Origin of the sequence: Subtercola sp. Z020 (assembly GCF_002931235.1) — a bacterium.
In the GTDB taxonomy this organism is placed as follows: domain Bacteria; phylum Actinomycetota; class Actinomycetes; order Actinomycetales; family Microbacteriaceae; genus Subtercola.
The window spans coordinates 1-43,620 of the sequence record NZ_PSTT01000027.1 but is presented as its reverse complement, the minus strand read 5'-3'; the positions used below and the strand labels follow the sequence as shown (position 1 = coordinate 43,620).

At 71.6% G+C, this 43,620-nt stretch carries 42 protein-coding genes and 1 pseudogene; 29 read left to right on the top strand and 14 right to left on the bottom strand.

Annotation, left to right across the window (positions count from 1 at the left end; genetic code table 11):
- Positions 1-355 precede the first annotated feature (355 nt).
- A complete protein-coding gene (locus C5B96_RS03540; RefSeq protein WP_104243022.1) occupies positions 356-2,392 on the top strand; it encodes an AarF/ABC1/UbiB kinase family protein in 2,037 nt (678 codons plus the stop codon).
- 94 nt (positions 2,393-2,486) lie between these two features.
- On the opposite strand, the gene C5B96_RS03535 is transcribed toward C5B96_RS03540, so the two are convergent.
- From C5B96_RS03535 to C5B96_RS03510, 6 genes and pseudogenes are all read right to left on the bottom strand, one after another.
- The gene (locus tag C5B96_RS03535; protein ID WP_104243020.1) at positions 2,487-2,858 is read right to left on the bottom strand and encodes a hypothetical protein; all 372 of its coding nucleotides are present in this window, start codon (positions 2,856-2,858) and stop codon (positions 2,487-2,489) included.
- A 405-nt stretch (positions 2,859-3,263) separates the two neighbouring features.
- A complete protein-coding gene (locus tag C5B96_RS03530; protein WP_104243018.1) occupies positions 3,264-4,133 on the bottom strand; it encodes an HNH endonuclease signature motif containing protein in 870 nt (289 codons plus the stop codon).
- 37 nt (positions 4,134-4,170) lie between these two features.
- A pseudogene (locus tag C5B96_RS18055) lies at positions 4,171-4,725 on the bottom strand (DUF222 domain-containing protein); the annotation flags it as partial.
- A gap of 193 nt (positions 4,726-4,918) precedes the next feature.
- Positions 4,919-5,650 (bottom strand): ribonuclease H, encoded by a 732-nt coding sequence (locus tag C5B96_RS18050; RefSeq protein WP_104243016.1) that lies wholly within the window; start codon positions 5,648-5,650, stop codon positions 4,919-4,921.
- Positions 5,651-5,798: 148 nt separating this feature from the next.
- Entirely contained in the window at positions 5,799-6,188 is a 390-nt protein-coding gene (locus C5B96_RS03515) for a hypothetical protein (protein ID WP_104243014.1), read from the bottom strand.
- Complete coding sequence (locus C5B96_RS03510) at positions 6,188-6,466, bottom strand: hypothetical protein (protein WP_104243012.1); 279 nt, start codon at positions 6,464-6,466, stop codon at positions 6,188-6,190. The genes C5B96_RS03515 and C5B96_RS03510 overlap by 1 nt, the downstream gene beginning before the upstream one ends.
- A 124-nt stretch (positions 6,467-6,590) precedes the next feature.
- Here C5B96_RS03510 and C5B96_RS03505 point away from each other — a divergent pair, with 124 nt between their 5' ends.
- Positions 6,591-7,028, top strand: coding sequence for a DNA methylase (locus C5B96_RS03505; RefSeq protein WP_104243010.1), 438 nt, complete (start codon positions 6,591-6,593; stop codon positions 7,026-7,028).
- Between the two features lie 76 nt (positions 7,029-7,104).
- Here C5B96_RS03505 and C5B96_RS03500 read toward each other — a convergent pair whose 3' ends face one another.
- Positions 7,105-9,000 carry a thiamine pyrophosphate-requiring protein gene (locus C5B96_RS03500; RefSeq protein ID WP_104243008.1) on the bottom strand — a complete coding sequence of 632 codons (1,896 nt, stop codon included), beginning with the start codon at positions 8,998-9,000 and terminating at the stop codon, positions 7,105-7,107.
- A 123-nt stretch (positions 9,001-9,123) separates the two neighbouring features.
- Here C5B96_RS03500 and C5B96_RS17305 point away from each other — a divergent pair, with 123 nt between their 5' ends.
- The 7 genes from C5B96_RS17305 (at position 9,124) to C5B96_RS03460 (ending at position 17,372) form a co-directional block, all read left to right on the top strand.
- Positions 9,124-9,642: a VOC family protein gene (locus C5B96_RS17305; protein WP_158507111.1), complete on the top strand. Its 519-nt coding sequence runs from the start codon at positions 9,124-9,126 to the stop codon at positions 9,640-9,642.
- A 131-nt stretch (positions 9,643-9,773) separates the two neighbouring features.
- Entirely contained in the window at positions 9,774-13,280 is a 3,507-nt protein-coding gene (locus C5B96_RS03485) for a bifunctional RecB family nuclease/DEAD/DEAH box helicase (RefSeq protein ID WP_233188974.1), read from the top strand.
- A 100-nt stretch (positions 13,281-13,380) separates the two neighbouring features.
- A complete protein-coding gene (locus tag C5B96_RS03480) occupies positions 13,381-14,016 on the top strand; it encodes a DUF6789 family protein (protein ID WP_104243006.1) in 636 nt (211 codons plus the stop codon).
- A gap of 12 nt (positions 14,017-14,028) precedes the next feature.
- Positions 14,029-14,337 carry a hypothetical protein gene (locus C5B96_RS03475; RefSeq protein ID WP_104243004.1) on the top strand — a complete coding sequence of 103 codons (309 nt, stop codon included), beginning with the start codon at positions 14,029-14,031 and terminating at the stop codon, positions 14,335-14,337.
- Between the two features lie 833 nt (positions 14,338-15,170).
- Positions 15,171-15,920 (top strand): membrane protein insertase YidC, encoded by a 750-nt coding sequence (gene yidC / locus C5B96_RS03470; protein WP_104243002.1) that lies wholly within the window; start codon positions 15,171-15,173, stop codon positions 15,918-15,920.
- 9 nt (positions 15,921-15,929) lie between these two features.
- Positions 15,930-16,454 (top strand): nuclear transport factor 2 family protein, encoded by a 525-nt coding sequence (locus C5B96_RS03465; protein WP_104243000.1) that lies wholly within the window; start codon positions 15,930-15,932, stop codon positions 16,452-16,454.
- 27 nt (positions 16,455-16,481) lie between these two features.
- Entirely contained in the window at positions 16,482-17,372 is an 891-nt protein-coding gene (locus C5B96_RS03460; protein WP_104242998.1) for a PfkB family carbohydrate kinase, read from the top strand.
- A gap of 42 nt (positions 17,373-17,414) precedes the next feature.
- Here C5B96_RS03460 and C5B96_RS03455 read toward each other — a convergent pair whose 3' ends face one another.
- Positions 17,415-17,630 carry a hypothetical protein gene (locus C5B96_RS03455; protein ID WP_104242996.1) on the bottom strand — a complete coding sequence of 72 codons (216 nt, stop codon included), beginning with the start codon at positions 17,628-17,630 and terminating at the stop codon, positions 17,415-17,417.
- Between the two features lie 118 nt (positions 17,631-17,748).
- On the opposite strand from C5B96_RS03455, the gene C5B96_RS03450 reads away from it, so the two are divergent.
- The 7 genes from C5B96_RS03450 (at position 17,749) to C5B96_RS03420 (ending at position 25,480) form a co-directional block, all read left to right on the top strand.
- Positions 17,749-18,678, top strand: coding sequence for a Rieske 2Fe-2S domain-containing protein (locus C5B96_RS03450; protein ID WP_104243027.1), 930 nt, complete (start codon positions 17,749-17,751; stop codon positions 18,676-18,678).
- Entirely contained in the window at positions 18,675-19,319 is a 645-nt protein-coding gene (locus C5B96_RS03445; protein WP_233188973.1) for a hypothetical protein, read from the top strand. Before C5B96_RS03450 ends, C5B96_RS03445 begins: the two co-directional genes overlap by 4 nt.
- Positions 19,320-19,369: 50 nt before the next feature.
- Positions 19,370-19,684, top strand: a complete 315-nt coding sequence (locus C5B96_RS03440; RefSeq protein ID WP_104242994.1) for a hypothetical protein — start codon at positions 19,370-19,372, stop codon at positions 19,682-19,684.
- Between the two features lie 15 nt (positions 19,685-19,699).
- A complete protein-coding gene (locus C5B96_RS03435) occupies positions 19,700-20,362 on the top strand; it encodes a hypothetical protein (RefSeq protein ID WP_104242992.1) in 663 nt (220 codons plus the stop codon).
- A gap of 73 nt (positions 20,363-20,435) precedes the next feature.
- The gene (locus tag C5B96_RS03430; RefSeq protein WP_104242990.1) at positions 20,436-20,918 is read left to right on the top strand and encodes a pyridoxamine 5'-phosphate oxidase family protein; all 483 of its coding nucleotides are present in this window, start codon (positions 20,436-20,438) and stop codon (positions 20,916-20,918) included.
- A gap of 54 nt (positions 20,919-20,972) precedes the next feature.
- A complete protein-coding gene (locus C5B96_RS03425; RefSeq protein ID WP_104242988.1) occupies positions 20,973-22,208 on the top strand; it encodes an exonuclease SbcCD subunit D in 1,236 nt (411 codons plus the stop codon).
- Complete coding sequence (locus tag C5B96_RS03420) at positions 22,205-25,480, top strand: AAA family ATPase (protein WP_104242986.1); 3,276 nt, start codon at positions 22,205-22,207, stop codon at positions 25,478-25,480. The genes C5B96_RS03425 and C5B96_RS03420 overlap by 4 nt, the downstream gene beginning before the upstream one ends.
- A 28-nt stretch (positions 25,481-25,508) precedes the next feature.
- Here the strand turns inward: C5B96_RS03420 and C5B96_RS03415 are convergent, their stop codons facing one another.
- A complete protein-coding gene (locus C5B96_RS03415) occupies positions 25,509-27,143 on the bottom strand; it encodes an AAA family ATPase (RefSeq protein ID WP_146078069.1) in 1,635 nt (544 codons plus the stop codon).
- Between the two features lie 92 nt (positions 27,144-27,235).
- Entirely contained in the window at positions 27,236-27,445 is a 210-nt protein-coding gene (locus tag C5B96_RS03410; RefSeq protein ID WP_104242982.1) for a hypothetical protein, read from the bottom strand.
- A 152-nt stretch (positions 27,446-27,597) separates the two neighbouring features.
- On the opposite strand from C5B96_RS03410, the gene C5B96_RS03405 reads away from it, so the two are divergent.
- The 3 genes from C5B96_RS03405 (at position 27,598) to C5B96_RS03395 (ending at position 29,720) form a co-directional block, all read left to right on the top strand.
- A complete protein-coding gene (locus C5B96_RS03405) occupies positions 27,598-27,792 on the top strand; it encodes a DUF2795 domain-containing protein (RefSeq protein WP_104242980.1) in 195 nt (64 codons plus the stop codon).
- A gap of 19 nt (positions 27,793-27,811) precedes the next feature.
- Positions 27,812-28,753 carry a glycosyltransferase gene (locus C5B96_RS03400; RefSeq protein WP_233188972.1) on the top strand — a complete coding sequence of 314 codons (942 nt, stop codon included), beginning with the start codon at positions 27,812-27,814 and terminating at the stop codon, positions 28,751-28,753.
- Positions 28,754-28,868: 115 nt separating this feature from the next.
- Positions 28,869-29,720, top strand: coding sequence for a sigma-70 family RNA polymerase sigma factor (locus tag C5B96_RS03395; protein ID WP_104242976.1), 852 nt, complete (start codon positions 28,869-28,871; stop codon positions 29,718-29,720).
- A 24-nt stretch (positions 29,721-29,744) separates the two neighbouring features.
- Here the strand turns inward: C5B96_RS03395 and C5B96_RS03390 are convergent, their stop codons facing one another.
- The gene (locus C5B96_RS03390) at positions 29,745-30,728 is read right to left on the bottom strand and encodes a glycosyltransferase family 9 protein (protein WP_104242974.1); all 984 of its coding nucleotides are present in this window, start codon (positions 30,726-30,728) and stop codon (positions 29,745-29,747) included.
- Between the two features lie 96 nt (positions 30,729-30,824).
- On the opposite strand from C5B96_RS03390, the gene C5B96_RS03385 reads away from it, so the two are divergent.
- The 7 genes from C5B96_RS03385 to C5B96_RS03355 all read left to right on the top strand — a co-directional run bounded on the left by C5B96_RS03385 (position 30,825) and on the right by C5B96_RS03355 (position 37,885).
- The gene (locus tag C5B96_RS03385; RefSeq protein WP_104242972.1) at positions 30,825-31,361 is read left to right on the top strand and encodes an HAD-IIIA family hydrolase; all 537 of its coding nucleotides are present in this window, start codon (positions 30,825-30,827) and stop codon (positions 31,359-31,361) included.
- Positions 31,358-32,578: a glycosyltransferase family 9 protein gene (locus tag C5B96_RS03380; RefSeq protein ID WP_104242970.1), complete on the top strand. Its 1,221-nt coding sequence runs from the start codon at positions 31,358-31,360 to the stop codon at positions 32,576-32,578. The genes C5B96_RS03385 and C5B96_RS03380 overlap by 4 nt, the downstream gene beginning before the upstream one ends.
- Positions 32,575-33,657, top strand: a complete 1,083-nt coding sequence (locus tag C5B96_RS03375) for a glycosyltransferase (RefSeq protein WP_104242968.1) — start codon at positions 32,575-32,577, stop codon at positions 33,655-33,657. Before C5B96_RS03380 ends, C5B96_RS03375 begins: the two co-directional genes overlap by 4 nt.
- Positions 33,654-34,907: a glycosyltransferase gene (locus C5B96_RS03370; RefSeq protein WP_104242965.1), complete on the top strand. Its 1,254-nt coding sequence runs from the start codon at positions 33,654-33,656 to the stop codon at positions 34,905-34,907. Before C5B96_RS03375 ends, C5B96_RS03370 begins: the two co-directional genes overlap by 4 nt.
- Complete coding sequence (locus tag C5B96_RS03365) at positions 34,904-35,605, top strand: SIS domain-containing protein (protein WP_104242964.1); 702 nt, start codon at positions 34,904-34,906, stop codon at positions 35,603-35,605. The genes C5B96_RS03370 and C5B96_RS03365 overlap by 4 nt, the downstream gene beginning before the upstream one ends.
- Positions 35,602-37,095, top strand: coding sequence for a D-glycero-beta-D-manno-heptose 1-phosphate adenylyltransferase (gene rfaE2 / locus C5B96_RS03360; RefSeq protein WP_104242962.1), 1,494 nt, complete (start codon positions 35,602-35,604; stop codon positions 37,093-37,095). Before C5B96_RS03365 ends, rfaE2 (C5B96_RS03360) begins: the two co-directional genes overlap by 4 nt.
- A gap of 85 nt (positions 37,096-37,180) precedes the next feature.
- On the top strand, positions 37,181-37,885 hold the full coding sequence (locus C5B96_RS03355) for an SDR family oxidoreductase (protein WP_104242960.1): 705 nt from the start codon (positions 37,181-37,183) through the stop codon (positions 37,883-37,885).
- Positions 37,886-37,953: 68 nt separating this feature from the next.
- Here the strand turns inward: C5B96_RS03355 and C5B96_RS03350 are convergent, their stop codons facing one another.
- Positions 37,954-39,096 carry a glycosyltransferase family 9 protein gene (locus C5B96_RS03350; RefSeq protein ID WP_104242958.1) on the bottom strand — a complete coding sequence of 381 codons (1,143 nt, stop codon included), beginning with the start codon at positions 39,094-39,096 and terminating at the stop codon, positions 37,954-37,956.
- Between the two features lie 97 nt (positions 39,097-39,193).
- Between C5B96_RS03350 and C5B96_RS03345 the strand changes: the two genes are divergently transcribed.
- Together C5B96_RS03345 and rfaE2 (C5B96_RS03340) are read left to right on the top strand one after the other, a co-directional pair.
- Complete coding sequence (locus C5B96_RS03345; RefSeq protein WP_104242956.1) at positions 39,194-40,633, top strand: aldehyde dehydrogenase; 1,440 nt, start codon at positions 39,194-39,196, stop codon at positions 40,631-40,633.
- On the top strand, positions 40,630-42,099 hold the full coding sequence (gene rfaE2, locus C5B96_RS03340; protein WP_233188971.1) for a D-glycero-beta-D-manno-heptose 1-phosphate adenylyltransferase: 1,470 nt from the start codon (positions 40,630-40,632) through the stop codon (positions 42,097-42,099). The genes C5B96_RS03345 and rfaE2 (C5B96_RS03340) overlap by 4 nt, the downstream gene beginning before the upstream one ends.
- 18 nt (positions 42,100-42,117) lie before the next feature.
- Here rfaE2 (C5B96_RS03340) and C5B96_RS03335 read toward each other — a convergent pair whose 3' ends face one another.
- Positions 42,118-43,068 (bottom strand): NADP-dependent oxidoreductase, encoded by a 951-nt coding sequence (locus C5B96_RS03335; protein ID WP_233188970.1) that lies wholly within the window; start codon positions 43,066-43,068, stop codon positions 42,118-42,120.
- Positions 43,069-43,122: 54 nt separating this feature from the next.
- Here C5B96_RS03335 and C5B96_RS17300 point away from each other — a divergent pair, with 54 nt between their 5' ends.
- A complete protein-coding gene (locus C5B96_RS17300; protein WP_158507110.1) occupies positions 43,123-43,260 on the top strand; it encodes a hypothetical protein in 138 nt (45 codons plus the stop codon).
- 45 nt (positions 43,261-43,305) lie between these two features.
- On the opposite strand, the gene C5B96_RS17295 is transcribed toward C5B96_RS17300, so the two are convergent.
- Positions 43,306-43,620 (bottom strand): hypothetical protein (locus C5B96_RS17295; RefSeq protein ID WP_158507109.1); only part of this gene is annotated, 315 nt, incomplete at its 5' end.

Genomic DNA, 43,620 nt, shown 5'->3' with positions numbered 1-43,620 from the left:
GCTGAGGCGTACCCGGTGGCCCCAGGAGTGGCCGGCCGCTCCGCCGGCCACTCCTGGGGCCACCGGGTACGCCTCAGCCGGTCGCCGAGGTCGGCGAGCGCCTCATCGCTCACCCGCAAAACGGGCTCTGTTGCATTCACGCGGTCTGCTCCTCTGCTGTCTCCGCCAGCGTAGGGTGAGCCCCCGACATCCGCGCGCGGCGGCCGACCGCGCGCTCGCAATACAATGAGCGGCATCACCGTGCGGCGATCATCCGCGACCAACCGTCAGCAAACGTTCACCACCACCAACAGTCAGCCGCCCACCGTCAGCCACCCACCGGCCCCGGCCGTGCATCCAGACCCAGGGGAGTCGCATGCTCGCAGAAGTCGTCGTCGTCATCGTCGGGATCATCTCGGCCTTCCTCGTCGGGCTCGTAAGTCGCCGGGTGCTCGGCGGGCCGGTCGGCTGGCCGCGGAGCATCATCGTCGGGGTGCTGGTCTTCATCTCCGGCCTCCCGTTCGCCTTCTGGGTGGGTCGGCAGACCGGAACGGTCTCGACCGACGGCCACCTCTTCGAGTCGTCGGCCTTCATCGGCATCCTCGTGATCGTCGTCAGCGTCGCCTGGACCTTCGCCATCGGCGTCGCGGTGCTCGTCGGGCTGGAGGTGCTGCTTCCCACGCGGCCCCTGGTGAACCCCGTCGACGTGATCCGCGGCGCCCTCGCCCAGCGGCGGCGCACCCGGCGGTACCTGCAGATCCTCCAGATCGCGTCACGTCACGGTGCAGGGTTCGTGTTCTCGGGGCGGGCCCGCCGATCATCCGATCTCTCCACCTCGCAGCAGCGGGCGAACGCGATCGTCGAGACGATCAACGCCTCGGGCGTCACCTTCGTGAAGATCGGCCAGGTGCTCTCCACCCGGCGCGACCTCATTCCCGAGCCCTACCTCAGCGCGCTGGCCTCACTGCAGTCGGGTGCGACCACGCTGCCCTGGGGCGAGATCCGGGGCGCCATCGAAAGCGAACTCGGGCGCCCCATCGACCAGGTCTTCGCCTCGATCGAGCCCACCCCGCTGGCGGCTGCGAGCGTCGCGCAGGTGCACACCGCGACCCTGCTGAACGGCCAGAAGGTGGTCGTGAAGGTGCAGCGGCCCACCGCACGGGCGCAGGTCGAGGCCGACGTCGACATCATCCTCCGCCTGGCCCGGCGCGCAGAGGAGCAGACCATTCAGGGCCGTGACCTGCGCGCAGAGTCGGTCGCACGCGGGTTCACCACGACGCTGCTCGACGAGCTCGACTACACCGTCGAGTACAGCAACACCGAGATGATCCGCTCGACGCTCCGGCGCATCGCCGAGACGGATCGGCGGAGCCTCATCCGGAGCGCGGGCAGCGGCGCGGTGCGCATCTCTGTTCCGACGGTCTACCCCGAGGCGAGCAGCAAGCGCATGATCACCATGGACCTGGTCGACGGCACACCCCTCAGCCGGGCATCCGATCGCCTCGCCCTGCTGAGCGACGACGAACGCCACGCCCTCGCGACCGGGCTGATGGACACGGTGCTCGAACAGATTCTCGTCTACGGCGTCTTTCACGCCGACCTGCACCCCGGCAACGTCATCCTGCGCGAAGACGGCTCCCTCGGCCTCATCGACTTCGGCGCGATCGGCATCATCGAACGCAGCCAGCGCGAGCGGCTCGCCACCCTGCTGCTGGCGGCGTCGAACGAAGACGACATCGCGGCGACGGATGCCCTGCTGCTCATCGTCGACGTGCCACCCGAGGCCGACATCGACTCGTTCCGCCACGACATCGGCATCGTGCTGACCACCGTGCGACACCGCAACGGCGGCAGCGGAGGGTCGATCTTCACCCTCATGCTCGACGTGATCCGCCAGCACCACATCGCGCTGCCGTCGACACTCGCGTCGGCGTTCCGCAGCTTCGCGACGCTCGAGGGCTGCCTGCACGTGCTGGTGCCCGACTTCGACATGATGGGTGCGGCCCTCGACCGGGTGCCCACCCTGCTGCTCCGGATGCTCAGCATCAAGAGCCTCGCCGCCTCCACGCAGGCGCAGGCCTCGAACACGCAGGCCTACCTCCGCACACTGCCCAGGCGGGTCGACTCGCTGATGACGCAGCTGGAGCGAGGCACGCTCAACCTGCGCGTGCGGGGGCTCGCCGACCGGGATGACCGGGGATTCGTGAACGGGATCGTCGGCGAGGTCGTCGGGGCGTTCATCTCCGTCGCTGCCATCGTCGTCGCGATCGTGCTGGTCGTCGCGGGATCGGGGCCGCTGCTCGCGGACAACCTGCACCTCTTCGACCTGCTCGGCGCGGTCGTCGGCTTCTTCGGATTCCTCGGCGTCATGCGCGTGGTGCGGAACGCCCTCGTGCGCCGCGGCCGGCGGTAGCGGCGGGTCGACTGCCCGTTCGCCTGCGCGTTCGCCCGCTCGCTGGCCCGCTCGCTGGCCGGTTCGCTGCCTGGCCCGCTCGCTGGCCCGCTCATCAGTCGTCGTCGTCGCTCGGCCCGAAGTCGGGTCGCACCTCCCACCCGGTCTGCCGCCGCAGCGTCGCCACCAGCGTCAGCGCTTCGAGCCGGGCCTGATCGTCGCTCACGGTGCTGTAGACGTCGATCGCGAGCGGCGGCGGCTCGCCCAGCTTGGGCAGCTCCACCTCGACCCAGGCTCCCTCCGCCAGCGGGATCATCGGTCGCCCCAGCTTCGCGTTCTCCACCGGCCGGTCCACCGCCAGCGAGATGACGGCCAGCGTGTCGAGCTTCGAGATCGCCTGGTACAGGATGATCGTGGCGCAGTACTCGGGCAGTCTTCCCCCTGCGCGCGCCTGCCTGCGGCTTCTGCGCCCGCGGAACCACCCCATCTCCCCGACCCTACGCGCTTCCCGCGCGACCCGCCCGACGTCCTTCCTGCCTGACCCGCACGACCCGCACGACGTGCCTACCGCCCGACTGTCTCCCACCCAGCGCTTCCCGCCCTGCGCGCGAATCGCCGCGATCGCCTCGTCGAACAGCGGCACCCGGGGTCGGCCCGGCTCCCAACGCAACTCCACGCCTCGACGGCATGGTCGAAGAAGGCGATCGCTGCTCTCATCACGAACGCTCCCACCACGAAGGCTCCCACCACGAAGGCTCCCACCACGAACGCTCCCACCACGAAGGCGCGGGCAGATCGAAGCCGTGCGTCAGAATGCGGGCGGCAGTGCGGAGAGAACGGGCAGCGGAGCCGGCTGCGCGCCGGGCACTGGGGGTGCGCCTCATGCTGGCCATCAGAACGGCGCCCGTTCTCGCGCCGGTTCTCTGGTGGCGGTGGATGCGTGAGGCGGCGCGGAAGCGTCGGAGAAGGTGGGCGACGGGTGGGCGATCTGCGACGGCTCGATGAGGTAGGCGAAGCCGGCGGGGGAGGTCCAGGTGATGGTGCCGCCGGGGGACTGCTCGATCAGCCAGTCGGTGTGGTGCTTCACTTTGTGGTGGCTCGAGCAGAGCGGGCTGAGATTCGAGAAGGACGTTTCGCCGCCGTCGTTCCACGCGACGGTGTGGTCGAGGTCTGCGGTGGCCGACGAGTCTCCGCAGAGAGGGAAAGTGCATTCGCGGTGGGTCTGCCGAATGAGGTCGTCCAGTTCGGCCGGCGGCTTGTACCGTTCGCGGCCGTAGCTCAGGATGCGCCCGTTGACCCGGTCGGTGAGCACCCGGCCGAAGCTCGGCGCACTCCGGGTCAGTTTGAGTGCGGTGTGGCGGTCGATGGGCCCGTACCCGTCGAGCCAGGCCGAGCCGCTGAGTAAGCCGGGGTGGCCCAAACTCACGTTCTGGCCGACCGACGCATCAGCGGCCGTGAAGTCCGTCGTGACGGGATCGGTCACCCCCAGAAGTGTGAGGACGGGGACGGTGACTGTCACTCGGGCACGGATGCCTCGGGCGACTGTGGGAATGCTGGTCTCGCCATTCACGAGGAGGTCGGAGAGGGTGTCGACGCGGAGCTGGGTCAGCGTGCGCTCGTCGCCGGCGTTCTTCGCTGACCTCGCGAGGTCGGTTGCCCGGTTGTAGATGGCGACGGCCTCGACGGCAGGGATGTAGTGGGTGAGGTAGGCCATTCCGTCGGCGGCGGGGTCGAGGTAATAGACGTCGGTTGGCTGCTGCATCGACGTGGCGCTGGATTGCCGTTCTCGGCTGTGCCTCTTCGACGGCCGCTCGGGCGAGACGGTCGAGCTTCTGCACGGTGACGGTTCGGGCGAGGGGGAGCAGGGTGGACTCGTAGTCTGCGAGGCACTCCGGAGGGAGCGTCTGGGAGTGCTGCACGATCTTCTCCGCGTGGCGGAAGGAGATGCGGCCGACTTCAAGGGCGGCTTTGGTGTCGGGGAACGTTCCGGCGAGGCCCTCGCTCGTTTCGAGCAGCCGGCGGGCGTCGCCCTCGTTCAGGTGCAGGGCCACGGCGAGCTCCGTGATGATCTGACGTTCGATCAGCATCTCGCTCGACCACTGCGGGCCGCCGGTGAACGAGTCTGTCGTGTGCAGTGCGATGCCCGCGAGCCGGGCCGCCTCGACGCACTCGGCGCGCCGGGCCTGGGCTGCGGCGACCGCGCGGTGGCTCTCGACCACGGACGTGACGGCGGCGGCAAAACGCTCCTGCCGCGTGGGGAGCGCGGTGAGGTGGGCGCCGGGGGTCGGGGACGGAGGGGCAAGTGGTTCGGCACCGAAACGCGGGCGGATCGGAGCCCGATGCGCGGTGAGCATTTCTCGGAACATGCGTCAAGTTAGGCACCCACCGCCGACATTCGGGGCCGAACGGCGACATCTGTGAGTAAGACGCTGCGGGGGACACCTGGGGAGGAGAAGTCCCGGGTTAGTGGTGAGTGGTGAGTAGTGAGTGCTGCGTGGTCGATGTGCGGAGCGGTGCTGTGAGCAGCCGGGCTCACAGCGGCGTTGCCTAGAAGAGAGTTGCGCTCGTCGACTCGGGCGATGCTGGTTCGGAGCGTCGCGGGGGGACTGGGCGCGAGGTGACGCGATCGGCCCCAGGAGACGTCGCGGCGGCGGAGGATTCGGCGGCGATGCCCGATTCGGTGGCAATGCCCGATTCGGCGGCGGGGGCCAATTCGGCGGCGGTGGCCGTTTCGGGAGCGGTGGCCTCTTCGGGAGCGAGGGCCGAGTCAGCTGCGGTTCCGCTTGTCGCCATGGTGGGGGAGGATGGCGCAGCTGCGCCCGGGAAGCCGGGACCTGTGTCGGGCTCGCGGCCGCGGGCGTAGGCTTCCGCTGCGCCACGGGCGCGGGCGTCTGCGGCTTCGTTCAGGGTGTGGCCGACGTGGCCCTTCACCCACTCGAAGCGGTAGCGGCGACCGACGATGGCGGCGTCGATCTCTTTGATGAGATCCAGGTTCATGACCGGTTTGCCGTCGCCCTTGCGCCATCCCTTGCGCTTCCAGCCCGGCATCCACTTCGTCACGGTGTTGATGACGTACTGGCTGTCGCAGAGGATGTGCAGGTCTTCGTCGACGTGGGCTGTGGCGCGGAAGAGCTCCAGCACGGCCTTCAGTTCGCCCATGTTGTTGGTGCCGTGCGGCCAGCCGCCGGCACCCCAGGTGTTGTCGTCGATGTACCAGGCCCAGCCGGCGGGCCCCGGGTTGCCGAGCGCTGAGCCGTCGGCGGATGCGGTGATAGTCATTGCGACAAGGCTACCGGGCGGTGGCGGGGCGGTCCGCGCGGGGCGGCCCAGCGAGGCCCGTCCAGCGCAGCCCGCTTGGCGCCGCCCGCCCTGAGCCGCCCGCCCTGAGCCGCCCGCTCGGCGCCCGCCCGCCGGCCCGGCGCCGCTCCTAGCCCAGTTCGCCCAGCTGCTTCAGGGCCGTCTCCCAGTGGTACGCCGAGATCGAGTCGGAGAACGTCGACTGCGGTTTGCCGCTGCCGAGCTCGTCACCCGTGGCGTCGTCGGTGAGGCTCACGTGGTAGGCGTGGCCGGGCTTGCCGCTGTCGATGTGGAACCGCAGCACCACGCCGCGCCCGCCGAGACGGCCGGTGACGACGGCTTCGTCGGCATCCCGCTCGGTGTCTGCTTCGCTGAACGGGCCCTGGATGAACGGTCCACCGCCGTGCGCGGCGAGCTTCTCGTTTATGAGCTTGACGAGGGGTTCGATGTGGAACTCCGTCTCGTGCTCGTGGGAGTGCTCGTGCGTGCCGGAGAGTGCGTCGGAGTCGCCGCGGGCCATCAGGCGTCCTCCCCCGTCACATCGAGAACGACCTGGCGCCAGTCGTCGTCGGAGACGACCTGGCGGGAGGGTTCGGCGTTCGTGCCCGTGAACTTGCCTTCGCGGCGGCCGATGTGGGCGACGAGGGCCTCTTCGGCGTGCAGCGCCCAGGTGGGCTCCGCGTCTTCTGTGCCGTCGGCGCGCAGGGTGTGCTGCACCCCGCCCTGCCAGAAGGTGGCTTCACCCTCGGTCGGGAGTTCTATGTCGTGGATGGTTGGTCGGTCGTCGGGAGTGGTCATGCTGGCACACTATGCCTGCGCGCCCGTTCGATCAACGCCTGTGAGTCGAAACCTGTGATGAGCTGGGCTGTGGAGGAGAAGACCCCGGGGACTGAACCCTGGGGAGAAGTGGAGAGAGCAAGCCATGGCGAACATGAATGCGGACGACCTGGGGCTCGACCCCGCGTCGGGCAGGGCCGACCAGCTGTACGGATGGTTCCTCGCGAGCCTGCTGTTCGGGCGGCCCGTGCAGCAGAGCGTCGCGGCCGACACGTGGAGGGTGCTGATGAAGCACGGGCTGACGAGCCCGGGCCGCTTCGAGGAGTTCGACCGCGAGGGGCTGCGAGCCCTGCTCGACGAGGGTCACTACGCGCGCATCGACTACGTGATGACGGATGAGCTGCACGACGTGATGGCGACGGTCAAACGCGAGCACGGTTCGGTGAGCGAGCTGGTCAAGAACGCGTCGTCGAAGAAGGAGCTGACAGACGAGCTGCTCGCGCTGAAGGGCATCGGGCCGAAGACGGTCGAGATCTTCCTGCGCGAGGTTCCGGATGCGCTGATCGGCAGCGGGCGGGGCTGAGAGCAGCGGGCGGGGCTGCGAGCGGCGGGCGGGGCTGAGAGCGGCGGGCGGGGCTGAGAGCGCCCCCCCGCCCGCCTCAGTCGTCCTCGCGCCCGGCCTCCCCATCGCGGCGGTGCGAGCCGTGCGAGCCGCGCGAGCCGCGCGTCCCGCGCTTCCCGCGCCCGCCGAGGTGCAGTGCCCCCTTCACGCGCTCGACCTGCTCCGTGGCGAGGGCCTCCGCCGAGTTCACGATGACCGCGAGCTCCGACGGGTCGCCGGTCAGCAGCGCCTTCGCCGTGTTCGCCGCGTATTCGAGGGTGATGTGCGGCGGGAGGGGCGGCACGTTCTTCGACACGTGGGCGTCGATCACCGTCACCCCGTCGAAGGCGAACGCCGCGTCGAAGGCCGGTCCGGCATCCTCGTCCCTGGTGAGGGTGACGCCGCGGAAGCCGAGCAGGTTGGCCCAACCGGCGTAGTCGACCGACTCGACGTCTTGCGCGGCGTTCCAGAGCGGGTTGCCGTCTTCGGTGCGCATCTCCCACGAGACCTGGGTGAGGTCGTCGTTGTGCATGACCACGACCACAAACGTCTTGGACTCCCACTGCGAGAGGTACTTCTTGATAGTGATGAGTTCGTTCATCCCGAGCATCTGAAAGGCGCCGTCGCCGATCGTGCAGACGACAGCGCGGTCGGAGTACGCGAACTTCGCCGCGACCGCATAGGGCATGGCCGCGAGCATCGTGGCGAGCCGGCCCGACAGATCCCCGCGCATCCCGCGCCGCAGCCGGATGTGGTGGCCGTACCAGTCTGCCGTCGTGCCGGCATCGCAGGTGACGATCGCGCCCTCGGGCAGGCGTTTGTTGAGCTCGTGGATGACGCGGCGGGGGTTGCCGCCGTCGGGGTAGCTGAGCATCGCCTGCGCTTCCATCTCGCGTTCCCAGCCCACCATCTCGTCGGCGATCTTCTCCTGCCAGCCGAGGTCGGTCTTCGGCTCGAGCAGCGGAATGAGCGCCTCGAGCGTCGCCTTCACGTCGCCCCAGAGATTCAGTTCGTTCGGGTACCGCACGCCGAGCTGCTCAGGCTTCAGGTCGATCTGGATGCCGCGGGCCTGGCCGGTCTTCGGCAGGAACTGACCGTAGGGGTAGTTGGTGCCGAGAAAGACGATCGTGTCGCAGTTCTCGGCCTGGTGGAGGCTCGGCAGCGAGCCCAGGAGGCCCAGTTGCTGCGTGTGGTACGGGATCTCGGAAGGCACCACGTGCTTGCCGCGGAGCGCCGTGATGATGCCGGCTCCGGCGAGTTCGGCGGCCTCGATGACCTCGTCTGTCGCCCCCGTCGCACCTGCGCCGACGAGAAAGGTGACCTTCTTCCCGGCGTTGATGATGTCTGCGGCCTTCTGCAGCTCGGTGACCGGCGGCACGATCGCGGTCGACGGTTCGGCCGAACTCGACCGGGCGACCCAGTTCTCAGGTTCGGGGGCCGACCAGTCCATGCCCTGCACATCGTGCGGCAGGATGATCACGGCCGGCTGCAGGCGGAGTTTCGCCGTGCGGAACGCGGTGTCGACGACGGCCTGGGCCTGCTCGGGGGAGACGATCGTCTGCACGTAGCACGCGACATCCGCGAACACCCTCTCGAGGTTCGACTCCTGCATGACGAACGTGCCGAGAGACGCGAGGCCCTGCTGGCCGACGATCGCGACGACCGGCTGGTTGTCCATCGCGGCGTCGTAGAGCCCGTTGATCATGTGGAACGCACCGGGGCTCGACGTCGCGACGCAGACCCCCACCTCGCCCGTGAACTTGGCGTGGGCCGTCGCCATCAGTGAGCAGATCTCCTCGTGGGTGGGGCGGATGTACTGCAGCCCGTCGCCGTGACGCTCGGCCTTGCCCAGGGCGCCGTCGAACTCGCCGATGCCGTCGCCTGGAAACCCGAAGACGCGGGTGACGCCCCACTCTTTGACGCGCTGGATAACGAAGTCGCTCACTGTTGTCATGCGTCCATCCTCGCGCCTCGGGCTGGGTGCACGCAGCCCTTGACTCCCGTGGGGAGGTGAGGCACCGGGACCGAAGGTCGGCTGGCACTCGACGGCGGCGGGGGTCCGCGCCAGACTGGGGGCATGGATGAGACGACGGAACGGGCATCCACACCCCGCCTTCGGCAGGTGGTGCTCGACACGGAGAATGCGCGCGGGCTGGCGGAGTTCTACCGGCGGCTGCTCGGGCTGCGGTACCTGCCGGGCGATGAGCCGGTATGGGTGGCGGATGCGGGCGGTGTGGATGCTGGCGGTGCGGACGCGGGGGGTGCGGATGCGGGCGGTGCGGATGCTGGCGCGGCGGATACCGGTGCGGCGGGCGATGACGCCGACTGGCTGGTGCTCGTGGGCGACGACGGGGAGCGGGTGCTGGCCTTCCAGAAGGTGGCGTCGATGCCTCGGCCGACGTGGCCGGAAGGCCCCCGCCCGCAGATGATGCACCTCGATTTCTGGGTGCCGTCGGTGGATGCCCTGCGGCAGCAGCACGAGCGGGCGCTCTCCCTCGGGGCGACGGTGCTGGAGAACGGTATCGACGACCCCGACGAGGCGATCGTGATCTACGCGGACCCGGCCGGGCATCCGTTATGCATCTTCGTGCCGTAGATCTTGGTGCCGTAGATTCTCGTGCCGTAGCCGGCCTGCCGCCGGTGTCGGGGGGTCGCGCTACCCTTGCCGCACCCCCGACACCCCGTCGGAACAGGCGGACTCCGCCGGGCAGAACAGAAGGAGCACCGGTGCAGCTCGCAGGCGACACGGTCATCTACTCGGCGACCGATCTCAGCGCCGCTTCGACGTGCGAGTGGGCGCTGATGCGCAAGCTCGACTGGATGCTCGGGCGCATCGAGAAGCCGCCGTTCGTCGAAGACGACATGCTGCTGCGGGCCGGTCGGCTGGGCGATCTGCACGAGGGCCGCGTGCTCGAGGGGCTGAAGCAGACGCGGGTGGTGGCCGAGATCGAACGGCCGCTCGACTCGGGCATCCGCGACGGGTCGTTCGCGGGCATCCGCGAAGCGACAGGGGCGACGGTGGCGGCGCTCGAGGCCCGCGCCGAGGTGGTCTTCCAGGGGGCGTTCTTCGACGGGCGGTTCCTCGGGTACTCCGACTTCGTGATGCTCGGCGACGACGGGCGGTACGAGGTCTACGACACGAAGCTCGCCCGCAAGGCGAAGATCACGGCGCTGCTGCAGCTCGCGGCCTACAGCGAGCAGTTGCAGCAGCTCGGCTTCGAGATCGGCGAGCACGTGCACCTCTGGCTCGGCACGGGCGAGATCAGCACGCACCGGCTGGCCGACATTTTGCCCGTGTACCGCAAGCGGCGGGCGCGGTTGCAGCAGATTCTGGATGATCGGGTGCACGATGCGGCAGCAACCCCGTGGGGCGACCCGCGGTACACGGCCTGCGGTCGCTGCGACGCGTGCGCCGAACAGGTGGAGCGCACCCACGATGTGCTGCAGGTCGCCGGCATGCGGCTCACCCAGCGGGCGCGGCTCCTTGCTGCGGAAGTGACGACCATCGAGGAGCTCTCGGCGCGCACCGAGCCTGTGGAGGGGATGTCGGAGGCGACGCTCGCCGCGCTCCGCGAGCAGGCGCTGCTGCAGGTCTCGCGTGCCTCGCTGCCCGAGGGTGCGCCGCCGCCCTGGCGGGTCGCGAACCCCGTCGCGTTGACCGCGTTGCCCGAGCCGTCGCCCGGCGACATCTTCTTCGACTTCGAGGGTGACCCGCTGCATGAGGAGCAGAAGCAGTGGGGACTCGACTACTTATTCGGGCTGGTCGACACCGAGGCCCGGTTCACGGCCTTCTGGGCCGACGACCTTGTGGAGGAGAAGAGGGCACTCGTCGAGTTCCTCGACTTCGTGCGCGAGCGGCGGGCCGCGCACCCGGGCATGCACATCTACCACTACGCCGCCTACGAGCGCACCCACCTGTTGACACTCGCTGCGCGCCACGGGGTGGGGGAGGAGGAGATCGACGACCTCCTCCGCAACACGGTGCTGGTCGACCTCTACCCGATCGTGCGGCAGGGCATCCGCGTCGGCAGCCACAGCTACTCGCTGAAGAAGCTCGAGCCGCTCTACATGGAGGTCGGGCGTGACGGCACCGCGAACGCCGCCGACTCGATCAGCGAGTACGTGCGCTACACCGAGCTGCTCGCGGTGGGCGAGCTCGAGGCGGCGGCGGCCGTGCGCGCCGACATCGAGCAGTACAACCGCTACGACTGCGTCTCGACGCTGCGCCTTCGCGACTGGCTGCTCGCGCGGGCGGCCGAGGTCGGTGTCACCCCCGCCCGGGACCTCGACCTCACGGTCGAGCTGCTCGCGGCGGTGCCGCTCCGCGAACCCGATCCGGTGTACACCGAGCTGGTGGCGTACCTCGCGCAGGCGCACGCGGCGGCGGCCTCGGTGCACTCGGCGGCTTCGCCCGACCTCGAGCGCGGCCCCGACGAGACGGCGGTGGCGCTCGCCTCCGCGGCCATCGACTACCACCGGCGGGAGGCCAAGTCGTTCTGGTGGGAGCACTTCGCCCGCCTCCGCAACCCTGTCGACGAGTGGGCCGACACCCGGGGCGTCTTCGTGATCGACACGGCGGAGGTGAAGCGCGACTGGTCGCTCGCCGGCCCGCGCGCGCAGACCCTCTCGCGCGAGCTCATCGTCACGGGCACGGCCGCCCCCGGCAGCCGTTTCTCGGCAGACAGTTCGCCGTTCGTACTGTTCGATTCCCCGTTCCCTCCGCTCGGCGGCCCCACCGAACCGGGCGCCCGGGCGGCGCACAGTCGCGTCACCTTCGCCGACTGCGGCGACGGAACGTACCTGCTCACCGAGAAACTCAGCCGCGACGCCCATGCGGCCGATGCCACCTACGCGCAGGTGCCGATCGCGGTGACTCCGGCCTCCCCGCCCAACGCCACCAAGCTCGCCGAGGCGATCTCCGAGTGGGGCCGGGTGCTGCTCGCCGGGCTCCCGCGCCTGGTTCCGGATGCGGCGCTCGACATTCTGCGCCGCCGACCGCCGCGCCTTCGCACCCTTCCCGAACTCGACCGCAGCGCGAATGCGATCACGGGCATCCGCAATTCGCTGCTCGACCTCGACCGCTCGTACATCGCGGTGCAGGGGCCGCCCGGCACCGGCAAGACGTACACCGGGTCACACGTGATCGCCGATCTCGTGCAGAACCACGGCTGGAAGGTGGGCGTCGTCGCCCAGTCGCACGCCGCGGTCGAGAACATGCTCGAGGCGATCGTCGCGGCCGGGGTCGACCCGCGGCTCGTCGGCAAGAAGCCGAAGGATTCGGCGGCGGCCGCAGGGTCGTTCACCTCGCTCGCCGCCAACGCCGTGCCCGGCTTCGTGCAGCAACCCGGCGGCTACGTGTTCGGCGGAACGCAGTGGACGTTTGCGAACGCCAACACGGTTCCGCGGGGGTCGCTCGACCTGCTCGTCGTCGACGAGGCCGGGCAGTTCTCCCTCGCCAGTACGATCGCGGCCTCGGTCGCGAGCACGAGGCTGTTGCTGCTGGGTGACCCGCAGCAGCTTCCGCAGGTGAGCCAGGGCACGCATCCAGAACCCGTCGACGAGTCGGCGCTCGGCTGGCTCGCCGAGGGGCACGGGGTGCTGCCCACCGAGTTCGGCTACTTCCTCGAGACCAGCTGGCGGATGCACCCCGCGCTCTGCGCACCGGTATCGGCGCTGTCGTACGAGGGGCGGCTGCACTCGCACGACTCCGACCGGTCGCTCGGCGGGGTCGAACCGGGGCTCCACCCGGTTCCGGTGGCGCACCACGGCAACTCGACGGCGTCGCCCGAGGAGGCGGCTGTCGTCGTCGCGCTCGTCGCGGAGGTGATCGGCTCGCCGTGGAGCGCGGGCGGCTCGACGCGCCCGCTCGCGCAGGGCGACATCATCGTGGTCGCGCCGTACAACGCGCAGGTCGAGCTCGTGCACGCCGCGCTGTCGGCGTCCGGGTACCCCGACGTGCCCGTGGGAACGGTGGACAGGTTCCAGGGCCAGGAGGCGGCGATCGCCATCGTGACGCTCGCGGCATCCGGGGCCGACGACGTGCCGAGGGGGCTCGAGTTCCTGCTGCTGGCGAACCGGCTGAACGTCGCCATCTCGCGGGCGCAGTGGGCGGCGTACCTCGTGCATTCGCCGGCGCTCACGGAGTATCTGCCCGGCTCGGTTGCGGGGCTCACGCAGCTGAGCGCGTTCATCGGTCTGGTCGAGGGGGGAGGGCTGGCCGACCTGCCGTCCTGATCTGCCGGCCTGCCGTTCTGATCTGCCGGCCCCCGATCTGATCGACGGGCGTTCCGTCAAGGGGTGCCCGGGTCGTGGTCGATTCGGAACACTGGTCGGCATGAGCGAGAGCACAGCCGGCAGGGTGGTTCGATCGGGAGTGCGGGGCATCGTCACGGGCCTCGCGGCGACGGCCGCCATGAGCGTCGTCTTCGTGGGCGCCGACCGCGCGGGAGCCGTCGACCGCCCGCCGCCCCGCTCCATCGTCGACCACTTTCTGCCGTTCGTTCCGCCGAAGGCCTCCGACCGCGCCGCCGCCACCACCCACTTCGCGTACGGGGCGGCCGGCGGTGTCGCGTTCGAGCTGCTGATGCACGCGCTGCACGAGCCGCGCCTCGGCCGGCGGCTGGCATCGGGCGCGGCGTTCGGCCTCGCGGTCTGGGCGGCCGGGTACGAGGGCTGGGTTCCGGCGATGAACGTGCTCCCGCCCGCGCACCGCGACCACCCCGCTCGCGTCGCCTCCGAGCTCGCCGCGCACCTCGTCTACGGCCTGTCGCTCGGCGCGTTCGGTCATCTCCTCCACAGGCGGGCCGCCCGCGCCGGCGCCGCGCGCCTCGACACCGCGAACCCGAGCGCCGCGCGCCTCGCGCCTCGCCGCCGCGAACCCGTGCGCCGCGAACTCGAGCGCCGCGAACCGGGGCGCCGCGAACTCGAGCGCCGTGCAGCCCAGCGCCACTCGCCCCAGCGTCGGGACTGATAGCGTCGACGCATGACCTCCCTCGTCATCGCCGTCGCCCAGCTCTTCGGGGCGCTCGCGACCAGCGTCGCGGGAGGCTCCGGCGCGGGTGGTGCCGGCGGCACTCCGGGCTGGCTCCTGCTGGCGGGACTCGTCGGCGCGGCGACCGTGCTGGCCATCGCGGTGGTGCTGGTCGCAGCGCACGCGGCGTTGGCTCCAAATGTTCGGCGGCACCCCGTTCCGCCCCAGAACGCCGACCTCCCCACCCTCACCCGGCAGAGCAACCCCGCCGCCCCCGGCCACGCGCGCGCCCGCGCCCCCGGCCGCCCCGCCGCCGCCTGAGGCGTCGCTCCGCGGAGCGGTCCCACCCTCAGACGCGGTACCCCACCGCGGTCGCGCCCACAGGCGCTGCATCCATCCCTGCCTCGACTGACGCGGGGAGCCGAGGCACCGTTCTGAGCGTGGGCTCACGCCTACCGCAGCCGCCGGTGTGAGGTCTTCCTCTGCGGACGGCTGATCGCTGCGGTGGCGAGCGTCGTCTGGCGCTTCGCGTGGTGGCCTCGCTGACGCGTGCGGCTTCCCGCGCGTCGGTTCCTCCGCCACCGACTCCGCCAGCGACGGGCGGAACGAGGTCTACCGACGGTGCCGCCGACGCTGGCGAATGGTCTCGTCCGCGGTGCTGGTGCTGCGGTGGGCTGGTGTCGCCAGTCCTCGAGGCGGACGGCACGCGGGGGACATCACAAGGTGGCCGCCTCGTCGCCTGGCCGCCTCGGCGTGTCACCGCGTCGCCGAACAGTCCGCCAGGACACCTCTCAGCCAAACCGAGGCGCTATTTGGGTCGGATTGGCTGAGCGGAGTCCGGGTGGGAAGTTCCGGCGGGGTGCGAGCCGGTCACCGGCGTCGGCCGCGTCGGCGCGGGTGGCTGCTCGCGCGCCAGCCAGAACACCGCGACATCCAGTGCCCGCGATATCCAACACCCCCTGCCGCCGCCACGCCGCGACGGACGGCACCCCGCGACGACCAGCACACCGCGACAGGCAGCACCCCGCGACGACCGGCGCACCGCGACATTCATCACACCCTGGCATCACCACACCGCATCAACCACCACCGCACCACATCAACCACTACTACACCGCATCAACAATCACTACCAACGGAAGGCAACACACATCATGGACATCTCTACGATCGGGCCGATCGCCGCGGCGCTCGACGGCCTCTACGCGCTGGTCATCGGGATCGGGGAGGCCGTGCATCCATTCGCCGGAGCCGCCGCCCCGGCCCTGGCGATCGTGCTGCTCACGGTGCTTGTGCGCGTCGTGCTCGTGCCCGTCTCTGTGTCGCAGGTGCGCGCGGAGGTTGCTCGGCGGCGGCTGGCCCCTGCGGTCGCCGCGCTGCGCGCGCGGTACGCGAAGAAGCCCGAGGCGCTGCAGCGGGCACTGACCCAGCTGTACACGAGCGAGAAGGTCTCGCCGCTGGCGGGGGTGCTGCCGACGCTTGCGCAGGTTCCGGTGCTGTCGGCGGTGTACGCGCTGTTCGTGCATTCGCCGCTGGCGGGGCACGCGAATGCACTGCTGGTGCAGACGTTCGCGGGCATCCCGCTCGGGTCGAACCTGTTCGCGCTGCTGGGTTCCGCGATGGCGCCGCTGCTGCCGCAGGTGCTCGTGTTCGTGCTGCTGCTCGGGATGCTGGCGGTCGTCGTCGAGCTGACCCGGCGGGCGAATCTGCGGTGGGTTGGATCGGCGGTGCAGAGCGAACAGCAGGCGGTGCCCGGGGTGGCCGTGCTCGCCCGGGTGCTCCCGTTCGTCACGGTCGTGTTCGCCGCGATCGCGCCGCTGGCTGCCGCGCTCTACCTCGTCACGAGTGCGCTGTGGACGCTCGGCGAACGCGCCGTGCTGCGCCGCGTCATCCGCGCTGCCTAGGCTGGGGAGATGACTGAGACCCCGGCCCACGAAATCCCCGGCACCGACGAGCACGCGATCTGGGCGGCGGTCAACGCCGTCTACGCGGGGTTCGTCGATGCTGACCGGGCGGCCATCGACGCCAACATCTCGCCCGACGCGACGATGTTCGACAGTGATGCGATGCCGGTGATCCACGGCAAGGGTGAGCTCGACGCGATCCGGGATGCCCGCCCTCCCCGCAGCGCGAGCGACCCCGTTGCCCGGCTGCGGGCGATGGCCCCCGAGATCCGCATCTGGGGTGACACCGCCGTGCTGCTGCACTACCTCGCGGTGGATCTCGGCGACGGGTCGCCCGAGCAGGCGGTGCGGAACACCAGCGTGTGGCGCCGAGCCGGCGGCACGGGCAGCACAGGCGGCTCAGGCGCCACCGAGGGCACAGGCGGCACCGGCGGCTCAGGCGCCACCGAGGGCACCGCCGGCACCCCTCCGCACTGGCTCATGGTGCACAACCACGAAGACGTGATGGCCGACCCGTGGCTGCCGGCCGAGTGAGCCGTTCGGCGCCGTAAACTGGGGCGAGTGACCGCCTCTGCCGACCCTGTGACCGAACGATCGGTCGTCATCGTCGGCCACGTCTGCATCGACGAGAACACCGGAGCCGACGCCGACGGGGCCGGCCCCCGGCCGCTCCGGCGCGAAGCGGGGTCGCCGGCGTTCTTCATGAACCGCCAGCTGCGCCGGGTCGACGGCGTGCGGGTCTCGGTCATCGCCCCCTACGGCCCCGACTTCAGGGCGGTTGACGACACCCTTCCGCTCGCCAACCCCGCGACGGCGGGCGAGACGCTGCTCTATCGCAACCACATCGAGGGCGACGTCAGGCGCCAGGAGTGCTTTCACGCGGGCAGCGCCGATCCTGTGCCCGTGACGCCCGAGCTCAGACGCTCGATCGGCCGGGCCGACATCGTGATCGTCGCCCCACTGCTGCCTTCGTTCACCGCCGAGGCGCTCGACACGGTGCTGGCCGCGGCGAGCGGCGGTGCCCTGACGATGCTGCTCGTGCAGGGCTACCTGCGGGCCGTGTCGCCCGAGGGCGCCGTGACCCAGCGCACGTTCGCCGAGGCGGCCGAGGTTCTGCCGCGGTTCGACGTCGTGGTGCTCTCGGATGAGGACACGGTGGATGCCGTGGCCACTGCAACCCGCTGGTCGACCGATTTTCCGCAGACGACCATCGTCGTGACCGAGAACCGGCATGGTGCGACGTACCTGCGGGGCGGTGTTGCAGAGCGGGTGGCCGCCCGGCCGATCGAACGGTCAGGGGTGGGGAGCGTGATCGGTGCCGGCGACGTCTTCAGTGCGGCCCTGGCGCTCGCCCTCGGCGAAGGTCAGGGCATCCATTCGGCCGTCACAGCAGCGAACGACGCGGCGGGCGCGTTCATCGACGGTGCCCGCAAGGCAGCGCTCGCGGCGTAGATCGAGAGCTGGCGGCGAATCGTCGGCTCAGCCGTCGTGACCTCAGCCGTCGTTGACCTCGGTGTCGTCTTCGTCGGTCGGCACGTCGCCCTCGAGCGTCTCTTCGGTCTCGGGCTCGTCGGCGACGCTCGGGTCGACACCCGAGGGCGGCGCGTCGGTGGTCGGGCCGTTGCCCACGATTCCCTCGCCGTCGGGATAGCCGGCGTAGTCGGGGTACTCAACGGTCACGTCTTTGGGGTACTCGTTCTGATCGGTCATGCCAGAAACCCTACTGCGATCGAGCGCGCGGCGGGCGCCCTGCGGGGTCTCTTGACAGCCCGGCCACCCTCCGTGCAAGCCCTTGGCGAAGACGCAGGTTCTCTCGTACCGTGACCACATGAGAGAGCTGTCGTTCGTCAAGATCATCACTCGCCTCGAGAATGCCGAGGTGCTGGATTCCGTCGTCACCCGCGCCCAGGCGGTGGTGAAGAAGGTCGTGCAGCCGCAGGGGCTCCGCGACCTGCTGCACGGGGTGCCGTTCGGGCATCCGCTGCATCCGGTGGAGGTGCAGGTTCCGATCGGTGCCTGGCTCTCCGCGGGCATCCTCGACGCCCTGCCGATGCATGGTTCGGGGAAGGCGGCGCAGGCCCTCATCGGTGTGGGGGTGCTGTCGGCCGCGCCGGCGGCCGTCTCGGGCTGGACGGACTGGTCGGAGCTCCACGAGCAGCAGATGCGGGTCGGGCTGGTGCACGCGGCGGGCAACGCGGCGGCCGTGCTGCTGTACTCGGCGTCGTTCGTGCAGCGCGTCCGAGGTCGGCAGGCCAGCGGCAAGGTGCTCGCGTACCTCGGCCTGGCTGCGGTCTCCGGCGCTGGATTCCTCGGCGGCCACCTGGCCTACCGGCAGGCTGCGGGGGCCAATCACGCCGAAGACGTGCCGCACGTCTTCCCGCCCGGCTGGCAGGAGGTCGGCGACCTCGACGACCTGGCAGACGGTGCGCTCGAGCGCCGGATCGTGGCCGAGCAGCCCCTGCTGTTCTTTCGGCGGGGCGACGAGGTGAACGTGCTCTCCGACGTCTGCAGCCATCTCTCCGCGCCGCTGCACGAGGGTGAACTCGACCCCGGCTCCCCGGCGCCCGGCTCGCTCGGCACGGGCCCGCTCGGCGAGGCGCCCGGGTCGGACCCCTGCGTCACCTGCCCCTGGCACGGCAGCGTCTTCTCGCTGACGAGCGGCGAGGTGGTGCACGGCCCCGCGACATCCCCCCAGCCCCGCTTCGAGACGCGTGTCGAACACGGTCGCCTCTCGGTGCTGCTGCCGGGTGCGGGATGAGCGGCGGGCTGCAGCTCTATTCAGCACGTCGAGCACAACGCCATCGCCAGATCGCGGCCGATGTCGTGGCGCTCGTTCTGATCGGCGCCTCCGTGGCCGCGGGCATCGCGGTGGGAGCCCTGATCGGTACGCTCGCCGCCCTCGGCCGGGGGATCGAGTCGGCCGGCAGCGGCTTTCAGAACACGATGGCGGATGCCGCGGGCACCCTCGGCGGCATCCCTCTGATCGGCGCCGGCGCCAGCTCACCCTTCGCGTCGGCGAGTTCGGCCGGGCAGACCCTGGCCGAGGCGGGGCGCCAGCAGCAGGAGTTCGTCGGGAACGTCGCGCTCGGCACCGGGCTCGTGGTCGCTGCCCTGCCGATCGCGCTGGTTCTGCTCGTCTGGCTGCGCCCGCGCCTCGCCTTCGTGCGGCGGGCGTCGCTCGTGCGCGGGCTCTCGGCGTCGCCGGCCGGAACCGAGCTGCTGGCGCTTCGGGCGCTCGTCGGCCAGCCGCCGCGGGAGCTGGTGGCGCTGGCCGCCGATCCGGTCGCGGCCTGGCGACGCGGCGACCCGGCGACCATCCGTTCCCTGGCCGCACTCGAGCTGCAGAGCTCGGGCGTGCCGGGCAGATTCCTCCGCCTCGATGAGGCACCGACCGCGTAGAATCGCAGCCAGAAGCGCCCAGACCCCGCGCTTCAGTCAGGACAGTCATCATGGGAACACTCATCTACGGGTCGCCTGGAGTCGAAGTCACCTTCGAGGACCGGGCGCTCGCGCACCTCCGCGTCGTTCTGCTCGCGAAGCTCCGTCGAGACGAGAAGTTCGCCCTCTCGTGGGACGACGAGGAGACGGGCAGGGCGCACACGATCTGGCTGCACCCGGCCATCCCGCTGCAGTTCGTCTTCAGTGCGCCGGCCGGTGCCACCCTCAACCGCCGCTGGATCGAAGTGCTCACGAGCGTCGCCAACAGCGGTACGGGCCTGCGGCTGCTGCCGGAACCGTCTGCGGAGTCCGTTCCCGCCTCCTGAGGCACCGGGTGGGCGATGCCGAAGGGTCAGCGAAGACGCGCTCGGCGCGGCAACAAGGTCACGCCCCGTCGACGGCCCCTCCGATTCCCGATCGACCCGGAGTTCGTCGCCCGCGCCGTCGACGAGGGCGTGCTGATGGCGCGCACCGCCCTCACCATGGCCGCCATGAACCACATCGTGGTGGGAGCGCTCGGCAGCGGGCGCGAATACGAGCCCGGTGAGGTCGCCGGGTTCGTCGAGGGCGAGTTGCGTGCTCTGACGCTCGAGCAGACGGCGATGGCGGCGCACATGCGTCGGCTGATGGTCGAGTTCCCGCCGAGCTTCCGCAAGTCCACGACGATCAGCGACCACCACCTGCTCGTGCAGCGGCGCGTCATCTACTCCGCGCTCGCCTCCGAACTGGAACGGCTGCGCGCCGACCCGGCGTTCGTCGACGCCGCGGTGGAGGCATCCCGGCGGTGGGCGTGGTCGGAACTCGGCCGTGCCATCGAGGCGAGGCTCGACGGCGCGCTGGTCGCGGCATCCGGAGCCCGCTCAGACCCGGAGTACGAGGCGAACCGGGAGAGCCGGATGCGCACCCTCGTCGAGGTGGACCTCGCCGGGCTCGCCGCCCGTACCGGGGAGCCGGAGCCGCGCGTCAAGGGGCTACCGACCGAGAGGGATCCGGCGCAGGCTTGAAGCTCACGACGCGGGGCGATCCACGGTGCCCTCTCCACAGAAGCGCGTGCTCACAGAAACAGGGAGTAACAGGATGACCGACACCACAGAAGGCGTGACGAAAGTCGCCGAGCTGATCAAGGGTTTTCGTTTCGCGATGCTGACGAGCAGGTCGGCAGAGGCGAAGCTCGTCTCCCGCCCGTTCACCGTTCAGGACGTGGAGTTCGACGGCGACCTCTGGTTCATCCTCGCGCGCGACTCACACGAGATCGCCGAGATCACCGCTGATCCCGTCGTGAACGTCTCCTTCTCGTCGAACGACACCTGGGTCAGCCTCTCGGGCCTCGCCGAACAGGTCGACGACGACGCCAAGCTGAAGGAACTGTGGAACCCCGCCGTCGAGGCCTGGTTCCCCGACGGGCCGCAGGACCCCAACATCACCCTGCTGAAGTTCGTCAGCGACAGCGCCGAGTACTGGGACACCCCGGGCGGCCGGGTCGCGACGATCTTCAGCCTCGTCAAGTCGAAGGTGACCGGAACGCCGATGGAAGGCGACAACGGCAAGGTCGAGCTCTAGGCGCACCCGCGCCCCGGGGCCGGAGTGTCGGCGGTCGGGGCTAACGTCGAAGGCATGAAGATTCTGCACACCTCCGACTGGCACATCGGGCGCACGTTCCACACCCACTCGACCCTCGCTCATTTCGAGGTCGTGGCGCGCGCGATGGCCGATGTGGTGCGTGAGAACGGTGTCGACGTCGTGGTCGTCGCGGGCGATGTCTTCGACTCCGCGGTTCCGTCTGCCGAGTCGTACGAGGTGCTGGCCCGGGCGCTGCGGGTGCTGCGGCAGACCGGCGCCCGGGTGGTGCTCACGAGCGGCAACCACGACTCGGCGACGAGGCTCGGCTTCCAGTCGGAGTGGGCGGCCGAGGCGGGGGTGCATGTGCTCACCCGCCACGAGCTCCTGGGCACCCCGGTCACGATCGACGACGGCTTCGGCCCGGTGCACTTCTACGGCATCCCGTATCTCGAGCCGATGCTGATGCGGCACCAGTACCCCGAGGTCGAGCTGCGCACGCACGAGCAGGCGCTCGCCTTCGCCATGGGCCGTGTGCGCGACGATCTCGCGGAGCGGCAGGGTCGGTCGGTGGTGCTCTCGCACTGCTTCGCGGTCGGGGTCGCGGCCGGCGACGTCGAGCGCGACATCACCTCCGGTGGGCTCGACCTCGTGCCCCTCGAGGTCTTCGACGGGCCCGACTACGTGGCCCTCGGCCACATCCATTCGAGGTCGACCCTCAGCGACCGCGTGCGGTATTCAGGGTCGCCGCTGCACTACTCGTTCACCGAGGGCAGCCGTGTGCGTGGCGGCTGGTTGGTCGAACTGGATGCCACGGGCCTCGCCTCGGTCGACTGGGTCGACTTCCCCGTTCCGCGGCCCGTTCGCGAGCTGACGGGCACGCTGGCGGAGCTGCTCGCCGATGAGTCGCTCGCCCCCGTCGAGGGGCACTGGATCAAGGCCATCGTCACCGACACCGTGCGACCCCTCGACGGGATGCGGCAGCTGCAGCAGCGCTTCCCGCACTGTGTCGCGCTCGAATACCGGCCCGCCGTGGTGCACGACGCAGGCACGCAGACCTACGCCGAGCGGCTCGTCGAGAAGACCGACCAGCAGATCGTGGGCGGCTTCGTGGAGTTCGTGCGGAACGGTGCCGGGCCGAGCGACTTCGAACGCCGGCTGGTGGCCGAGACGCTCAGCCGGCTGGATGCCGATGCCGGGGCGGGTGCCGATGGCGGGCCGGGTGTCGATGGCGGGCCGGGGGCCGGGGGCTCCACCGATCGCTCGGCGGGTCTGGCTGCTGCCGCGCGATGAAGATCACAAAGCTCCGGCTGGCGGGGTTCGGCCCGTACAAAGACGAACAGCGTGTCGACTTCGAGCTGTTCGACGACGACGGCATCTTCCTCATCACGGGCAAAACCGGCGCGGGCAAGTCGAGCATCCTCGATGCGATCTGTTTCGCGTTGTACGCGACGGTTCCGCGCTATGACGGCCGCGAATCGCAGCTGCGGAGCGATCATGCCGAGCCGGGTGACCCCACCTTCGTCGAGCTCGAGTTCAGCATCGGCGAGCACGACTACCGGCTCTACCGCACGCCGGAGTACAAGCGGCCGAAGCGCCGCGGAGAGGGCCTGACGACGGCGGCGCCCGAGGCGCGCCTCGAGATCCGCGACGCCGCGGGCGGTGGTTGGCGGGGGCTGGCGGCGAAGCCGGTCGACGTCGGGCGCTACATGAGCGAGATCCTGCCGCTTCGGGCCGACCAGTTCCTGCAGGTGATCCTGCTCGCGCAGAACCGGTTCCAGCAGTTCCTGCTCGCCAAGACCGACGAGCGTCGAACGCTGCTGCGCACCCTGTTCGGTACCGCGCGCTTCGAGGCGTTCGAGAAATCCCTCACTGAACAGAGCAGGGCGCTCAGCCTCAGCGTGACGGAGGTGCGCCAGAACATCCGCCTGCGTGCCGGCCAGGCCGTGGCGCTGGCCGATGCGGCGGTCGCGCGCGGCGCGGGGTTCGAGGGTGCGGGGTACGCGGGTGCGGAGTTCGGCGGTGCGGAGTTCGGCTGTGCGGAGTTCGGCGGTGCTGAGCCCGGCGGTGCGGGGTTCGGCGGTGCTGGTGCGGGTGGTGCCGATTCCGGCGCCCGGGCGACGGCGGTGCCCGAGAATCCGGGGCTGGAGTGGTTCGGGGCGTTGGCCGTGACCGTCGACGATCTCCGACGGGCGGCGGCCGACCGTGCCGCAGAGGCCGCTGGGGTGTTCGAGCGGGCCGACCTCGCGCACACCGCGCAGCTCGACCTGCGGCGGCGGCAGCAGAAGCGCGCCGCGGCCGAGGCGACCCTCGATGCGCTCGTGGCGGAGTCTCCCGCCGTCGACCTCCTGCGGGCCAGCGTCGCCGACGCCGCTCGTGCGGCGCAGGCCTGGCCGCACGTGGAGTCGCGCCGCGCGTCAGAGGCCGAGCTGCAGCGGGCGCTGGGGCACGAGCAGGTGGCGCGCGCCGCGTGGGGGAGCCGGGCCGACGTCAACACTGACGTCGACGCGGATGCGGCCATACACGCCGACGCCGACGCGGTCACACACGCCGACGCCGACGCGGCCACAGACGCCGACGCTGACGCGGCCGCCGCCGCTGACGCCGCCGCCGACGTCGGGTCCGACGCGGAGGCGACTCCCGGCGGCACCGCCACCGCCGCCGCGTTGCGGGCGGTGGTCGAGGGGCTGGTCGCTGAGCGGGCGTCGCTCGAGTCGGTGCTGGTCGACGAGCAGCGGGTGCAGAGACTGCAGGCCGAGCTGACGGAGCTCGCCGCGCGGCGCCATGCGGCGTCGGCGGAGGTGGCCGGGCTCGACGAGCGCCTCCGCGGCGTTCCGGCGCGGCTCGACGAGCTGAACGCCGCCCTCTCGCTCGCGCAGGTCGAGGCCGGCCGGCTGCCGGATGCAGAGAAGGAGCAGCGTTCGATCGCCGAGGCGCTCGCCGCCGCCGCGCGGGCCGACCGGGCCGTCACCCAACTCGACGCGGCTCTGCTGCAGCAGAAGAGTGCCAGCACGGCGCACCTGGCTGCCGCACGCCTCGTCGACGACCTGCTGACCCGGCGCCTGGCGGGCCATGCCGTCGAGCTGGCGGCGGAGCTGCGGCAGGGCGAGCCCTGCGCCGTCTGCGGCTCGACCGAGCATCCAGAACCGGCTGCGAGCGACAGAGAGCCGGTGACCGAGCTCGACACCGACCGTGCCCAGCACGAGCGCGCTGCGCGCCAGGCCGAGCTGGCAGAGGCCGACGCGCGGGTCGCCGAACTCGGCCAGACCCTCGCGGCCGAGCGGGCGGGTGCCCGGGGCCGGAGTGCGGTCGAGCTGCGAGCCGAGGCCGAGGTGGCGGCAGAGGCGGTGCGCGCGGCGACCGCTGCCGCTGCCCGGCAGAAGACGCTCGAGACCGAGCGCAGGGAGGTGACTCGCACGCGCGAGCGTGACGAGCAGCGGTTGGCCGGGCTGCGCGACGAGCTCGACAGTGCCGCTCTCGCCCACACGGCCGCCGAGACGAGCCTCGCCCTCAGTTCCCTGCGGGTACTGGAGATGCGCGCCGGTCACGCCTCGGTGGCGGCGCGCGTCGCCGCGCTCGATGACCGGCTCGCGCTCGCCCGGGCGTTCGAGGAGGCGCTCACCGCGACGGCGAAGCAGCTCGACCGCACCGACCGGGCGCGTGTCGTCGAGGGCGAACAGCTCGCCGTGCTCGGCTTCGACGACGCGCAGGCGGTCGACGCGGCGCTGCTGAGCGAGCGTGAGCGCAGCGCGCGCGAGGCCCGCATCCGCCGCCACGACGATGCGCGGGCCGCGGCCGAGGGGCTGCTCGCCGACCCCGAATTGGCGGGGCTCCCGGGCGACCCGGTCGATGCCGGGCCGACCGAGCTGGCCCGGGCAGAGGCGATCCGGCTGCGCGACGCCGCGGTCGAGCAGCGCAGTACGCTGACCGCCGAGTTGAACCAGCTCACGGTGATCGTCGACAGTGCGCGGGCGCTGTTCACGGCATCCGCCAGCCTGATCGATGAGCAGCAGAAGGTGCGCGAACTCGCCGAGGTCGTCGCGGGGGGCGGGTCGAACACGAGGCGGATGCGACTCGAGACCTACGTGCTGGCCGCCCAGCTCGAACAGATCATCGTCGCGGCCAATCAGCGCCTCACCACCATGACGGGTGGGCGGTACTCGCTCGAACTCGACGACTCCCTGCAGTACCGCAACGCGGAGGCGGGGCTCGGGCTCAGCATCCGCGACGAGCACACCGGTCGCGCCCGGCCGACGCACTCGCTCTCGGGTGGCGAGACCTTCCTCGCGTCGCTCGCGCTCGCGCTCGGCCTGGCCGAGGTCGTGTCGATCCAGACCGGCGGCATCGCCCTCGACACCCTGTTCGTCGACGAGGGATTCGGGTCACTGGATGCCGAGACCCTCGAGATCGCGATGAGCACGCTCGACGGGCTGCGCACGGGCGGGCGCACGATCGGCCTGATCAGCCACGTGGACTCGATGAAGGAGCAGATCTCGGCGAAGCTCCGCGTCACCGTGACGGCCGCCGGCTACAGCGAGATCGAGGAGGTGCGGGAGCGGGTGTGACACCGCCCCGGTCCGTGGCGCGCCCGGGTCAGAGCCCCTTGGCGATGGATGCCGCCGCGGCCAGCCAGGCGCGACGGGTCGCGGGCTGCAGCGAGCTGTGCAGGATGCGGCCGGCCTTCAGCGCAGGGTCGAAGGGCACGATGACGACGTCGCGTACGTAGGGGCGGAAGTCGTCGGCCATGCGCTCGGAGATGTTCTGCTCCTTGGGCTGCCACTCCGAGATGACGACGACCGCGTTCTTCGCCAGCTCGGCCGCCTTCTCGCTGCGTGACTGCACGGCCTGCAGGGTGAGCAGCGCCGCCTGGGCGCGATCCTCCATGGTCGTGGTGGGAACCACGAGCTGGTCGGTGTGGTCGATCATGCGCAGCCAGTTCTCGGCCCGGTCGCTGTTGCCCGAGTCCATCAGGATCAGCCGGTAGTACTTCGCGGCGATGCTGTGCACGATGTCGACCTCTTCGGCCGTCATCTCGTGCGTGCCGGAGGGGTCTTCGTCAGAGCGCAGCACGTCGAACTTGTCGGCCTGCTGGTGGTGCACGAAGCGGGACATCTGGCCGAACTCAGCCCGGGCATCCAACAGATCGTCGGCGTTCTCGAGCACGTCGAGAACGGTCGAATCGTGGTCGCCGCGCTCGGTGCGCCAGCCGAGCGTGCCCATCGTCTCGTTGTTGTCCCAGGCGAGAACGCCGCCGCCACCGCTCCGCGCGAACGCGGCCGCCAGGTTGGCGACGGTGGGGGTCTTGTTGGCCCCGCCCTTGCGGTTGATCACGCTGATGGTGCGGTGGGCCGGGAAGTGCCGGGAGATGGCCTCGATGTCGGTACGCTGCGACTGCTCGCTGCGGCCCGGCTTGAGGTGCAGGCCGAAGTGGTTCAGAAAGCCCTTGAACCCCTGCTCAGCCGGCTCGTCGACCTTCGGAACGGCCAGGAAGGAGGGTGCGTCGAGCAGGTCTTTCTGCGCACGCGCCCGGGTGTCGGCGGCCGGGGAGCTGGGGGAGGGTGTCGCCGCCGAGCGGGCCGGGGTCGATGTCGAGGGAGTAGGCATGGAGGGCTCAGATCGTTCTGGTGACGGCGCCGTCGTGGCGCGGGCTGATGTCGGTGCGGGCAGGGGTGCCGGCACATCGTGTTCTACAGGGTCTTCGATGTCGTCTTCGTCGACGATTGGTTCGGGGGCGACATCGTCGTCGCCCTCGTCCGCGGGTGTGTCGGGGTCGGTGGGTGCTTCGGGGGCTGAGGGCCCGTCAGAGTCGGTGAGCCCGGAGGCCTCATCGAGCCCGTCGGGCCCGGTAGGCTCCTCGACCTCGGCGGGCTCATCGACCTCGGCAGGCTCATCGAACCCGGCAGGCTCATCGAACTCGTCCAGCTCATCGAACTCGTCCGGCCCGTCGAGGTCTTCGGAGGGCGTGAAGCTCTCCTCCTCGATCGAACCGTCAACGCCCGCGAGCAGGATGCTCCGGCCGGTCTCGGCCGTCACCGTGACCCGCACGGGCCGACCGATGCGTTCGGCCTCGGTCTGGATGAGCCCGACCAGCTCCTGCAGGGCGGCGCCGGCCGAATCCGACGTGATGTGCTGCTCTTCCCCGTCGACCCGCAACGTGCCCGAGTTGTCGCCCCGCAGCACTGCCGTGATGAGGGGAATGTCGAGCACTCGACTCTTGTCGATTGCCATATCAGCACCCCGCCTTTGATCAGATGAAACCAGACAACTCGTCCCATCTTAAATGAGGGTGAAGTTTTTTCGGACACACCGCCCAATGGTGCCTATTCGTCGACGTCGGTGTAGGAACCGCTCGACTCTGCGGGGCGCTCCTCCCGGTCGTCGCCCTCGGCGTCGGTGTAGCTGCCGGCGACCTCTTCTTCGGGGTTGAAGTGCGAACCGTCGGGGTCGTGGCCCACAGCGATACCGTCTTCGGTGTTCGGGATGGTGCCGTCGGTGCCCAGGTTGTCGTTGGGGGTGTTCGTATCGCTCATGGTCCCACGGTAGGCCCAACCGTCGCCGGCGGGCAGGGGCTTGCTTTCGACCGGACGCTCTGGATGCTTCGGCGCAACCCCTCTTTGTATCTTCTGCTCCTGCAGACAGGCAACCCCGTCACACGGCGTATCGATGGTGCTGGAATCTCTGCATGAGCGAGACACCGAACCCCATCCAGCTGCAGAAGTACCTCGGCGGAGTCGACTACCCGGCGAGCCGGGATGAGTTGATCGAGACGGCCAGGAAGAACGGTGCCCCCGACGACATCGTCGATGCTCTCACGAACGCGGGCGCCGATTCATTCGACAGCCCGACGGCGGTTTCGAGCGCCGTCTCCGGTTCCTAGCGCCGGAGACGAGCAGCTCGTGGCCGCCACCCTGGGACGCAGCCGGAAGGGCTCCCAGGAGTGGGGCGCGCCGCGCGTGGGCTCGGGTGCCGGGAGCCATGAACTCCACGCCCCTGCGGTCGACGTTCTGATCCCCACCCTCGATCGCGTCACCGAGCTGGCCGTCACCCTCGCCGGCCTCGCCGCGCAGGACGCCCCGGCGTTCCGCGTCGTGATCGGCAGCCAGGCCGCGGGTGCAGCGCCCCTGCAGCAGCCGGGCATCCGGTCGATGATCCGGGTGCTCGAAGCACAGGGGCGCCCGGTGCGGGTTCTCGAGAGCGGCCCGCCCCGCGGAATGGCCGCCCAGCGCCAGTTCTTGCTCGAGCACGCCGTCGCCGAGTTCGTGCTCTACCTCGACGACGATGTCTGGCTGGAGCCGGGGCAGCTGGTCCGGCTGGTCGACGCCATCCGAGTGCTCGACTGCGGCTTCGTCGGTGCGGCCGTGCAGGGGCTCTCGTACCTCGGCGACCACCGCCCGGCCGAGCAGGCGCCGTTCGAACGGTGGGCAGGGGCCGTGCATCCGGAGCACATCCGCCGGGGCTCACCCGGTTTCGAACGCTGGCGGCTGCACAACGCGGCCAACCTCGCGCACATCGCCGCCGGGCTCGCGCTGGCGGACGACGAGTGGGTCGCCTACAAGGTCGCGTGGATCGGCGGCTGCGTGCTCTACCGTCGCTCGGCCCTGCTGGCGGTCGGCGGGTTCGACTTCGGCCCCGATCTGCCCCGGCAGCACGCAGGAGAAGACGTGGCGGCCGAGTGGCGGGTGATGCAGGCGTTCGGCGGAGCCGGCATCCTGCCGAGCGGCGCCGTGCACCTCGAGGCCCCCACGACGTTGCCGAATCGCAGCGTCGACGTCTTCGACCTGCTCTGGCCCGAGCAGCACCGGGCGCGGGCGCCGACGGGCTTCGCCTTGCGCGAATGAGAGAAGAAGACAACCCCTTTTGACACCGATTCCCGAGTGCTGTTCTGTCTGCACCGAAGCGCGGCCCCGCCGCGCGTTCGGCTGAACCGTTCCTCGAGACGCAGATGGGGTGCACATGCCGCCGCTCACCGACCGAACCGAGCGCTGGGCCGAGAAGAAGGCCGCGACCGCCGAGCTGTTCGACGCTGCTCTGGATGCCCGACCGAGCGAGAGGCAGGCGTGCATCGATCGTGTGGTCGTCGACCACCTCGAACTCGCCGACGCTCTGGCTCGCCGCTACAGCCGCCCGGGGTCGCAGCACGAGTTCGACGATCTGCGGCAGGTGGCGCGCGTCGGGCTGATCAAGGCCTCGCACCGGTACGAGTCCGGGAAGGGAGGGGACTTCGTCGCGTTCGCCGTGCCCACGATCACCGGTGAGATCAAGCGGCACCTGCGTGATGTCGGCTGGGTGGTGCGCCCGCCGCGCAGCGTGCAGGAGCTGTGGGCCCGCACGAACGCGCTCGTTCCGCGGTTGGCCCAGAGTCTCGGCCGCATGCCGTCGGTCGGCGAACTCAGCGAGGCGCTGGGGGAGAAGGCGGCCGACGTCGAGCAGGCGCTCGCCGCGCACAACAGCCTGCGCCCCACCTCGCTCGACGCGCCGGCGGCCGACGACGCCGACATCAGCCTGGGTGTCTCGATCGGCGTCGACGACGAACGGTTCGAGCGCATTGACACGCTGCAGGTGCTCTCGTGGGCACTCGGCGCGCTGGCCGAGCGGGAGCGCCGCATCCTGTACCTGCGTTTCTTCGAGGAGAAGACGCAGGCAGAGATCGCGGAGCAGATCGGCATCACCCAGATGCACGTCTCGCGACTGCTCGGCCGGTCGCTCGCGCTGCTCCGCACGCTGCTGAGCGAGTTGCCCGCGTCGGCGCCAGACGGGGTGAGGGTCGCGGTTCTGGATGCCGCGGCGGTGCCGAGCGCGGCCTGACCGCCGGCGGCGGCCCCGACCTCCTCAGCCGCGTGCCGTGCCCGCCCGCCGTGCAGCGCTGTCGGCGAGCAGGGAGCGGCCTGCCGCGAGCACGTCTGCGACCTGCACGGCGAGGATCGCGGGGTCGGGGGCGTCGGCGAAGGCGTCGCCCCTCCGCTGCCGGGCATCCGTCAGCACGACGTGCGGGCCCGAGGCGGGCGGCCCCCACTCTTCGGGTGGAGCAGGGCCGAAGAGCACGACGGAGGGGATTCCGTAGGCCGACGCGAGATGAGCCGCACCGGTGTCGGCCGAGACCACGAGCCGCGCCGACTTCACCACAGCGGCGAACTCGTCGAGCGCCAGGCGGCCCGCCGAGACGCTCTCGGGGCCGAACCCGCCGAGGCGGGCGACCTCCTCGGCGCGCGGCCGCTCGGCCTCGCTGCCCGTGAAGATGATGCGGTGCCCGTCGCCCCGGAGGGCCTCCGCGACCTTCGCGAACCGCTCGGCGGGCCAGCGCCTCGACCCGTAGAACGCGCCGACGTGCACGACGACGGCGTCGTCGACGGGCGCGGGCGGCGTCACGCCCTCGAGCGCCACATCGTCGGGGTCGGCGGGCATCCCGTGCGCCTCGACCAGGCGGGCCCACCGGGCGCGTTCGAGCATGCCGTCGCGCCACTCCGGGCCGCCGAAACCCGCTGTCGAGTGACCGATCGTGTGCCGGGGCTCCAACAGCGCGATCAGCGAGTCACTCTCGGGCCCGCGGCCGTGCAGGTTGATCGCGGTGTCGATGCGGCCGGGCGGCAGGGGGAGCGGGTCGTCGAGCCCGGGGGTGGGCAGCAGGGCATCCACCCCGCCCACCAACCGGGTGACCGGTTCGAGCCAGCCGGGCATCGCGAGCACCAGGCGATGTCCGGGCAGCGCTCGGCGCACGGCGTGGATGGCGGGTACGGCCACCAGCAGATCGCCGAGTTTCAGCGTTCGAAGGAGAAGCACCTCGGGGCGCAGGTCGGCTGTATCGGGGGTCGTCACCCTTCACCACTACACCCTTTCTGCCCCGCAGAGAAGAGGCGACGGCACCGGGCGGCAAGAGGTTTAGCCGGGCAGGAAGGCGGGAACACCGTTGCCATGAACGTTGCAACACCGCCACCGCCACGGGCCGTGCTCTTCGACAGGGACGGCACCCTGGTGGTCGACGTTCCGTACAACGGCGACCCTCGCCGCGTCGAGGTGATGCCTGTCGCGCGCCGCGTGCTCGACGGTCTGCGCTCGGCCGGGGTGCGGGTCGGCGTGGTCACGAACCAGTCCGCGATCGGGCGGGGCCTGATCACGGTGCAGCAGGCGCAGGCGGTCAACGCCGAGATCGAGCGGCAGCTCGGCGATTTCGACGTGTGGGAGATCTGCCCGCACCGCGAAGACGAGGGCTGCGGCTGCCGCAAGCCCCGCCCCGGCATGCTCCTCTCGGCGGCCGCGAAGCTCGGGCTCGCGCCGGGCGACCTCGCCATGGTCGGCGACATCGGTGCCGATGTCGAGGCGGCGCGGGCGGCGGGATCGCGCTCGGTGCTGGTGCCCACGGCCGCGACCCGCGCCGAGGAGATCGACTCGGCCGGCGCGGTCGCCGACGATCTCGAGGGCGCGATGCGTGTTCTGGGGCTGGCGCCGTGACGCGCGTGCTGGTCGCCCGCCTCGACAGCCTCGGCGACGTGCTGGTCGCCGGCCCCTCCGTGCGCGCGATCGCTGCGCGCAGCGATGTCGACGGGGTCTGGATGCTCGTCAGCCCGCAGGGCGCACCGGCCGCCCGTCTGCTGCCGGGCGTCGACCACGTTCTCGTCTGGAACTGCCCCTGGATCACGACGCCGACGTCGGAGGTGACCCCGGAGTCGATCGCCGAGCTGTCGGCGCTCGTCGCTTCGGCCGACCCCGATGCCGCCGTCATCCTCACCTCGTTCCACCAGTCGCCGCTCCCGCTCGCGCTGCTGCTGCGACTGGCGGGCGTGCGTTCGATCACCGGTGCCTCGGTGGACTTCGCCGGCACGCTGCTCGACACGCGGCTGCGCCCTGGTGAAGATCTCGCTGAGGACCAGCCCGAACCGGAGCGGGCGCTGCAGATCGCGGCGGCTGCGGGGTTCGCCCTGCCGCCCGGTGACGACGGTGCGCTGCGGGTCGGTGTCGGCGGGGGAGCACGGGCCGCGGCGCGCGGCCTCCTCGCGCCGCTCGGCGGGCAGCCGTATGTCGTGCTGCATCCGGGCGCGGCGGTCGGGGCGCGGCAGTGGCCCGCCGCGAGGTGCGGCGAGGCGGTCGCGCTACTCGCCGAGCGGGGGGTGAACGTGGTGGTGACGGGAGCGCCCGCCGAGCGGGAGCTGGCGGCGCGGGTGGCGGGGCATCCGGGTGGCGGTACTGCTGACGGCGGTGGCGGTGGCGGTGGCGTTGGTGGTGCCGGGGGTGGTGGTGCCAGCGGCGGCGACGGGGGTGGTGGTGCCAGCGGTGGCGGCGACGGAGGCCGTGGCCGCGGGCGGGTGCTCGACCTCGCGGGTCGGAGCGACGTCGAGACGCTGGCCGCCGTGCTGCAGGGTGCCGCCGCCGTCATCGTCGGCAACACCGGCCCCGCGCATCTCGCCGCCGCCGTCGGAACGCCCGTCGTGAGCCTGTTCTCGCCCGTCGTTCCCGCGGTGCGCTGGGCGCCGTACGGTGTGCCGCTCCGGTTGCTCGGCGACCAGCACTCCCCGTGCCGCGGGAGCAGGGCCAGGGAGTGCCCGGTCGAGGGTCATCCCTGCCTGGCGGGGGTGAGCGCCGACGAGGTGGTCGACGCCTGCCTCGAACTGGCTGCGAGTGCCGGCCGTGACACGGGCGCCGACCGGGTGCGCGCGGGGGTGTTCCGATGAGGGTTCTGCTCTGGCACGTGCACGGCGGCTGGGCCGAGTCGTTCGTGCGCGGCCCGCACCGGTACCTGCTGCCGACGACGGCAGAGGGCGGCCCGTGGGGGCTCGGTCGCGGCGGCCGCGACTGGCCGAACGCGGTCGAGGTGGCGCCCGGCGACCTGTCCGCTGCCGGGGTCGATGTCGTCGTGCTGCAGCGCCCCGACGAGCTGGCCGAGGTCGAACGGCTGCTCGGCAGGCGGCCGGGCCGCGACATCCCGGCCGTCTACGTCGAGCACAACACGCCGAAGGGCGACGTGCCGAACGCGCTGCATCCGCTGGCGGAGCAGAGCGACATCCCGCTCGTGCACGTCACGCACTTCAACGACCTGATGTGGGATTCCGGCCGGGCGCCGACCACCGTGGTCGAGCACGGCGTTCCCGATCCGGGGGCGCTCTACACCGGCGCGCTGGTGCGAACGGCCGTCGTCATCAACGAGCCGGTGCGGCGCTGGCGGGTGACCGGCACCGACCTGCTGCCGCGCTTCGCCGAAGTCGGCCCCGTCGATGTGTTCGGGATGGGAACGGATGCCCTGCCCTCCGCCCTCGCCGCGCACGCGGGCGCCAGCCCCGCCGTCGCCGACCGGTTCCGCATTCTCGGCGACCTGCCTCCGGCCCGACTGCACGCCGCGCTCGCCGAGCGGCGGGTGTACGTCCATCCGTTCCGCTGGACCTCGCTCGGCCTGACGCTGCTCGAAGCGATGCACCTCGGGATGCCGGTGGTCGCGCTTGCGGCGACAGAGGCGACGCTCGCGGTGCCGCCGGAGGCCGGCGCGATCTCGCCCGACGTCGACGCCCTCGTGCGCGCGACGCGGCTGCTGCTCGACGACCCGGAGGAGGCGGCGCGGCGGGGCGCGGCGGCCCGGGGGTTCGCGCTCGCGCACTTTGGTCTCTCGGCGTTCCTCGACCGGTGGAACGGCGTGCTCGCCGAGGCGGTCGAGCGGCACAGCATCCGGAGTCATCGCCGGGAGCGCCCGACGCAGACCCCACCCGCCCGCGCCGGCAGCCCTGCCCGCGCGTTCTCACACGAAGGAGTCGCCCCATGAGGATTTCGATGGTCTCCGAGCACGCCAGCCCGCTCGCGGTGCTCGGCGGGGTGGATGCGGGCGGACAGAACGTGCACGTCGCCGCGCTGTCGACGGCGCTCGCCGCGGCAGGCCACCTCGTCACCGTGTACACCCGCAGGGACGACCCCACGACGCCTGAGCGTGTGCCGCTCGCCCCGGGCGTCGAGGTGGTCAATGTGACGGCGGGCCCGCCCGAACCGATACCCAAAGACCAGCTGCTGCCCTTCATGCCGGCACTCGCGGAGGGGCTCGCTGCGGACTGGCAGCGCAGTCGCCCCGAGATCGTGCACAGTCACTTCTGGATGTCGGGGGTCGCCGCCCTCGACGCCGCCCGTCGGTCGCTGCGACCGGTTCCCGTCGTGCACACGTTCCACGCCCTCGGCGTCGTCAAACGCCGGCACCAGGGTGCGGAGGACACGAGCCCCGCCGAGCGGGAGTTCCTCGAGCCGTGGGTGGGCCGGAGTGCAGACGCGATCATCGCGACCTGCTCCGACGAGGCCTTCGAGTTGAAGACGCTCGGTGTCGACCCCGCCCGCATCTCCGTTGCTCCGTGCGGGGTCGACGTCGAGCACTTCACCCCCGACGGCGAGGCGGAGCAGCGGGGCCGGCCGCACCGCATCATGACCGTCGGCCGCCTGGTGCCGAGAAAGGGGGTCGACCTCGTCATCGAGGCACTCGGCCTTCTGACCGCGACCACCCGCGACGATGTCGAACTGATGATCGTCGGCGGGTCGCTCACTCCGTCGATCGCGGCGAGTGACCCGGAGGTGAAGCGGCTGCTCGACCTGGCAGAGGGGCTCGGTATCGGCGACCGGGTACGCCTCCGCGGGCAGGTGAACCCCGCGGAGATGCCGGCGGTGCTGCGCTCGGCCGACATAGTGGTCTGCGCCCCGTGGTACGAACCGTTCGGCATCGTGCCCCTGGAGGCGATGGCCTGCGGCGTGCCGGTGATCGCCTCGGCGGTCGGGGGTCTCACCGACAGCGTCGTGAACGGCGTGACCGGGCTGCTCGTTCCTCCGCGCGATCCCGACGCGATCGCGGCCGCCGTCGCCGACCTGCTCGCCGACCCGGCGCGCCTCAGGGCCTTCGGCGACGCGGGCCGGGTGCGGGTGCGCGGCCGCTACTCATGGACGCGGGTGGCCGCGGAGACGGCCCGGGTGTACCGGCAGACGATCGCCCGCACCGCCCGGCCCCGGGTCGGCACGTCGCTGACGGGGGCCCTGCGATGACCCTCTCGACCGCGACGACCGCGACGACCGCGACGGCCGCGACCGCGACGACCGCGACGGGGCGCACTGCACCTCGCGACAGCCCGCAGAACGCCGAGCGGCAGGCCGCCCGGTCGGCCGTCGACCTGCACCTCGACTCGCTCGCCCCCACGCTCTCGGCCCTGCAGGAGAACGCCGCCGTGCTGAGCGCGTGGGGCTGCGAGCTCGCCGAGCGGCTGATGGCCGGCGGCCGCCTGCTCACGGCGGGCAACGGCGGTTCGGCCGCCGAAGCGCAACACCTCTCGGCCGAGCTGGTCGGCCGGTTCGACGGCGATCGGCGCCCCTTCTCGGCCATCGCCCTGCACGCCGACACGTCGAGCGTGACAGCGATCGCTAACGACTACGGCTTCGACCAGGTCTACGCCCGCCAGGTTGCGGGCCACGGCCGCCCGGGCGACGTGCTGATGCTGCTGTCGACGAGCGGATCGAGCGCAAACCTGCTGGCGGCCGCTGCCACAGCGCGGCGCCTCGGCCTCACCACCTGGGCCCTCACCGGGCGGGGCCCGAACCCGCTCTGCGAGGCGTGCGACGAGCACATCGCGCTGCCCGGGCCCTCAGCGAACGTGCAGGAGGCGCAGCTCATCGCCCTGCACGCCGTCTGCCGGGCTTTCGACCACACCGTGCGGGCGCGGGATGCCGGGCCGAGGCGACTCTCATGAAGGTCGTGGTCGTGGGAGACGTGCTGCTCGACGTCGACATCGTGGGGCGTGCCGAACGCCTGAGCCCGGATGCGCCCGTTCCGGTGATCGATGTGGAGCAGCGGCGTGTGCGGGCCGGAGGCGCCGGGCTGGTCGCCGAGCTCCTGCAGCGCGACGGATGCGCGGTCGAGCTCGTGACGGTGCTTTCGGCTGACTCCCGCGCCGAGGAACTGCGGAGCGCGCTCGGAACGCTCCGGGTCACGGCGGGCGACTCCGGCGCGCCGACACCGGTGAAGACCCGGCTGCGCGCGGGCGGCCACGCGATCGCACGGTTCGACGACGGCTGCGAGGCGCCGCCGGTGCCGGCCGTCACCGAACGGATGCTCGCGGGCATCCGCTCGGCCGACGCCGTGATCGTGGCCGACTACGGCCGCGGTCTCGCCGGCAACGCTGAGCTGCGCACGACTCTCGCGAAGGTGGCGGCGACCGTTCCCGTGGTGTGGGACCCGCATCCGCGGGGGGCGCAGCCGATCGAGGGTGCGACCGTGGTGACGCCGAACCTCGCCGAGGCCCGGGCGGCGGCCGGAAGCGCGGGCGGGAGTGGGGACGACGCCGCGACAGGCGCTGCTGCGGGCGAGGCGCTCCGCGAACGCTGGGCTGTCGGCGCGGTCGTCGTGACGCTGGGCGCGCTCGGCGCGGTTCTGGCCGATGGTGGGTCGCCGGCAGGTTATGGGCCACAGGCTGAGCGCCGTGGCGATCTGCGACCCCGGGTCTTCGCCGCCCCCTCCGTCACCGTCGCAGACCCGTGCGGTGCGGGCGACCGGTTCGCTGCGACGCTCGCGCGGGAACTCGGCGCGGGCACCCCTCTCGACGGGGCCGTGGGCCGGGCGGTCACCGAGGCTGCCGAATTCCTCTCCGCAGGGGGCGTGGCTCGGCGGCTGCCCCGCGAGGCGGCACGGCTGCCCCGTGAGGGTGAGATTCCAGTCGCGCCAGCCGCCCGTCTCTCGCCGGTCGGCGCACCCGACGCGGCCGCCCGCCGCGGCACGGTCACCGCCCTCGAGACAGCGCTCGCCGTCGCGCAGAAGACCCGGGATGCCGGGGGCACCGTCGTGGCCACCGGAGGCTGCTTCGACATTCTGCACGCGGGCCACGCCCGCACGCTCCGCGCTGCGCGGGCGTTCGGCGACTGCCTCATCGTCTGCCTGAACTCCGACGAGTCCGTCGCGCGGCTGAAGGGCCCCGAGCGGCCGATCCAGAGCCAGGAGGACCGGGCTGAGCTGCTGCTCTCGCTCGGCGTCGTCGACGCCGTGATGGTCTTCGGTGAAGACACCCCGGAGCGCGTGCTCGCCACCCTCCGGCCCGACGTCTGGGTCAAGGGCGGCGACTACTCCGTCGACGAGCTGCCCGAGTCCCGGCTGCTGTCGCGCTGGGGCGGCCGCACCGTGACCGTGCCGTTCCACCCGGGGCGCTCGACGACGAAACTCGCCCACGCCCTCGCGCGCGTCTCGTGAGCGCGCGCATCCCGCGACCCACCTCCCCGAAAGCCGCTTCACCCGAAACCCGCGCCACCCGAACCCCCACCCGAAAGGCATCTCCATGGCTGACCTCACCACCCGTACCATCGGCACCGTGCTCATCACCGGGGGTGGTTCCGGGCTGGGGGCCGCCGTCGCCCGGGAGGTGGCCGACGCCGGAGGGCGTCCGATCATCCTCGACCTCGATGTGAGCCGCGTCCGGCAGTTCGAGGCGCACGAGGTGAACGTCGCCGACACACGAGCAGCGGAGGAGGCGGTGCGCCGCATCGCCGACGAGGCCGGCGGTCTCGACGCGGTCGTCACGGCGGCCGGCATCGACCGGTGCGGCCGCCTCGACGCGGTCGACGCGGTGGAATGGGAACGGGTGATCGCCGTCAACCTGCTCGGCACGGTCGCCGTCGTGCGGGCGAGCCTGCCGTACCTGTCACGCTCGCACGGCCGGGTCGTCACCGTGGCGTCGTCTCTGGCGCTCAAGGCGGTGAGCGACGCGACGGCCTACTGTGCCTCGAAGTTCGGCGTGCTCGGGTTCTCGCGTGCGCTCGCCGCCGAGACGAAGGGGCAGATCGGCGTCACCACGCTCATCCCGTCGGGCATGAAGACCCGCTTCTTCGACGACCGCGACGAGCAGTACAAGCCGCACGACGACTCGCGCCTGAACGACCCCGAGAACGTCGCCAGGGCGGCCCTCTTCGCGCTCGGCCAGCCCGCGACCAGCGAGGTGCGGGAACTCCTCATCTGCCACGCCGAAGAGGACTCCTGGCCCTGATCGGCGCCCAAGCCGGGCCCTCGCCCGGCGCACGCCGGGCCTGCGCCGCTCCCGCGCCGGAGTCCGGGTCAGTCGCCGAGCAGCTCGCAGACATCCCCGTACACCGCGTCGACACCGATGTCGGCGACGAACGAGACATCGTGTTCGCAGCGCTCCGCGGTCCAGCCGACCTGGGTGCTGTCGCGGCCGCAGACGGGGCAGTGCGTGGTCCACGACAGCTCGACGCGGTGGTTCGCCCGGCCCAGGGGGCCGGCGTTGATCAGGTTGCCCGCCCAGAACACCCCGACGGTCTTCGTCCCGACCGCCAGCGCGAGGTGGCGCGGGCCGCTGTCGTTGCCGAGAACGACGTCGGCCACTTCGAGCAGCCCGACGAGGGTGCCGAGGTCGAGTTCCCCGGCGAGCGACGAGACACGGGATGCCGCGGCGGTACCGACGCGCTCGCGGGTCGCTGTGACGACCGATGCCGCCAGCTCGCGATCCGACGCGTCGCCCACCACCACGACCTGGCGGCCGTTGGAGGCGAGGCGCGCGGCGACCTCCGCGAAGGAGGCGCACGGCCAGCGCCGACGGGGGTCCGTCGCACCGGGGTGCAGCACCACGAGCCCGTGGCGGCGCTCGTCGAGGTGGCGGTCGGCGGCATCCCGCTCGTGGGGGAGAACGGGGATGCTCGGCTCGAGCGTCACCGGGGCCGCGCCGGCGAGGCCGGCCACCTCGAGAAAACGCGCCACCTCGTGCTGGTAGTAGAGGTACGGGAGGGTGCGCTCGAGCTGTGGTGCGTCCGGCGTCGCCAGGCCGATCGAGTGGCGGGCCCCGAGCCCCAGCACGAAGGGGTTGGAGTTGCGGCCCCCGCCGTGCAGCTGCGCCACCAGGTCGATGTTCCGGGCGCGCATCCGCTCGGCGAAGTCGGCCGCGGCCGCCGGGTCCGCCGCCGAGCCGGCTGGGAGGTGCACTCCCGAGACGTGGGGCAGCAGTTCCACCCGGGAGACCGGGCCGGGCCGGCCGTCGAGCAGCGCGCGGGCGAGGGGAGTGCCCAGCAGGGTGATGGATGCGGCCGGGTAGGCGTTGGCCAGGGCATCCAGTGCCGGCAGGGCGAAGAGCAGGTCGCCGAGACCGCCGCCCCGGAGAACCGCGATGCGCTCGACCCCCTCGAACGGTTCGGCGAGCGGGGCGATGGTCGGGGTGGCCCGGCGGGCCGGGAGCGGGGTGGTCATCGGTCTCCTCGTGCTGTCTCCTCCTTCTGTGCCCACCGGCCGGTGCGGCGAAACCTCGCGAGGTGTACGCCGGGCTCGAAGTGGGTACGGCAGGGTCATGACGGAACCTGCACCCGAGACGCTCACCATCACCGATCCGCGCGACGGTCGACCGGTCGGCGTGGTCGAGGTCGCGACGAACGAGCAGATCGCCCTGGCAGCGGCGGCGGCGAAGCGGGCGTTCGCGGGCTGGTCCCGCACGGCCCCTGCAGAGCGCGGCCTGGCGCTCCGCCGGGCGGCAGGGCTGCTCGCCGAGGGTCGCGAGCAGGTCGCAGAGCTCAACACCCGTGAGACGGGCAAGCCGCTTGCGGAGGCGCTCGGCGGCGTCGATGCGGCGGTCGACACGCTGCTGCAGTACTCCGAGCTCGCCCCCGTGCACCGCGGGCGGAGCCTGAACGGCCCACGCACCGCCGTCGACTACACCGTGGCCGAACCCCGCGGGGTCATCGCCGTCGTCACCCCGTGGAACGACCCCGTCGCGGTGGCCTGCGGGCTGATCGGCGCCGCGCTGGCGACGGGCAACACGGTGGTGCACAAGCCGAGCGAGCGCTGCCCGCACGTCGGCCTGCTGCTCGGTGAGCTGCTCGCCCCGGCCTTCCCCGACGGCGTGCTGGCGACGATCAGCGGGGAGGGCGGGGTCGGCGCCCGCCTGCTCGCCCAGCCGGAGACGGCGGCGGTGGCGCACGTCGGATCGTCGGAGGCGGGTGCGCGCATCGCCCGCGCTGCCGCGCTGACCGGCATCCATGTCATCCGTGAGAACGGGGGCAACGACGCTCTGATCGTCGACGAGGGTGTCGACCCGGAGTGGGCGGCGGGGCAGGCGGCCCTCGGCGCCTTCGCCAACGCCGGGCAGATCTGCACCTCGGTCGAGCGGATCTTCGTGCACGCGGGCATCTCCGGTGCGTTCATCCAGAGCCTCGTCGACCAGGCCAGGGAGCTGAACGGATCGGGTCGGCTCGCACCCCTGGTCGATGAGCGGATGCGCGCTGCCGTCGCCGAACAGGTCGAGGAATCGGTCGCCGAGGGGGCCCGCATTCTCGAGGGCGGCGTTCTGCCCGAGGGCCCGGGGTCGTTCTACCCGGCGACCGTGCTGGTCGACTGCGAACCGTTCATGCCGCTGATGAGCAGGGAGACCTTCGGGCCGGTCGCACCGGTCCGGGTCGTGAGGAGCTTCGACGAGGCGCTGCGGCTGGCCGCCGACGACGACTACGGCCTCGCGGCGACGGTGCTGACGGCGTCGATGGAGCACGCGCACCGCGCGACGGCGGAGCTGCCGGTCGGAACCGTGAAGGTGAATGCCGTGTTCGGCGGGGCGCCGGGTGGTTCGGCCGAACCCCGCGCGGGCAGCGGATCGGGGTTCGGCTACGGGCCCGAGCTGCTCGACGAGATGACGCTCGTGAAGGTGGTGCACCTGGGGCTGCCGGTGCTGCCGGCGATGCCTGAGCTGGCGTCGGTGCCGGTGCTGCCGGCGCCTGACGACGCGGGGGCTCCGGCATGATCACCGCCGAGCTGGTGCGCCAGGTCGTCGAGCGGCATCCGCTCGTGACGGTCATCGGCGACGTCATGCTCGACGGCTGGTTCCGGGGCGACGCACCGCGGATGTCGCGCGAGGCTCCCGTGCCCGTCGTCGAGGTCTCCGAACGGCACTATGCAGCCGGCGGGGCGGCGAACACCGCGCTGAACCTGGCCGCCCTCGGTGCGCGGGTGCGTCTCGTCGGCCTCGTCGGAACGGATGCTGCGGCCGACCGGCTGCTCGCCCTCCTCACGGAGGCGGGCGTCGATGTCACCCCCGTGGTGCGCTTCGGCGGCGCGGCCACAGCGGCGAAGACCCGCATCGTGAGCGGAGACCAGGTGATCGTGCGGCTCGACGAGATACCGCACGCCCCCTCTCCGGCCGCGGTGCTGGCCGAGGTCGCGGCGGCCGCACTCGCCTCGGGCCGGGGCGCCGACGCCGAGATCGTCTGCGACTACGGCCTCGGCGCCGTCTCGCGGCCGGTGCGCGAGGCACTCGAGGCACGCGCCGAGCGACCGGGGTTCTCGGTCGTCGACGCGCACGACGCGGCGGCGTGGCGGCGGTTCGCGGCCGACCTCGTCACACCGAACGGACGGGAGACGGCGCTGCTGCTCGGCACCGAACTCCGGCCAGACGCCGACAGGGCCGCGATCGTCGAGCGGCGGGCGGGCGATGTGCTCGCGCGCTCCGGGGCGGCGGCGGCGGTCGTCACCCTCGACCGCGACGGAACACTGGTCGTGACCCCGGAGGGTGTTCTGCACCGAACGCAGGCCAGGCCGGTGGCCGAGCGCCAGGCATCCGGGGCCGGCGACACCTTCGTGGCGGCGCTGACACTCGCGCGCATCGCTGGGTTGCCGCTCGATGTCGCTGCGAGCTTCGGGCAGGCGGCGGCCGACGTGGTGGTTCAGCACGACGGCACGACGGTGTGCACGCCGGGGGAGCTCCTCCGCGGGCTGGCCGAGGCACCCGACGTGATCGGTCGCGACGCCCTGCTCGCCGCGGTCGCCGAGGCCCGGGCTGCAGGATGCCGTGTGGTCTTCACGAACGGATGTTTCGACGTTCTGCACCGCGGTCACACCACCTACCTTCGACAGGCCCGGGCTCTGGGTGATCTGCTCGTGGTCGCGGTGAACAGCGACGCCTCGGCGCGGCGGCTGAAGGGCCCCGGTCGACCGATCAACGCGGAGGGCGACCGTGCGGCCGTGCTCGCCTCGCTCGGGTTCGTCGACTACGTGACGGTGTTCGATGAAGACACTCCGAGCGCGCTCATCGAGGCGCTGCGCCCCGACATCTACGCGAAGGGCGGGGACTACAGCGCCGAGATGCTCGAAGAGTCGGAGGTCGTGCGCTCCGCCGGGGGAGAGGTGCGCATCCTCGGCTACGTGGCGGAGCACTCGACCTCAGAACTCGTGAGCCGCATCCGCGGGGCGGGTGCGCCGGCGCCCGGCTGAGGCGCCAGCGCAGACGGCTCAGGGGATCAGCGCCAGCTTGCCACCCGGGTGCTGCCCCTGCAGAAACTCCAGCGCCTCGCGCGCCTCGTCGAGCGGCCAGGTGCGCGCCATCGGCACCACCAGCCGACCGTCCCCGGCCAGCCCGATGAGGTGGGCCCGCACACCGTCGCGGAACGCCGCACTGGCCGGCATCGCGCCGGCGATCACGAGGAAACCGTCGGCCTTCGCCCGCCCCGGCGCCGCGATCGTCACGATGCGCTGCCGATCATCCACCAGCGCCAACGACACGTCGACCGCCTCATCGGTGCCGACCGCATCGAGCGCCACGTCGATCCCGCCCGGCGCGGCCTCGCGCACCCGCGCTTCGAGGCCGTCTCCGTAGGCCACCGGATGCCCGCCGAAGCGCCGCACGACGTCGAAGCTCGACTCGCCCGCCGTGCCGATCACCGTGGCGCCGAGGAGGGCCGCCTGTTGCAGCACGCTCACGCCGACGGCTCCGGATGCACCGTGCAGCAGCACGGTGTCGCCCTCCTTCACCCCGGTCACGTGGAGCATCTCGGCCGCTGTCGACCCGGCGAGCAGCAGGTTCGCGGCCTCGGGGAAGCCGAGCGACGCGGGCTTGGCGAACACATCCTTCGCCGGGACCGTGAGGGCGCTGGCGTACCCGCCGGCGACGCGGAACGCCAGCACCTCGTCGCCCACAGCCCCACCCCCCGAGGCGATCTCGGTGTCGGGCCCGAGAGCGCGGATCACCCCCGACACCTCGTAGCCCACCCGCACCGGAAGATCGGCAGGGTTCGAGCCCGACGCGACGTGCTTGTAGTCGGCGGGGTTCATGCCCGCGGCGCGCACCTCGATCGTCACCTCACCCGGGCCGGGCGGCGCGACGGTCGCCGGCACCTCCTCGAACACGTCGAGTCCACCGAATGCGGTGGCGATCCATCTGCGGTCTTCGTGCGTATCAGCCATGCACTCCATTGAACACCCGGGGTGGCGTTCGAACACCCGGGGTAGCGTTGTGGCATGACCGATTCGAACGCAGACCCGTTCCACGACTTCTCCCTGCCGCAAGACGCCGACCTCGTGTCGTCGCCCACGCCCAACTCCGAGGGCGACGACGACGCCGAGCTCGACGACGACCCCCTGGGCAGCGACGACTGATCCGGCGCCTCGTTTCCGGGGTCCCGATCACCGATCGGGTGCGCGTCAGAAGCCGACGGCCGAGATGACGCCCGTATAGAGAAAGCCCGTGAGCACGCTCACGAGGCTTGCGGCCCCGAGCGCCGTTCCGGCGCCGGCAGCCCCGCGCGGCGCCCCCGGCCGCAGCAACGCGATCACCCCGAGCGCGATCGTCGCCAGCGCGATCACGATGGCGAGAATCGCGTGCCCCAGCGCGAAGGTCGCCAGGAGCTCGTACATCCGCTGCCCCGTCGCCACCGCCTGCACCAGCGTGAACAGAACGTTGAACACGATCCCCACCACGCCCACCACGAGCGCCACCACCCCCAGCGGGTTCCGCCC

What these genes read in the sequence shown, in the direction of transcription:
- C5B96_RS03505 (WP_104243010.1), top strand. Translation starts at nt 6,591, where the DNA reads ATGGCGAACATGAATGCGGACGACCTGGGGCTCGACCCCGCGTCGGGC.
- C5B96_RS03515 (WP_104243014.1), bottom strand. Translation starts at nt 6,188, where the DNA reads ATGGCCCGCGGCGACTCCGACGCACTCTCCGGCACGCACGAGCACTCC.
- C5B96_RS03350 (WP_104242958.1), bottom strand. Translation starts at nt 39,096, where the DNA reads ATGACCACCCCGCTCCCGGCCCGCCGGGCCACCCCGACCATCGCCCCG.
- C5B96_RS03455 (WP_104242996.1), bottom strand. Translation starts at nt 17,630, where the DNA reads ATGACCGATCAGAACGAGTACCCCAAAGACGTGACCGTTGAGTACCCC.
- C5B96_RS03445 (WP_233188973.1), top strand. Translation starts at nt 18,675, where the DNA reads ATGAGCGGCGGGCTGCAGCTCTATTCAGCACGTCGAGCACAACGCCAT.
- C5B96_RS03355 (WP_104242960.1), top strand. Translation starts at nt 37,181, where the DNA reads ATGGCTGACCTCACCACCCGTACCATCGGCACCGTGCTCATCACCGGG.
- C5B96_RS17305 (WP_158507111.1), top strand. Translation starts at nt 9,124, where the DNA reads ATGGATGAGACGACGGAACGGGCATCCACACCCCGCCTTCGGCAGGTG.
- C5B96_RS03510 (WP_104243012.1), bottom strand. Translation starts at nt 6,466, where the DNA reads ATGACCACTCCCGACGACCGACCAACCATCCACGACATAGAACTCCCG.
- C5B96_RS03345 (WP_104242956.1), top strand. Translation starts at nt 39,194, where the DNA reads ATGACGGAACCTGCACCCGAGACGCTCACCATCACCGATCCGCGCGAC.
- C5B96_RS03475 (WP_104243004.1), top strand. Translation starts at nt 14,029, where the DNA reads ATGACCTCCCTCGTCATCGCCGTCGCCCAGCTCTTCGGGGCGCTCGCG.
- C5B96_RS18050 (WP_104243016.1), bottom strand. Translation starts at nt 5,650, where the DNA reads ATGACTATCACCGCATCCGCCGACGGCTCAGCGCTCGGCAACCCGGGG.
- rfaE2 (WP_233188971.1), top strand. Translation starts at nt 40,630, where the DNA reads ATGATCACCGCCGAGCTGGTGCGCCAGGTCGTCGAGCGGCATCCGCTC.
- C5B96_RS03430 (WP_104242990.1), top strand. Translation starts at nt 20,436, where the DNA reads ATGACCGACACCACAGAAGGCGTGACGAAAGTCGCCGAGCTGATCAAG.
- C5B96_RS03535 (WP_104243020.1), bottom strand. Translation starts at nt 2,858, where the DNA reads ATGGGGTGGTTCCGCGGGCGCAGAAGCCGCAGGCAGGCGCGCGCAGGG.
- C5B96_RS03530 (WP_104243018.1), bottom strand. Translation starts at nt 4,133, where the DNA reads ATGCAGCAGCCAACCGACGTCTATTACCTCGACCCCGCCGCCGACGGA.
- C5B96_RS03415 (WP_146078069.1), bottom strand. Translation starts at nt 27,143, where the DNA reads ATGGCAATCGACAAGAGTCGAGTGCTCGACATTCCCCTCATCACGGCA.
- C5B96_RS03480 (WP_104243006.1), top strand. Translation starts at nt 13,381, where the DNA reads ATGAGCGAGAGCACAGCCGGCAGGGTGGTTCGATCGGGAGTGCGGGGC.
- C5B96_RS03420 (WP_104242986.1), top strand. Translation starts at nt 22,205, where the DNA reads ATGAAGATCACAAAGCTCCGGCTGGCGGGGTTCGGCCCGTACAAAGAC.
- yidC (WP_104243002.1), top strand. Translation starts at nt 15,171, where the DNA reads ATGGACATCTCTACGATCGGGCCGATCGCCGCGGCGCTCGACGGCCTC.
- rfaE2 (WP_104242962.1), top strand. Translation starts at nt 35,602, where the DNA reads ATGAAGGTCGTGGTCGTGGGAGACGTGCTGCTCGACGTCGACATCGTG.
- C5B96_RS03410 (WP_104242982.1), bottom strand. Translation starts at nt 27,445, where the DNA reads ATGAGCGATACGAACACCCCCAACGACAACCTGGGCACCGACGGCACC.
- C5B96_RS17300 (WP_158507110.1), top strand. Translation starts at nt 43,123, where the DNA reads ATGACCGATTCGAACGCAGACCCGTTCCACGACTTCTCCCTGCCGCAA.
- C5B96_RS03370 (WP_104242965.1), top strand. Translation starts at nt 33,654, where the DNA reads ATGAGGATTTCGATGGTCTCCGAGCACGCCAGCCCGCTCGCGGTGCTC.
- C5B96_RS03435 (WP_104242992.1), top strand. Translation starts at nt 19,700, where the DNA reads ATGCCGAAGGGTCAGCGAAGACGCGCTCGGCGCGGCAACAAGGTCACG.
- C5B96_RS03395 (WP_104242976.1), top strand. Translation starts at nt 28,869, where the DNA reads ATGCCGCCGCTCACCGACCGAACCGAGCGCTGGGCCGAGAAGAAGGCC.
- C5B96_RS03365 (WP_104242964.1), top strand. Translation starts at nt 34,904, where the DNA reads ATGACCCTCTCGACCGCGACGACCGCGACGACCGCGACGGCCGCGACC.
- C5B96_RS03375 (WP_104242968.1), top strand. Translation starts at nt 32,575, where the DNA reads ATGAGGGTTCTGCTCTGGCACGTGCACGGCGGCTGGGCCGAGTCGTTC.
- C5B96_RS03405 (WP_104242980.1), top strand. Translation starts at nt 27,598, where the DNA reads ATGAGCGAGACACCGAACCCCATCCAGCTGCAGAAGTACCTCGGCGGA.
- C5B96_RS03440 (WP_104242994.1), top strand. Translation starts at nt 19,370, where the DNA reads ATGGGAACACTCATCTACGGGTCGCCTGGAGTCGAAGTCACCTTCGAG.
- C5B96_RS03335 (WP_233188970.1), bottom strand. Translation starts at nt 43,068, where the DNA reads ATGGCTGATACGCACGAAGACCGCAGATGGATCGCCACCGCATTCGGT.
- C5B96_RS03385 (WP_104242972.1), top strand. Translation starts at nt 30,825, where the DNA reads ATGAACGTTGCAACACCGCCACCGCCACGGGCCGTGCTCTTCGACAGG.
- C5B96_RS03425 (WP_104242988.1), top strand. Translation starts at nt 20,973, where the DNA reads ATGAAGATTCTGCACACCTCCGACTGGCACATCGGGCGCACGTTCCAC.
- C5B96_RS03450 (WP_104243027.1), top strand. Translation starts at nt 17,749, where the DNA reads ATGAGAGAGCTGTCGTTCGTCAAGATCATCACTCGCCTCGAGAATGCC.
- C5B96_RS03540 (WP_104243022.1), top strand. Translation starts at nt 356, where the DNA reads ATGCTCGCAGAAGTCGTCGTCGTCATCGTCGGGATCATCTCGGCCTTC.
- C5B96_RS03465 (WP_104243000.1), top strand. Translation starts at nt 15,930, where the DNA reads ATGACTGAGACCCCGGCCCACGAAATCCCCGGCACCGACGAGCACGCG.
- C5B96_RS03500 (WP_104243008.1), bottom strand. Translation starts at nt 9,000, where the DNA reads ATGACAACAGTGAGCGACTTCGTTATCCAGCGCGTCAAAGAGTGGGGC.